Annotated in this window: 43 protein-coding genes (1 of these 43 only partly in view); 29 read left to right on the plus strand and 14 right to left on the minus strand. The window is 58.5% G+C overall.

Annotated features, from left to right (window positions below):
- Nucleotides 1-40 precede the first annotated feature (40 nt).
- Complete coding sequence (locus SERRSCBI_RS24685) at nucleotides 41-481, minus strand: hypothetical protein (RefSeq protein ID WP_156965092.1); 441 nt, start codon at nucleotides 479-481, stop codon at nucleotides 41-43.
- Between the two features lie 55 nt (nucleotides 482-536).
- Here SERRSCBI_RS24685 and lrp point away from each other — a divergent pair, with 55 nt between their 5' ends.
- From lrp to serS, 5 genes are all read left to right on the plus strand, one after another.
- Nucleotides 537-1,031 (plus strand): leucine-responsive transcriptional regulator Lrp, encoded by a 495-nt coding sequence (gene lrp, locus SERRSCBI_RS08140; RefSeq protein ID WP_004928318.1) that lies wholly within the window; start codon nucleotides 537-539, stop codon nucleotides 1,029-1,031.
- A gap of 120 nt (nucleotides 1,032-1,151) precedes the next feature.
- Nucleotides 1,152-4,775: a DNA translocase FtsK 4TM domain-containing protein gene (locus SERRSCBI_RS08145; RefSeq protein WP_042784104.1), complete on the plus strand. Its 3,624-nt coding sequence runs from the start codon at nucleotides 1,152-1,154 to the stop codon at nucleotides 4,773-4,775.
- 198 nt (nucleotides 4,776-4,973) lie between these two features.
- Nucleotides 4,974-5,585 carry an outer membrane lipoprotein chaperone LolA gene (gene lolA / locus SERRSCBI_RS08150; protein ID WP_033642555.1) on the plus strand — a complete coding sequence of 204 codons (612 nt, stop codon included), beginning with the start codon at nucleotides 4,974-4,976 and terminating at the stop codon, nucleotides 5,583-5,585.
- Nucleotides 5,586-5,652: 67 nt separating this feature from the next.
- Entirely contained in the window at nucleotides 5,653-6,939 is a 1,287-nt protein-coding gene (locus SERRSCBI_RS08155; RefSeq protein WP_046897122.1) for a replication-associated recombination protein A, read from the plus strand.
- Between the two features lie 109 nt (nucleotides 6,940-7,048).
- The gene (gene serS, locus SERRSCBI_RS08160; protein WP_033642556.1) at nucleotides 7,049-8,341 is read left to right on the plus strand and encodes a serine--tRNA ligase; all 1,293 of its coding nucleotides are present in this window, start codon (nucleotides 7,049-7,051) and stop codon (nucleotides 8,339-8,341) included.
- Nucleotides 8,342-8,394: 53 nt separating this feature from the next.
- Here the strand turns inward: serS and SERRSCBI_RS08165 are convergent, their stop codons facing one another.
- The gene (locus SERRSCBI_RS08165; RefSeq protein WP_042784105.1) at nucleotides 8,395-8,760 is read right to left on the minus strand and encodes a DUF1801 domain-containing protein; all 366 of its coding nucleotides are present in this window, start codon (nucleotides 8,758-8,760) and stop codon (nucleotides 8,395-8,397) included.
- Between the two features lie 163 nt (nucleotides 8,761-8,923).
- Here SERRSCBI_RS08165 and SERRSCBI_RS08170 point away from each other — a divergent pair, with 163 nt between their 5' ends.
- A complete protein-coding gene (locus SERRSCBI_RS08170) occupies nucleotides 8,924-10,075 on the plus strand; it encodes an MFS transporter (protein WP_033642558.1) in 1,152 nt (383 codons plus the stop codon).
- 49 nt (nucleotides 10,076-10,124) lie between these two features.
- Here the strand turns inward: SERRSCBI_RS08170 and pflA are convergent, their stop codons facing one another.
- The 4 genes from pflA to ycaO form a co-directional block, all read right to left on the minus strand.
- On the minus strand, nucleotides 10,125-10,865 hold the full coding sequence (gene pflA, locus SERRSCBI_RS08175) for a pyruvate formate lyase 1-activating protein (protein ID WP_031299859.1): 741 nt from the start codon (nucleotides 10,863-10,865) through the stop codon (nucleotides 10,125-10,127).
- 280 nt (nucleotides 10,866-11,145) lie between these two features.
- Nucleotides 11,146-13,428, minus strand: a complete 2,283-nt coding sequence (gene pflB, locus SERRSCBI_RS08180; RefSeq protein WP_004928286.1) for a formate C-acetyltransferase — start codon at nucleotides 13,426-13,428, stop codon at nucleotides 11,146-11,148.
- A 54-nt stretch (nucleotides 13,429-13,482) separates the two neighbouring features.
- Nucleotides 13,483-14,343, minus strand: a complete 861-nt coding sequence (gene focA, locus SERRSCBI_RS08185) for a formate transporter FocA (protein ID WP_019454548.1) — start codon at nucleotides 14,341-14,343, stop codon at nucleotides 13,483-13,485.
- Between the two features lie 461 nt (nucleotides 14,344-14,804).
- Nucleotides 14,805-16,568, minus strand: coding sequence for a 30S ribosomal protein S12 methylthiotransferase accessory factor YcaO (ycaO, locus tag SERRSCBI_RS08190; RefSeq protein ID WP_033642559.1), 1,764 nt, complete (start codon nucleotides 16,566-16,568; stop codon nucleotides 14,805-14,807).
- A 148-nt stretch (nucleotides 16,569-16,716) separates the two neighbouring features.
- On the opposite strand from ycaO, the gene ansB reads away from it, so the two are divergent.
- From ansB to lpxK, 9 genes are all read left to right on the plus strand, one after another.
- On the plus strand, nucleotides 16,717-17,763 hold the full coding sequence (ansB, locus tag SERRSCBI_RS08195; RefSeq protein ID WP_042784108.1) for an L-asparaginase 2: 1,047 nt from the start codon (nucleotides 16,717-16,719) through the stop codon (nucleotides 17,761-17,763).
- Between the two features lie 302 nt (nucleotides 17,764-18,065).
- A complete protein-coding gene (gene serC / locus SERRSCBI_RS08200; RefSeq protein ID WP_028127991.1) occupies nucleotides 18,066-19,151 on the plus strand; it encodes a 3-phosphoserine/phosphohydroxythreonine transaminase in 1,086 nt (361 codons plus the stop codon).
- A 113-nt stretch (nucleotides 19,152-19,264) separates the two neighbouring features.
- Nucleotides 19,265-20,551 (plus strand): 3-phosphoshikimate 1-carboxyvinyltransferase, encoded by a 1,287-nt coding sequence (gene aroA, locus SERRSCBI_RS08205; RefSeq protein WP_042784109.1) that lies wholly within the window; start codon nucleotides 19,265-19,267, stop codon nucleotides 20,549-20,551.
- A 257-nt stretch (nucleotides 20,552-20,808) separates the two neighbouring features.
- On the plus strand, nucleotides 20,809-21,498 hold the full coding sequence (gene cmk / locus SERRSCBI_RS08210) for a (d)CMP kinase (RefSeq protein ID WP_004928270.1): 690 nt from the start codon (nucleotides 20,809-20,811) through the stop codon (nucleotides 21,496-21,498).
- 176 nt (nucleotides 21,499-21,674) lie between these two features.
- A complete protein-coding gene (rpsA, locus tag SERRSCBI_RS08215; RefSeq protein ID WP_004928267.1) occupies nucleotides 21,675-23,348 on the plus strand; it encodes a 30S ribosomal protein S1 in 1,674 nt (557 codons plus the stop codon).
- A 62-nt stretch (nucleotides 23,349-23,410) separates the two neighbouring features.
- Nucleotides 23,411-23,695 (plus strand): integration host factor subunit beta, encoded by a 285-nt coding sequence (gene ihfB / locus SERRSCBI_RS24020; RefSeq protein WP_004928264.1) that lies wholly within the window; start codon nucleotides 23,411-23,413, stop codon nucleotides 23,693-23,695.
- A 274-nt stretch (nucleotides 23,696-23,969) separates the two neighbouring features.
- A complete protein-coding gene (locus SERRSCBI_RS08225; RefSeq protein ID WP_084587955.1) occupies nucleotides 23,970-26,240 on the plus strand; it encodes a ComEC family protein in 2,271 nt (756 codons plus the stop codon).
- 35 nt (nucleotides 26,241-26,275) lie between these two features.
- The gene (gene msbA, locus SERRSCBI_RS08230; RefSeq protein WP_033642563.1) at nucleotides 26,276-28,024 is read left to right on the plus strand and encodes a lipid A ABC transporter ATP-binding protein/permease MsbA; all 1,749 of its coding nucleotides are present in this window, start codon (nucleotides 26,276-26,278) and stop codon (nucleotides 28,022-28,024) included.
- Nucleotides 28,024-29,004, plus strand: coding sequence for a tetraacyldisaccharide 4'-kinase (gene lpxK / locus SERRSCBI_RS08235; RefSeq protein ID WP_042784110.1), 981 nt, complete (start codon nucleotides 28,024-28,026; stop codon nucleotides 29,002-29,004). The genes msbA and lpxK overlap by 1 nt, the downstream gene beginning before the upstream one ends.
- 2 nt (nucleotides 29,005-29,006) lie before the next feature.
- Here lpxK and SERRSCBI_RS08240 read toward each other — a convergent pair whose 3' ends face one another.
- Nucleotides 29,007-30,413, minus strand: a complete 1,407-nt coding sequence (locus SERRSCBI_RS08240) for a VOC family protein (RefSeq protein WP_042784111.1) — start codon at nucleotides 30,411-30,413, stop codon at nucleotides 29,007-29,009.
- Between the two features lie 525 nt (nucleotides 30,414-30,938).
- Between SERRSCBI_RS08240 and SERRSCBI_RS08245 the strand changes: the two genes are divergently transcribed.
- From SERRSCBI_RS08245 to SERRSCBI_RS08270, 6 genes are all read left to right on the plus strand, one after another.
- The gene (locus SERRSCBI_RS08245; protein ID WP_004928244.1) at nucleotides 30,939-31,148 is read left to right on the plus strand and encodes a cold shock domain-containing protein; all 210 of its coding nucleotides are present in this window, start codon (nucleotides 30,939-30,941) and stop codon (nucleotides 31,146-31,148) included.
- A 223-nt stretch (nucleotides 31,149-31,371) separates the two neighbouring features.
- Nucleotides 31,372-31,593 (plus strand): cold-shock protein, encoded by a 222-nt coding sequence (locus SERRSCBI_RS08250; RefSeq protein WP_004928241.1) that lies wholly within the window; start codon nucleotides 31,372-31,374, stop codon nucleotides 31,591-31,593.
- A 113-nt stretch (nucleotides 31,594-31,706) separates the two neighbouring features.
- Nucleotides 31,707-32,933 (plus strand): winged helix-turn-helix domain-containing protein, encoded by a 1,227-nt coding sequence (locus SERRSCBI_RS08255; protein WP_042784112.1) that lies wholly within the window; start codon nucleotides 31,707-31,709, stop codon nucleotides 32,931-32,933.
- Nucleotides 32,934-33,230: 297 nt separating this feature from the next.
- On the plus strand, nucleotides 33,231-33,413 hold the full coding sequence (locus SERRSCBI_RS08260; protein ID WP_004928237.1) for a Trm112 family protein: 183 nt from the start codon (nucleotides 33,231-33,233) through the stop codon (nucleotides 33,411-33,413).
- Complete coding sequence (gene kdsB / locus SERRSCBI_RS08265) at nucleotides 33,410-34,159, plus strand: 3-deoxy-manno-octulosonate cytidylyltransferase (protein ID WP_033642567.1); 750 nt, start codon at nucleotides 33,410-33,412, stop codon at nucleotides 34,157-34,159. Before SERRSCBI_RS08260 ends, kdsB begins: the two co-directional genes overlap by 4 nt.
- A 151-nt stretch (nucleotides 34,160-34,310) precedes the next feature.
- Nucleotides 34,311-35,207 carry a YcbJ family phosphotransferase gene (locus tag SERRSCBI_RS08270; RefSeq protein ID WP_042784113.1) on the plus strand — a complete coding sequence of 299 codons (897 nt, stop codon included), beginning with the start codon at nucleotides 34,311-34,313 and terminating at the stop codon, nucleotides 35,205-35,207.
- A gap of 8 nt (nucleotides 35,208-35,215) precedes the next feature.
- On the opposite strand, the gene elyC is transcribed toward SERRSCBI_RS08270, so the two are convergent.
- Nucleotides 35,216-35,989, minus strand: a complete 774-nt coding sequence (gene elyC, locus SERRSCBI_RS08275) for an envelope biogenesis factor ElyC (protein ID WP_042784114.1) — start codon at nucleotides 35,987-35,989, stop codon at nucleotides 35,216-35,218.
- 152 nt (nucleotides 35,990-36,141) lie between these two features.
- On the opposite strand from elyC, the gene cmoM reads away from it, so the two are divergent.
- The 7 genes from cmoM to SERRSCBI_RS08310 all read left to right on the plus strand — a co-directional run bounded on the left by cmoM (nucleotide 36,142) and on the right by SERRSCBI_RS08310 (nucleotide 46,870).
- On the plus strand, nucleotides 36,142-36,927 hold the full coding sequence (gene cmoM, locus SERRSCBI_RS08280) for a tRNA uridine 5-oxyacetic acid(34) methyltransferase CmoM (protein ID WP_033642570.1): 786 nt from the start codon (nucleotides 36,142-36,144) through the stop codon (nucleotides 36,925-36,927).
- Complete coding sequence (gene mukF, locus SERRSCBI_RS08285; RefSeq protein ID WP_004928228.1) at nucleotides 36,924-38,246, plus strand: chromosome partition protein MukF; 1,323 nt, start codon at nucleotides 36,924-36,926, stop codon at nucleotides 38,244-38,246. The genes cmoM and mukF overlap by 4 nt, the downstream gene beginning before the upstream one ends.
- On the plus strand, nucleotides 38,227-38,955 hold the full coding sequence (gene mukE / locus SERRSCBI_RS08290; RefSeq protein WP_004928226.1) for a chromosome partition protein MukE: 729 nt from the start codon (nucleotides 38,227-38,229) through the stop codon (nucleotides 38,953-38,955). The genes mukF and mukE overlap by 20 nt, the downstream gene beginning before the upstream one ends.
- Entirely contained in the window at nucleotides 38,952-43,400 is a 4,449-nt protein-coding gene (mukB, locus tag SERRSCBI_RS08295) for a chromosome partition protein MukB (RefSeq protein WP_042784116.1), read from the plus strand. The genes mukE and mukB overlap by 4 nt, the downstream gene beginning before the upstream one ends.
- Nucleotides 43,401-43,620: 220 nt before the next feature.
- Nucleotides 43,621-45,429 (plus strand): L,D-transpeptidase, encoded by a 1,809-nt coding sequence (gene ldtD, locus SERRSCBI_RS08300; RefSeq protein ID WP_071883541.1) that lies wholly within the window; start codon nucleotides 43,621-43,623, stop codon nucleotides 45,427-45,429.
- Between the two features lie 180 nt (nucleotides 45,430-45,609).
- The gene (locus tag SERRSCBI_RS08305; protein ID WP_004928217.1) at nucleotides 45,610-46,158 is read left to right on the plus strand and encodes a YcbK family protein; all 549 of its coding nucleotides are present in this window, start codon (nucleotides 45,610-45,612) and stop codon (nucleotides 46,156-46,158) included.
- A 64-nt stretch (nucleotides 46,159-46,222) separates the two neighbouring features.
- Nucleotides 46,223-46,870 (plus strand): MBL fold metallo-hydrolase, encoded by a 648-nt coding sequence (locus SERRSCBI_RS08310; RefSeq protein WP_033642573.1) that lies wholly within the window; start codon nucleotides 46,223-46,225, stop codon nucleotides 46,868-46,870.
- A gap of 74 nt (nucleotides 46,871-46,944) precedes the next feature.
- Here SERRSCBI_RS08310 and SERRSCBI_RS08315 read toward each other — a convergent pair whose 3' ends face one another.
- The 5 genes from SERRSCBI_RS08315 to SERRSCBI_RS08335 form a co-directional block, all read right to left on the minus strand.
- A complete protein-coding gene (locus SERRSCBI_RS08315) occupies nucleotides 46,945-48,135 on the minus strand; it encodes an amino acid aminotransferase (protein WP_033642574.1) in 1,191 nt (396 codons plus the stop codon).
- 246 nt (nucleotides 48,136-48,381) lie between these two features.
- The gene (gene ompC / locus SERRSCBI_RS08320) at nucleotides 48,382-49,491 is read right to left on the minus strand and encodes a porin OmpC (RefSeq protein ID WP_033642575.1); all 1,110 of its coding nucleotides are present in this window, start codon (nucleotides 49,489-49,491) and stop codon (nucleotides 48,382-48,384) included.
- A 301-nt stretch (nucleotides 49,492-49,792) separates the two neighbouring features.
- Nucleotides 49,793-51,193: an asparagine--tRNA ligase gene (asnS, locus tag SERRSCBI_RS08325; protein ID WP_042784118.1), complete on the minus strand. Its 1,401-nt coding sequence runs from the start codon at nucleotides 51,191-51,193 to the stop codon at nucleotides 49,793-49,795.
- A gap of 220 nt (nucleotides 51,194-51,413) precedes the next feature.
- Nucleotides 51,414-52,619, minus strand: a complete 1,206-nt coding sequence (gene pncB, locus SERRSCBI_RS08330) for a nicotinate phosphoribosyltransferase (RefSeq protein WP_042784119.1) — start codon at nucleotides 52,617-52,619, stop codon at nucleotides 51,414-51,416.
- Nucleotides 52,620-52,874: 255 nt separating this feature from the next.
- On the minus strand, nucleotides 52,875-54,575 hold the full coding sequence (locus SERRSCBI_RS08335; RefSeq protein WP_042784121.1) for a GGDEF domain-containing protein: 1,701 nt from the start codon (nucleotides 54,573-54,575) through the stop codon (nucleotides 52,875-52,877).
- Between the two features lie 336 nt (nucleotides 54,576-54,911).
- Between SERRSCBI_RS08335 and pepN the strand changes: the two genes are divergently transcribed.
- A complete protein-coding gene (gene pepN, locus SERRSCBI_RS08340) occupies nucleotides 54,912-57,530 on the plus strand; it encodes an aminopeptidase N (protein WP_042784123.1) in 2,619 nt (872 codons plus the stop codon).
- Between the two features lie 52 nt (nucleotides 57,531-57,582).
- Here pepN and ssuB read toward each other — a convergent pair whose 3' ends face one another.
- Nucleotides 57,583-57,671, minus strand: the final stretch of a protein-coding gene (ssuB, locus tag SERRSCBI_RS08345; RefSeq protein ID WP_042784124.1) for an aliphatic sulfonates ABC transporter ATP-binding protein. It continues 685 nt past the right edge of the window; the window shows 89 of its 774 coding nt (coding positions 686-774); the start codon falls outside the window, past its right edge; the stop codon is at nucleotides 57,583-57,585.

Raw genomic sequence — 57,671 nt, forward strand, 5'->3', positions numbered from 1 at the left:
TGCATCCGTTGTCGGTAAATCGGTCGTCGAACGCAGAAATTTAACTTATCAAAGCCGCATTCGGCCAGCGAATCGCCAACCGTGCAAAAACGGCGCACTCTGCGGCTTCCGCCGCTCCCGACCGGGGTTTATCAGCCAGCGATTCATAATCAAAAATGGGATGCAGACTTTTCATGACGGTACGTTGTTCTGATTTTGCTTCTTTTACTTTGACAATCCGCTGCGCATTTGCGAAAACATCATAGGAAGAAGAAATTATCCCCGTAACACCAGCAAATCGTACGTATTTGCGCCGCAAGGCGACGATACGCAGCGGGAGTGCGGAGCAGGGCGCGCAAGCGTTTGCTGATTTTTTCTCGACCGAAACATCGTTGCCGTCGCTGCGCGGAGTTGGACAGACAGGCTGCGCGGCGTGGAATGATGGTAGTGAAGAAGCACATGACAGGCATCGGGTCTTCGCTTGGAACGAACCCTTACACATTGACGTTGGCTAGGGTGTGGCAAGTGCACGGAAGAAAATAAGAGAGACAATAATAATGGCAGACAACAAGAAACGCCCGGGTAAAGATCTTGACCGTATCGACCGCAACATCCTGAATGAGCTGCAGAAGGATGGGCGTATTTCGAACGTCGAGCTTTCGAAGCGCGTGGGGTTATCCCCGACACCATGTTTGGAACGCGTGCGCCGTCTCGAGCGCCAGGGTTTCATTCATGGCTATACCGCATTGCTGAACCCGCATTATCTGGATGCGTCCCTGCTGGTTTTCGTGGAGATCACGTTGAACCGCGGCGCGCCGGATGTGTTTGAGCAATTCAACTCGGCAGTGCAGAAGCTTGAAGAGATTCAGGAGTGTCATCTGGTTTCCGGCGATTTCGACTACCTGTTGAAAACCCGCGTACCGGACATGTCGGCTTACCGCAAATTGCTGGGCGAAACCTTGCTGCGTTTGCCGGGGGTTAACGACACCCGTACCTACGTAGTGATGGAAGAAGTGAAACAGAGTAACCGTCTGGTTATCAAAACACGGTAAGGTGCAGGTGCAAAACCTGATTAAATTGGTTACACTCCTGTTTATTCATACAGTTTCGGCGCCGGGGCAGTTTCTCGGCGCTGTTGCTATGTCAGCTAACAGGAACCTGGAGAGCCTTTCTTGAGCCAGGAATATACAGAAGATAAAGAAGTTACCCTGAAAAGACTCAGCAGTGGCCGGCGTTTGCTGGAAGCTGTGCTTATCGTGGTAGCGATTTTTGCCGTTTACCTCATGGCTGCGTTGGTCAGTTTCAACCCGTCTGACCCAAGCTGGTCGCAGACCGCGTGGCATGAGCCGATTCACAATCTGGGCGGCGGTGTCGGGGCCTGGTTGGCCGATACGCTGTTCTTCACCTTCGGGGTGCTCGCCTACGCGATACCGCCGATCATGCTGGTCCTGTGCTGGGCGGCTTATCGCCAACGCAGCAACAGAGACTACATCGACTATTTCGCGCTTTCCCTGCGCCTGATCGGCACCCTGGCGTTAGTGCTCACCTCCTGTGGGTTGGCGGCGCTGAACGTTGACGATCTCTATTACTTCGCCTCCGGCGGCGTGATCGGCAGCCTGCTGAGCAACGCCATGTTGCCGTGGTTCAACGGCATCGGCGCTACGCTGGCGCTGCTGTGCGTATGGGCGGCGGGGTTGACGCTGTTTACCGGCTGGTCCTGGCTGGTGATCGCCGAGAAGATCGGCGGGGCGGTGTTGGGCGTTGCGACGGTGATGACCAATCGCTCACGTCGCGAAGAGCGCTATTTCGAGGATGACGAGCGTTACGTTGACGACGAGCCTGAGCAGGCAGGGAAGGGTGCCGCCGCAGCGGTTGCCGCGACCGCCGCCGGAGCCGCGGCCGCAGATGACGACGTGCTGTTCTCCGCGCCTTCGGTTACCGAAAGCGCCAAAGCGGCGGCGGAAGACGCCGCCGATCCGTTGCTCAGCGGCCTGCGCGCCGACGATGGTGAGCTTGAAGCAGAAGCCGCACCCAGCGCGCCGGTGGCTTCGCCTGCACCGGCGGTGAAGGCAGAGATCCACGAGCCCGTCGCTGCGCCGATCGCCGCTCAGGCGCCGTCGGTAACGGTGGCGCCGGCCGCGCCGGCCTCGGTCAATCAGCACCCGGTAAGTGCGCCGGCGCAAGACGCTACGCCGCCGCTGTATTCCTTCGAGATCCCGGAAGAAACGCCTGCGCCTAAGGCGACGCGTCCTGTCGATCCTTATCAGGATGACGATGAGCCGCGCCTTGGTAACTGGCAAGAGCCGGCCGCGCCGCAGCCGCCGGCGCGTTCTCCCTTTGATTTTACCGCCGCACAGCGTGACAGCGTTGACATCGGCAGTTCGAGCAGTTTCAGCGCCACCGGCGCCAAACCGCAGCCGGATACGGCGGCAGCCGCTGCTGCGGGCGTTGCGGCGGCGACCTTTATGCCGGCCTTCACGGCGACCAGCGACGGCAATCCGCAGGTTAAGCAGGGCATCGGTCCTGAGCTGCCGCGGCCGAACCCGGTGCGCATCCCGACCCGTCGCGAGCTGGCTTCCTACGGTATCAAGCTGCCTTCGCAGCGTGCGGCCGAACAGGAACAGCGCCAGACAGAGGCGGAGCCTCAACAGCTGACGGCGGCGAACCCGCAGGAAGAAGAGGCGCTGCAAGAAGCCGCGCTGCGCCAGGCGTTCGCCGAGCAGCAAAGCCAGCGCTACGGCGAAAGCTACGCGCCGGAGCAGGATGATGAACAGGCTCAGCAGGAGGCTGAGCTGAGCAAAGCGTTCGCCGAGCAACAGAGCCAGCGTTACGGCGAAGACCAGCAGGACGACGAAGCGGCGCGGCAAGAGGCTGCGCTGCGTCAGGCATTCGCCGAGCAGCAGCAGGCGCGTTATGGCCAGCAAGAGCCTGCTCCGCAGGCGCCGGCCGCCAGCCCGGTCGATACCCGCAATGCTTTCAGCTTCTCGCCGATGGCGGATCTGGTGGACGATGGCCCGAGCGAGCCGATGTTCACGCTGTCGCCGCAGCTTGAAGAGCGCATTGAACTGGAAAGCGAGCAAGAGGACGACGTGCCGTTCGGCCAGTTTGAGCCTGCGGCGCCGGCTGCTCAACCTCAGCAATCGCACCCTCAGCCTCAACAATACCAACAGCCGCAGCAGCAATATCAGCAGCCGCAGCAACAGCCGCAGGTGCAGCAGCCTCAGCAACCTCAGGCTGAGCAGCATCCGGCGATGGACAGCTTGATTCACCCGTTCCTGATGCGCAACGATCAGCCGCTGCAGAAACCGACCACGCCTCTGCCGACGCTGGATCTGCTGACCGAAGCGCCGAAAGAAGTGGAGCCGGTCGATTCCTTCGCGCTGGAACAGAAAGCGCGCCTGGTGGAGGCCAGCCTGGCCGATTATCGCGTGAAAGCCGACGTGGTGGACATCCTGCCGGGGCCGGTCATCACCCGCTTCGAGCTGGATCTGGCGCCGGGCGTTAAAGCGGCGCGCATTTCCAACCTGTCGCGCGATCTGGCGCGCTCGCTGTCGACTTCGGCGGTGCGCGTGGTGGAAGTGATCCCCGGTAAGCCTTATGTCGGTCTGGAGCTGCCGAACGCCAAGCGGCAAACGGTATACCTGCGCGAGGTGCTGGATTGCCCGGCCTTCCGCGACAACCCGTCGCCGCTGTCCATCGTATTGGGTAAAGACATCTCCGGCGAGCCGGTGGTGGCCGATCTGGGCAAAATGCCGCACTTGCTGGTCGCCGGTACCACCGGCTCCGGTAAATCGGTTGGGGTCAACGCCATGATCCTGAGCATCCTGTATAAGGCCACGCCGAAAGAAGTGCGCTTTATCATGATTGACCCGAAAATGCTGGAACTGTCGGTTTATGAAGGCATTCCGCACCTGTTGACCGACGTGGTCACCGACATGAAAGACGCCGCCAATGCGCTGCGTTGGTGCGTGGGCGAAATGGAACGCCGCTATAAGCTGATGTCAGCTCTGGGCGTGCGTAACCTGGCCGGCTACAACGAACGTGTCGATCAGGCCGAAGCGATGGGGCGTCCGATCCCGGATCCATTCTGGAAGCCGACCGACAGCATGGACATCACGCCGCCGGTGCTGGAGAAAGAGCCGTACATCGTGGTGATGGTCGACGAATTCGCCGACCTGATCATGACGGTCGGCAAGAAGGTCGAAGAGCTGATCGCCCGTCTGGCGCAAAAAGCGCGTGCGGCGGGCATCCACCTGGTGCTGGCGACCCAGCGTCCGTCGGTGGATGTGATCACCGGCCTGATCAAGGCCAACATCCCGACGCGTATCGCCTTTACCGTGTCGAGCAAGATAGACTCCCGCACCATCCTCGATCAGGGGGGCGCCGAGTCCTTGCTGGGCATGGGTGATATGCTTTATCTGGCGCCGAACTCCTCGATCCCGGTGCGCGTACATGGCGCATTCGTGCGCGATCAGGAAGTGCACGCGGTGGTCAAGGATTGGAAAGCGCGCGAGCGGCCCCAATATAAAGAGGGCATTCTCAGCGGCGGTGAAGACGGCGAGGGCGGTGCCGGCGGCAGTATGGACGGTGACGAAGAGCTCGATCCGCTGTTTGATCAGGCGGTGGATTTCGTGGTGGATAAACGCCGCGCCTCCATCTCCGGCGTACAGCGCCAGTTCCGCATCGGCTATAACCGCGCCGCGCGCATCATCGAACAGATGGAAGCGCAGGGCATCGTCAGCGAGCAGGGGCACAACGGCAACCGCGAGGTGCTGGCGCCGCCGCGGCACGATTGATGGTCGTTTAGCCATTGCAACTCAATAAGAAAGGGCCGCTTAAGCGGCCCTTGTGCAAAGAAGCGTAAACCCGTTTCTTCTCGGAACATTGGCCTACCGGCCGTTCGCCGGCTTCGGGTAAAGTAACGGGGTAAAGGGTTGATTTGACCCGCACGGCGCCGCCTTGCGGTTAACGCATTTCATAAGGTATCTGGAATAATGAAAAAACTGTTAGTTGCCTGCTGTCTGCTTTCGGGATTCGCTTCTACCTCCGTGCTGGCCGACGCCGCACAGGATCTGCAAAGTCGCCTGGCGAAGGTGAACAGTTTCCACGCCAGCTTCTCGCAAACCGTGACCAGCGCCGACGGCGCCGCGGTGCAACAGGGTGAAGGCGAGCTGTGGGTGAAGCGGCCGAACCTGTTCAACTGGCACATGACGTCACCCGATGAGAGCGTGCTGGTCTCCGATGGCCAAACCCTGTGGTTCTATAACCCGTTCGTTGAGCAGGTGACGGCGACCTGGCTGAAGAACGCCACCGGCAATACGCCGTTTATGCTGATCACCCGCAACAATGCCAGCGACTGGAAGCAGTACAACGTGAAGCAAAAGGGCGATGATTTCGAGCTGACGCCGAAATCCGCCAGCGGCAACCTGAAGCAGTTCGCCATCAGCGTGACCAACAGCGGCACCATCCGCAGCTTCGCCGCGGTGGAGCAGGACGGCCAGCGCAGCGCTTATACGCTGAAAAGCCAGCAGAACGTCACCGCCGATCCGGCCAAATTCAAATTTACCCCGCCGAAGGGGGTGACGCTGGACGACCAGCGCCAGTGAGGTGCAAGTGAGTAATAATCTGTCGCTCGATTTTTCCCAGAACGAGTTCCAGCCGTTGGCCGCGCGTATGCGGCCGACCACGCTGGCGCAGTATATCGGCCAGCAGCATCTGCTGGCCGCCGGCAAGCCGCTGCCGCGCGCCATCGAGGCCGGGCAGCTGCACTCGATGATTTTATGGGGGCCGCCGGGCACAGGAAAGACGACGCTGGCAGAGCTGATCGGCCGTTACGGTCAGGCGGACGTCGAGCGGATCTCCGCCGTGACCTCCGGGATCAAGGAGATCCGCGAGGCGATCGAACGGGCGCGGCAAAACCGCGACGCCGGCCGCCGCACTATTCTGTTCGTCGATGAAGTGCACCGCTTCAACAAAAGTCAGCAGGACGCCTTCCTGCCGCACATTGAAGACGGCACCATCACCTTTATCGGCGCCACTACCGAAAACCCGTCGTTCGAACTGAACTCAGCGCTGCTGTCGCGCGCCCGCGTCTATTTGTTGAAGGCGCTGACCGCCGAAGACATCGGCCAGGTGCTGGATCAGGCGATGAACGACAAGGCGCGCGGTTTTGGCGGCCAGAACGTCGAGCTGCCGGCGGAAACGCGCCGCCTGCTGTCGGAGCTGGTGGGCGGCGATGCGCGCCGGGCGCTGAACAGCCTGGAAATGATGGCGGACATGGCGGAGCTCGACGCCAAAGGCGTGCGGGTGCTGACGCCGGAGCTGCTGAAGGAGGTGTCGGGCGAGCGCAGCGCGCGCTTCGACAACAAGGGCGACCGTTATTACGACCTGATTTCCGCGCTGCATAAATCGGTGCGTGGTTCGGCGCCGGACGCCGCGCTGTACTGGTATGCGCGCATCATTACCGCCGGCGGCGATCCGCTCTATGTGGCGCGCCGTCTGTTGGCGATTGCCTCTGAAGACGTGGGCAACGCCGATCCGCGCGGCATGCAGGTGGCGATCGCCGCCTGGGATTGTTTCACCCGCGTGGGGCCGGCGGAGGGCGAGCGCGCCATTGCGCAGGCGATTGTTTACCTGGCCTGCGCGCCGAAAAGCAACGCGGTTTACACCGCGTTCAAGGCCGCCATGCGCGACGCCAAAGAGCAGGCCGATTATGACGTGCCGGAGCATTTGCGCAACGCGCCGACCAAGCTGATGAAGGAAATGGGGTTGGGGGCGGAATACCGTTACGCTCACGACGAACCCAACGCCTACGCCGCCGGCGAGAACTACTTCCCGCCCGAAATGGCCAACACGCGCTACTATCAACCGACCTCGCGCGGGCTGGAAGGGAAAATCGGCGAAAAGTTGGCATGGCTGGCTGAGCAGGATCAAAATAGCCCGACAAAACGCTACCGCTAGCGTGGCCGTTGCGGTAAGGTTAGCGGGTATCACTCTTCTTTTATGCGGCTATAAATCAGCCGCATAGAACAACAACACTTCTTTCAATAACAACAAGCACAGGATTAGCATGCTCGATCCCAATCTGCTGCGTAATGAGCTAGACGCAGTCGCCGTCAAACTGGCTCGCCGAGGCTTTAAACTCGATCTGGATCTGCTGCGTTCGCAGGAAGAACGCCGCAAAGTTCTGCAGGTAGAAACTGAAACGCTGCAAGCGGAACGCAACTCCCGATCGAAATCCATCGGCGCGGCCAAAGCGCGTGGGGAAGACATCGAGCCGCTGCGTCGCGAAGTGAACGAGCTGGGTGACAAGCTGGATGCCGCCAAGGCGGAACTGGATGCGCTGCAGAGCGAGATCCGCGATTATGCCCTGACGCTGCCTAACCTGCCGGACGACGCCGTGCCGGACGGTAAAGACGACAGCGAAAACCTGGAAGTCACCCGCTGGGGTGAACCGCGCCAATACGACTTCGCGGTGCGCGATCATGTCGATCTGGGCGAAATGGCCGGCGGGCTGGATTTTGCCGCCGCGGTTAAGCTGACCGGTTCGCGCTTCGTGGTGATGAAAGGGCAAATCGCCCGCATGCACCGCGCGCTGTCCCAGTTCATGCTGGATCTGCACACCGAACAGCACGGCTACCTGGAGGCCTACGTGCCTTACCTGGTCAACCACGCCACGCTGTACGGCACCGGCCAACTGCCGAAGTTCGGCGAAGACCTGTTCCATACCCGCCCGCTGGAAGAAGAAGCCGACAGCAGCAACTACGCGCTGATCCCAACGGCGGAAGTGCCGCTGACCAACCTGGTGCGCGACGAGATCGTGGAAGAGGAAACTCTGCCGCTGAAGATGACCGCGCACACGCCATGCTTCCGTGCGGAAGCCGGTTCTTACGGCCGTGACACCCGCGGTTTGATCCGTATGCACCAGTTCGACAAGGTCGAAATGGTGCAGATAGTCCGTCCGGAAGATTCGATGGATGCCCTGGAAGAGCTGACCGGCCATGCGGAGAAAGTGCTGCAGCTGCTGAACCTGCCTTACCGCAAGGTGCTGCTGTGCACCGGCGACATGGGCTTCGGCGCCTGCAAGACCTACGATCTGGAAGTGTGGCTGCCGGCGCAGAACACCTACCGCGAGATCTCGTCCTGCTCCAACATGTGGGACTTCCAGGCGCGCCGCATGCAGGCTCGCTGCCGCAGCAAGGCCGACAAGAAGCCGCGTCTGGTCCACACGCTGAACGGCTCCGGCCTGGCGGTCGGCCGTACGCTGGTGGCGGTGCTGGAAAACTACCAGCAGGCCGACGGTCGCATTCAGGTGCCTGAAGTGCTGCGTCCTTATATGGGCGGCCTGGAATACATCGGTTAAACGGCAAAGCATTTGAAAAAAGCGCCTGCGGGCGCTTTTTTTATGTCGGAAATTCAGTCTGTCGCCAGCGCGTAAGCCTGTTTAATGTAGTCCGCCAGGTGCTTGTTTTTCACTTCGGCGGGCGAGTGGAGCTTGATGTGCCGCCGATATTGGCCGTTGCCTTCAAGTTGCTGATAGCGATCTTCCAGTCGGTGCCCTTGGCCGAATTCCACCGTGACGTGACTGCGGTAGGCGAAAACGCCGCAGAAAAATTGAGTATGCGAGAACATGATGCCGCCGTATTTGACCGATTCGGTGATGCCACTGCCGCTCGCCGCAGCGACCCGGCGCACCTGTTGTACGATCTCCAGCAGCTCGCCGTGCGTGCTGCCGATGTCTGCCAGCAAGGTCTCGACCGCCGCATTATTTGCCTGACTCATCTCGCTTCTCCGTCGTTAAATCCGCTCTGCGCTGAGCATAGCGCTTTTTCAGCCGCTTAGCCGGAAACAAATCGTGCGCTGGAATGATAAGAGGCGATTGACTTTTTTATCGCCAGTGGCATGATGCGCGCACTCTCATTGCGCGTTCGGTCACAATTTCACTATGTCCGCTTACTCCCGCCCGGTGCTCTTATTGCTCTGCGGCCTCTTGCTGCTCACGGTATCCATTGCCGTTTTGAATACGTTAGTGCCGCTTTGGTTAACCCATGCTCAGCTGTCGACCTGGCAAGTGGGTATGGTCAGCTCCTCTTATTTCAGCGGCAACCTGTTGGGCACGTTGGTAGCGGGCAAACTGATCCAGCGCGTTGGCTTCACCCGCAGCTATCATCTCTCTTGTTTGCTGTTCGCCGCCGCGACCGCCGGCATGGTGCTGTCGATCGATTTCTGGAGCTGGCTGGGCTGGCGCTTCTTCGCCGGCGTCGGGTGTGCCTGGATCTGGGTGATCGTGGAGAGCGCGCTTTTGCGCAGCGGCAATTTGAGCAACCGTGGCCAGCTGCTGGCGGCCTATATGATTGTCTATTACCTCGGTACGGTGACCGGCCAGTTACTGTTGAGCATGACCTCGACCGAATTGCTGCACGTGGTGCCGTGGGTGACCGCGATCGTGATCAGCGCCATGCTGCCGATGTTGTTCGCGCGGGTAAACCGCCATGAAGACGAGCCGCAGCAGGCGGCGGTATGGACAATGTTGAGACGCCGCAGCGCGCGCCTGGGCATCAACGGCTGCATCATCTCCGGCATCGTGCTCGGTTCGCTGTATGGCCTGATGCCGCTGTATCTCTCTCATCAGGGCATGAGCGATGCTAACGTCGGCTACTGGATGGCGCTCTTGGTCAGCTCCGGCATCGTCGGCCAATGGCCGGTCGGGCGCCTGGCCGATCGTTACGGGCGCCTGCTGGTGCTGCGCATTCAGGTGTTTGTGGTGATCCTCGCCAGCGTGGCGATGCTCGGCAACTACGCCATGGCGCCTTCACTGTTCATCCTCGGCTGCGCCGGCTTTACCCTGTATCCGGTGGCGATGTCCTGGGCCTGTGAGAAGGCAATGCCGCACGAACTGGTGGCGATGAACCAGGCGCTGCTGATGAGTTACACCATCGGCAGCTTGCTGGGCCCATCGATGACGGCGCTGCTGATGCAGAACTATTCCGACCGCGTGCTGTTCGTGATGATCGCCGCCGTGGCGCTGGTTTACCTGCTGATGCTGCTGAAAAAGCAGAAGCCGGATCGCCATCACACGCCGTTCGCCGCCGCCTGAGCATAAAAAAACCGGCCATGAGCCGGTTTTTTCTTTGGTGCTGCGTCAGTCAGTAAATCACTTTGTGGCCGTAGCTTTCCAGGATGCCTTTGACGCGATCCATGGTCTCGGCCTTCGGCGGATGCACGCCGTCCAGTTTGTACTCTTCCCCCATCGCTATCCATTTGTGCTTGCCCAGCTCGTGGTAAGGCAGCAGCTCGATTTTCTCGATGTTGGTCATGTCCTTGGTGAACTCGCCCAGCAGGTGCGCCGATTTATCGTCGTCTGACCAACCCGGCACCACCACGTAACGGATCCAGGTGCGCTGGTTGCGTTTCGCCAGATAGCGGGCGAATTCCAGCGTGCGGTGGTTGGAGACGCCGACCAGATTCTGGTGGATCTCGTCGTTCATCTGTTTCAGATCCAGCATCACCAGATCGGTGGTGTCCAGCAATTCGTCGATCACCGGATCGTAGCGGCGCACGAAGCCATTGGTGTCCAGGCAGGTGTTGATGCCTTCGGCATGACAGGCGCGGAACCAGTCGCGCACGAATTCAGCCTGCAGGATCGCCTCGCCGCCGGACGCGGTCACGCCGCCGCCGGAAGCGTTCATGAAGTGGCGGTAGGCCACCGCGTCTTTCATCAGCTCTTCGACGGTCACTTCTTTGCCGCCGTGGGTGTCCCAGGTGTCACGGTTATGGCAATAGAGGCAGCGCATCAGGCAGCCCTGGAAGAAGACGATAAAGCGGATCCCGGGCCCATCGACGGTGCCGCAGGATTCGAAGGAGTGGATGCGACCAGTTACTGACATTGCGGGGTTTTCTCCAATATGGACTGTCAAACGCAGTCTAAAAATAGGCGCGTGGCCGCCGGCCAGGTATCTGCGATGCAGCGGCGGGGGATCCGCCACCGGGGGTAATGATGCCTGTCGGCCGGTCAGTTGCCGGATAACTGTTTTGCCGGCTATCCATTCAGTATAGATATCCGGCAAAACAGACTCGCACAGAGTCAGGGGAGAGCGGTGGGAGAAAAGGGCCGGCAGAACCGGCCCCGACGTTGGCACCGGGCGGTTTCCCGCCCGGTCGGCGTTATTACATCGTTTGAGTGAAGGTACGAGTAATGACGTCCTGCTGTTGCTCTTTGGTCAGCGAGTTGAAGCGCACGGCGTAACCGGAGACGCGGATGGTCAGCTGAGGGTATTTCTCAGGATTTTCCATCGCGTCCAGCAGCATTTCGCGGTTCATTACGTTGACGTTCAGATGCTGGCCGCCCTCGATGGAGGCTTCATGGTGGAAGTAACCATCCATCAGGCCCGCCAGGTTGGCTTTACGCACGTCGTCGTCTTTACCCAGCGCGTTAGGCACGATGGAGAAGGTGTAGGAGATCCCGTCTTTCGCGTAGGCAAACGGCAGTTTGGCTACCGAGGTCAGGGAGGCGACTGCACCTTTCTGATCGCGACCGTGCATCGGGTTGGCACCTGGGCCGAACGGTGCGCCTGCGCGGCGGCCATCCGGGGTGTTACCGGTTTTCTTACCGTACACCACGTTGGAGGTGATGGTCAGTACGGACTGAGTCGGTACCGCGTTGCGGTAGGTGCGCAGTTTCTGAATTTTCTTCATGAAACGTTCCACCAGGTCGCAGGCGATGTCATCGACGCGGGCGTCGTTGTTACCGAACTGCGGATACTCGCCTTCCACTTTAAAGTCGATAGCCAGGCCGTCTTCGTCGCGAATGGTGGTGACTTTCGCGTACTTGATGGCGGACAGGGAGTCGGCCGCAACGGACAGACCGGCGATGCCGCAAGCCATGGTGCGATAAACGTCACGGTCATGCAGCGCCATCAGCGCAGCTTCATAGCTGTACTTGTCGTGCATGTAGTGAATGATGTTCAGCGCGGTCACGTACTGCTTGGCCAGCCAATCCATAAAGTGGTCCATGCGGGCCATGACTTTGTCATAGTCCAGCACTTCGTCCATCATCGGCGCTTCTTTCGGGCCGACCTGCATTTTCAGTTTCTCGTCAACGCCGCCGTTGATGGCGTACAGCATGGTTTTCGCCAGGTTGGCGCGGGCGCCGAAGAACTGCATTTGCTTACCGACGATCATCGGGCTGACGCAACAGGCGATGGCGTAGTCATCGTTGTTGAAGTCAGGACGCATTAGGTCGTCGTTTTCGTACTGTACGGAAGAGGTGTCGATGGACACTTTTGCCGCGAATTTCTTGAAGTTCAGCGGCAGCTTCTCAGACCACAGGATGGTCATGTTCGGCTCCGGAGACGGCCCCATGGTGTACAGGGTGTTCAGGAAGCGGAAGCTGTTTTTGGTGACCAGGGTACGGCCGTCGACGCCCATACCGGCCAGGGATTCAGTCGCCCAGATTGGGTCGCCGGAGAACAGTTCATCGTACTCAGGGGTACGCAGGAAGCGCACCATACGCAGTTTCATCACCAGGTGGTCGATCAGTTCCTGCGCTTGCTCTTCGGTCAGTTTGCCCGCCTTGATGTCGCGTTCGATGAACACGTCGAGGAAGGTAGACACGCGGCCGAAGGACATGGCGGCGCCGTTCTGGGATTTCACCGCGGCCAGGTAGCCGAAGTAGGTCCACTGCACTGCTTCTTGGGCGCTGGTGGCCGGGCCGGAGATGTCGTAACCGTATTTGGCGGCCATCTCTTTGATCTGAGCCAGAGCGCGATGCTGTTCAGCGATCTCTTCGCGCAGCTGGATGGTCATTTCCAGGTCTTCGCCGTTTTCCAGTTTTTCCTGCAGCGATTTGAACTGGTTCAGCTTGTCGGCCATCAGGAAGTCGATGCCGTACAGCGCCACGCGGCGGTAGTCGCCGATGATGCGGCCACGGCCGTAAGCGTCTGGCAGACCGGTCAGCACGCCGGATTTACGGCAGTTCAGGATGTCTTTGGTGTAAACGTCGAATACGCCCTGGTTGTGGGTTTTACGGTATTCGGTGAACACTTTTTTCAGCTGCGGATCCAGTTCGCGGCCGTATACTTTGCACGAACCTTCGACCATTTTGATGCCGCCGAACGGGATCAGCGCGCGTTTCAGAGGGGCGTCGGTCTGCAGACCCACGATGGTTTCCAGCTCTTTGGCGATGTAACCCGCGTCGTGAGAAACGATGGTTGAAGCAACGTTGGTGTCGAAATCAACCGGCGCATGAGTGCGGTTTTCCAGTTTGATCCCTTCCATAACCTTGTCCCACAAGGTGGTGGTGGCTTGAGTTGCGCCAGCCAGGAAGGATTCGTCACCTTCATAAGGCGTGTAGTTTTTCTGGATGAAGTCACGAACGTTGACTTCATTCTGCCAGTCACCCTTGCTGAAACCTTCCCAAGCGTTGGCTAATTTCTCGTTAAGTTCGGTCATTGTACACCTACCTTTGATTGTGGATTTCTAACTCTGCGCGCGGTAACTCACAGCTTAGTGCTGTTCGCGGCCCCCGCGCAGATAAATTACCCAGTAAGTCAACCCAACCAGCAGACCGCCGCCGATGATGTTACCAATGGTGACCGGAATCAGGTTGTCGATGATGAAGTTGCTTACTGTCAGATGAGCGAATTGCTCAGGTACCGCCCCTACGGCTTGCCAGAATTCCGGCGTGGCGAAGTGTTTGACCACGATGCCCATAGGGATCATAAACATGTTGGCGATGCTGTGTTCGAAGCCGCTGGCGACAAACATACCGACCGGCAGCACCATGGCGAGCATCTTGTCGGTCAGGGTACGGCCGGAGTAGCTCATCCAGACCGCCAGGCAGACCATCAGGTTAGCCAGAATGCCGAGGCAGACGGCTTCGATAAAGGTGTGATGCAGCTTGTGGTCTGCGGTTTGCAGAACATTCAGGCCCCACTGGCCGTTGGCGACCATATACTCGCCGGAGAACCAGATCAGCGCCACGAAGAACAGCGCGCCGACCAGGTTGCCGAGATAAACGTTCAGCCAGTTGGCGCCCAGTTGGCCCCAGCTGATGCGGCCGCTGGCCTTGGCGATGACGATAAGCACGGTAGAGGTGAACAGGTCGGCGCCCGACACCACCACCAGCATTAACCCGAGAGAGAAACAGATGCCGCCGACCAGTTTAGCCAGCCCGAAAGGCACGCCGGCGGTGCCGGTGGTCGCCGTGATGTAGAAAACGAAGGCGATGGAAATGAAGACACCGGCGGTGATCGCCAAATAAAACGTTTTCAGCGGATGTTTGGTGGCTTTATACACGCCGGCATCTTCAGCGATTTTCGCCGTTGCCGCAGGTAAAATCAGATCGAATGGGCTGTCAGTTTTCAAACTAACTCTCGCTCTTAAGGGTTAAAACAACGCAATGAGATACTAGCAAAGCAGTATAGGGGAAAATTTGATTTGGATCATAAGGCGGGGAAGTAGAGCGCCAAAATGGCATGTTTTTAGTGTGGTTTTTATGTCTAATTAATTGAATTTAAACAAAAAACAAATTTTTTAATGTTTGCAATTTTTTTTGAATCCACCCGGTGTGCCGAGGGTGTCAAAGTTAAATTTTTAGGCGTTTTGTCGCCGTTCGTCGCTGAAAGTTTAATTATCGGTTAATTATTATTTCACCGTCCGGCAACAATCGCCGGTTTATTTATTCTTATGCTCGTTTAACCGCCTATTTTCCTGCGGGAAAATAAAACAGAATGCGTTGAAATAAACCGCAAAATGAAAACGCCGCAGCGGAGTGCGGCGTTTGACCGGGGAGGGTACCCAAAAAGTGGCGGTACCCCCAATGGCGATTAGGCCTTGGCCCAGTGACGGCGCTTGGCCGCCTGCAGCTTCTCGTAGGCCGCCAGCAGCGCCTGATGGGCCGGCAACGCCTTCAGATCGGCATCCACGGCGAACAGCCCGTTGAAGCGCTCTTCACCGCTGATGGCGGCCGAGGCCGCGTCCACCGCTTCCTGGCCGTACATTTTCACGAACGCGGTATAGTATTGCGCCGCTTCGCGCTCAGGCTCCTGCGCCAGCAGCAACAGCGTTTGCAGGCAACGGTAGTAGTTGCTGCGCGCCGGGCTCAGCACCGAGGCGTTGAAGTCCTGCGTCCATTCGGTCCAAATCAGCGCCTGATCCAGATCGCCGCCCGCCAGCGCCAGCATCGACTTCAGCTCGCCCACGCGCAGGGTATACCAGGCGTTGTCTTTGCCGCTGGCAATGCCCAGCAGTTCGCGTACGCGGGTGAAATCGTCCAGCCCTTCGTCGTCCAATTGCTCGATCAGGGCCAGGTATTCTTCCGGCTCCCACTCGCTGCCCGGCAACGCCAGCAGCGTATCGCGCAGGTGCGCGCCCATGCTGTTGTTGGCCAGCAGCAGGTCTTCCGCCGGGTAGATATCGGACATGCCCGGCACGATGATGCGGCAAGCGTAGACGCCCAGGTGTTCGTAGTCGGCGATGTACACTTCCGCGTCTTCTTTGTCGAAGATGCTCATCAGGGTGGCGAACTCTTCCTGCGTGCTGCCGCTGAAGTTCCAGTCAACGAACGGATAGTCCGCGTCCTGCTTGAACAGATCCCACGAGATCAGGCCGCTGGAGTCGATGAAGTGCGTTTCCAGGTTGGTGTGTTCCGCCACTTCTTCGTCATCGAAGGTCGGCGCGGTGAACACGTCGAGATCTTTCAGGCTGCGGCCCTGAAGCAGTTCGGTCACCGTGCGCTCCAGCGCCACGCCGAAGTCCGGGTGCGCGCCGAACGAGGCGAAGCAGGTGCCGTTGGTCGGGTTGAACAGCACCACGCAGATCACGGGGTAGTTGCCGCCCAGCGAGGCGTCGTAGGAGAGGATTGGGAAACCTTCCTCTTCCAGCTTGGCGATGGCTTCCACCACGCCCGGGTAGCGGTTCAGCACCTCGTCCGGGATCGCCGGCAGGCTGATGGATTCGGCGATAATGCGGTTTTTCACATAGCGCTCGAACACTTCCGACAGGCCCTGCACGCGCGCTTCGTTGGCGGTGTTGCCGGCGGACATGCCGTTGGAAACATACAGGTTGCCGATGATGTTCATCGGAATGTACACCGTTTGCTGATCGGACTGACGGGTGAACGGCAGCGCGCAGATGCCGCGATCGGCATTGCCGGACTGCAGATCGACAAGATCGCTGGCGCTCAGCTCTTGTTGCGGATCGTAGAAGGCGTGCAGACGCTCGTCGAGGATGCCGGCCGGCAGCGCATCGTCCGCCGGGATCGGGAACCATTTCTCATTCGGGTAGTGCACGAAGTCGCCTTCGGCGATCTGCTTGCCCAGATAGAAATCGGCGAAGAAGTAGTTGGTGGACAGGCGCTCGAAATATTCACCCAGCGCAGAGGCCAACGCGGCTTTTTTGCTGGCGCCTTTGCCGTTGGTGAAGCACAGCGGACAATCGCGATCGCGAATGTGCACCGACCATACGTGCGGCACCGGGTTCAGCCAGGAGGCTTCTTCGATGTTGAAACCGAGATCGCTCAGTTTCTGCTGGAAACGGGCGATGGAATCTTCCAGGGCGGCGTCTTTACCGGGGATAAAAGTTTGCGTCATTGTCTTCACTTTTTGCGCGTACTAAAAACGCGCAATGATACGGGGTTTTACGCTAGAGCTCCACGTATTCCTAAAGCGGCGGCAAAGTCACAGTTTTTTTAAGGATAAAGGCCATAATTCAGCGAGTTATCTGTCACGGAGAAATCTAATGAAATCAGTGAAACTCAGCGTGTTAACCCTTTTGTTGACCGGCGTCAGCGCCTCGGCGCTGGCGCTGCCCAGCATCACCCTGCTGGCGACCGGCGGCACCATCGCCGGCGGCGGCGATTCGGCGACGAAATCCAACTATACCGCGGGCAAACTGGGCGTCGAGGCGCTGGTCGATGCGGTGCCGGCGCTGAAGAACATCGCCAACGTGCAGGGGGAGCAGGTGGTTAACATCGGCTCGCAAGACATGAACGATCAGGTCTGGCTGACGTTGGCGAAGAAAATTGACGCCGACTGCGGCAAAACCGACGGCTTCGTCATCACCCACGGCACCGATACGCTGGAAGAGACGGCCTATTTCCTCGATCTGACGGTGAAGTGCGACAAGCCGGTAGTGCTGGTCGGGGCGATGCGGCCGGCGACGGCGATGAGCGCCGACGGCCCGTTCAATCTGTATAACGCGGTGGTGACGGCGGCGGATCCGCAATCGGCCAACCGCGGGGTGCTGGTGGCGATGAACGACACCGTGCTGGACGCGCGCGACGTCACCAAGACCAATACCACCGCCGTGCAGACCTTCCAGTCGCCGAACTTCGGCCCGCTGGGGTACATCCACAACGGCAAGATCGATTACCAGCGTTCGCCGCAGCGCAAGCATACCCGGGAGACGCCGTTCGACGTCAGCAAGCTGAACGAACTGCCGAAGGTCGGCATCGTCTACAACTACGCCAACGCCTCCGATGCGCCGGCCAAGGCGCTGATCGCCGAAGGATATCAGGGCATCGTCAGCGCCGGGGTCGGCAACGGCAACCTGTATAAAACTGTGTTCGACACCCTGGCGACGGCGGCGCACAGCGGCGTGGCGGTGGTGCGTTCTTCGCGCGTGCCGACCGGCGCGACCACCGAGGATGCGGAAGTGGACGACGCCAAATACGGCTTCGTGGCCGCCGGCACGCTGAATCCGCAAAAGGCGCGCATTCTGCTGCAGCTGGCGTTGACGCAAACGAAAGATGCGAAGCAGATCCAGCAAATGTTCAATCAGTACTGATCGTTTTCTCTCCTGCGGGGGCCGTCCGGGCTCCCGCAGCCATCTCGGCTGAATACAGCATAAAACACCGCGTTAACCCGCTGAATTTCCCCATGTCGCAGGGTTTTATCGTCCAAAAAAACGCGCCGGCCGCAGAGCCTGTCATCACCCGGCGCGCCTGTTTGCCGCCGGCGGGCGAATAAGCGTTGCAGCCATGGGGCGTGAGTGATAAAACCGATGGGTTGGTTAACGCGAGCGTTAGCTTCGGGCATCTTTTCGACAGGTCGCTTTTCTGCGGCGAACAGTGAATGTGGTGAGGGGAAATGACTCAGGTTTATAATTTTAGCTCTGGCCCGGCGATGCTGCCGGTGGAAGTGTTGCGTCGTGCGGAACAGGAACTGTGCAACTGGCACGGCCTGGGAACGTCAGTGATGGAGATCAGTCACCGCAGCAAAGAATTCATCGCCGTTGCCGAGCAGGCGGAACAGGATCTGCGCGATCTGCTGAAAGTCCCCTCCAACTATAAAGTGCTGTTTTGCCATGGCGGCGCCCGCGCGCAATTCGCCGCGCTGCCGCTGAACCTGCTGGGCGACAAGGCCACCGCCGACTACATCGACGGCGGCTATTGGGCGCACAGCGCCATCAAGGAAGCGGAAAAGTATTGCACCCCGAACGTCATCGACGTGAAAACCCGCATCGACGGCCTGAGCGGCATCAAGCCGATGAAAGAGTGGCAGCTGAGCAACGACGCGGCTTACGTGCATTATTGCCCAAATGAAACCATCGACGGCGTAGCCATCGATGAAACGCCGGACTTCGGCGACAAAGTGGTGATCGGCGATTACTCCTCGACCATCCTGTCCCGCCCGCTCGACGTCAGCCGCTTCGGCGTGATTTACGCCGGCGCGCAGAAAAATATCGGCCCGGCCGGTCTGACGCTGGTGATCGTGCGTGACGATCTGTTGGGCAAGGCGCGTAAAGAAGTGCCGTCGATCCTCGATTACACCGTGTTGGCCGAGAACGATTCGATGTTCAACACCCCGCCAACCTTCGCCTGGTACCTGTCCGGGCTGGTGTTCAAATGGCTGAAAGAGCAGGGCGGCCTGGTGGAGATGCAAAAACGCAATCAGGCCAAGGCCGAGCTGCTGTACGCGACCATCGATAAATCCGACTTCTACCGCAGCCAGGTTGCCATCGCCAACCGCTCGTGGATGAACGTGCCGTTCCAGCTGGCCGATGCGGCGCTGGACAAGGTGTTCCTCAGCGAAGCCGAGGCCATCGGCCTGCAGGCGCTGAAAGGTCACCGCGTAGTTGGCGGCATGCGCGCTTCTATTTACAATGCCATGCCGCTGGCCGGCGTACAGGCGCTGACCGACTTTATGACCGATTTCGAACGTCGTCACGGTTGATCCCGTCAGCTCGCCGGGCGCGGGCTGACCAGGCTGTTGTCCTTTTGCATTAAAGCGGCTCCGGCATTATTCCGGAGCCGTTTCGTTTATCAGAATTGGAGAGTTTTGTTCACATGGTGGATTCCCTGACGTTACAACCGGTCGCCCTGGTCAATGGCACCGTCAACTTACCCGGCTCCAAGAGCGTTTCCAACCGTGCTCTGCTGCTGGCGGCGCTGGCGGAGGGAACGACCCGGCTGACCAACCTGCTGGACAGCGACGATGTGCGTCATATGCTGAATGCGCTGCAGGCGTTGGGCGTGAACTACCAGCTTTCCGCCGACCGCACCGTGTGTGAAGTGACCGGCGTGGCCGGGCCGCTGGTGGCCGACCAGCCGCTGGAACTGTTCCTCGGCAACGCCGGCACCGCGATGCGCCCATTGGCGGCGGCGCTGTGCCTCGGCGAAGGCGACGTGGTGTTGACCGGCGAACCGCGCATGAAAGAGCGCCCGATCGGCCATCTGGTGGACGCGTTGCGCCAGGGCGGGGCGCAGATTGATTATCTCGAGCAGACCGATTACCCGCCGATTCGCCTGCGCGGCGGCTTCCAGGGCGGCGACGTCACCGTTGACGGCAGCGTCTCCAGCCAGTTCCTGACCGCTTTGCTGATGACTGCGCCGCTGGCGCCGCAGGATACGCAAATCCACATCAAAGGCGAGCTGGTTTCCAAGCCGTACATCGACATCACGCTGCACCTGATGCGCACCTTCGGCGTATCGGTGAGCCACGACAATTACCGGGTGTTCCATATTCAGGGGCACCAGACGTATATCGCGCCGGGCGACTATCTGGTTGAAGGCGACGCTTCTTCTGCGTCCTACTTCCTGGCGGCGGCGGCGATCAAAGGCGGCACCGTGCGCGTGACCGGCATCGGCCGCAAAAGCGTGCAGGGCGACACCAAATTCGCCGATGTGCTGGAGAAGATGGGGGCGCGCATCACCTGGGGCGACGATTTCATCGAGTGCAGCCGCGGTGAACTGCGCGGCATAGATATGGACATGAACCACATTCCGGATGCGGCGATGACCATCGCCACCGCGGCGCTGTTCGCCGAGGGGCCGACCACCATCCGCAATATCTACAACTGGCGGGTGAAGGAAACTGACCGTCTGGCGGCGATGGCCACCGAGCTGCGTAAAGTGGGGGCGGAAGTTGACGAGGGCGAAGACTACATTCACGTCGTGCCGCCGGCCAAGCTGCAGTTCGCCGAGATCGGTACCTACAACGATCACCGCATGGCGATGTGCTTCTCGCTGGTGGCGCTGTCGGATACCCCGGTCACCATTCTCGATCCGAAATGCACCGCGAAAACCTTCCCGGACTATTTCGAACAGCTGGCGCGCATCAGCCAGCCGGCGTAACCGTCAGATCATTTCTTTTAAGGCCCCTTTGCGGGCCTTTATCGTTTTTAACCCCGGCGACCGGCGTTTCTTCTATACTTTTTCGCGGTTGTGCGCTTATTTTCAACAACCGGACAGTTCCAGGGTAACAGATCGCCGTAGGGCAGCGTATAATACGCCACCGTATTTGCCCCTGATTGGGCAGGTGACAGAGCACCCGGGCTTCGAGTCGAAGCGCGCCGTGTCTCTGTGAGGTTTTCTACCTGAAGGAGAGAGAAATGACGGCTACAGCCCCGGTGATAACCGTTGATGGACCAAGTGGCGCAGGCAAAGGCACGCTGTGTAAAGCGTTGGCCGAGTCCCTTGGTTGGCGTTTGCTGGATTCCGGCGCGATCTATCGCGTGCTGGCGCTGGCGGCGTTGCATCATCAGGTGGATATCACTTCTGAGGAAGCGCTGGTTCCGCTGGCCGCACATCTCGATGTTCGCTTCGTTGCCCAGGACGGCAAGCTGCAAGTGATTTTGGAAGGTGAGGACGTCAGCAATGAGATCCGCACCGAAACCGTCGGCAACACTGCGTCGCAAGCGGCGGCGTTTCCGCGCGTGCGCGAGGCGCTGCTGCGCCGCCAGCGCGCGTTTCGCGAGGCGCCCGGCCTGATTGCCGATGGCCGCGACATGGGCACGGTGGTGTTCCCGGACGCGCCGGTCAAGATTTTCCTCGACGCCAGCTCGGAGGAGCGCGCGCACCGCCGCATGCTGCAGTTGCAGGAAAAGGGCTTTAATGTTAACTTTGAACGTCTTTTAGCCGAGATAAAGGAACGGGACGACCGTGACCGTAATCGGCCTATCGCGCCTCTGGTGCCCGCTTCTGACGCCCTCGTGCTGGATTCTACCAGCATGTCGATCGAAGAAGTGATCCGGCAGGCGTTGACGTATGCACAGAAAGTGTTGGCGTTGCCGCAGCAATAAGCGCGGCGGCGCTATTGGCTTTTTGTCATAGCGGTATCGCAATATATCGGGTAAAATTTTACCCCTGTAACCTTAAAACCCTGTCGGCATGGAGCCAATGGCGGGGTATGTGAAACAACCCCATTCGGCGGGACGCTAAATGGACGTTAAACTAAAGAACCCTGAAGATTAACAACATGACTGAATCTTTCGCTCAACTCTTTGAAGAATCCTTAAAAGAAATCGAAACCCGCCCGGGTTCCATCGTTCGTGGCGTCGTTGTTGCTATCGACAAAGATATCGTACTGGTTGACGCCGGTCTGAAATCTGAGTCTGCCATCCCGGCTGAGCAATTCAAAAACGCCCAGGGCGAGCTGGAAATCCAGGTTGGTGACGAAGTTGACGTTGCTCTGGATGCTGTTGAAGACGGCTTCGGTGAAACCCTGCTGTCCCGTGAGAAAGCTAAGCGTCACGAAGCTTGGATCACGCTGGAAAAAGCCTACGAAGAAGCTGAGACTGTAACCGGTGTTATCAACGGCAAAGTGAAGGGTGGCTTCACCGTCGAGCTGAACGGCATCCGCGCGTTCCTGCCAGGTTCCCTGGTTGACGTGCGTCCGGTACGTGACACTCTGCACCTGGAAGGCAAAGAGCTTGAGTTCAAAGTCATCAAGCTGGATCAGAAGCGCAACAACGTTGTCGTTTCTCGCCGTGCGGTTATCGAATCCGAGAACAGCGCTGAGCGCGATCAACTGCTGGAAAACCTGCAGGAAGGCATGGAAGTTAAAGGTATCGTTAAGAACCTCACTGACTACGGTGCATTCGTTGATCTGGGCGGCGTAGACGGCCTGCTGCACATCACTGACATGGCTTGGAAACGCGTTAAGCATCCAAGTGAAATCGTCAACGTTGGCGATGAAATCACTGTTAAAGTGCTGAAGTTCGACCGCGAGCGTACTCGTGTATCCCTGGGCCTGAAACAGCTGGGCGAAGATCCATGGGTTGCTATCGCGAAACGTTACCCAGAAGGCACCAAGCTGACTGGCCGTGTAACCAACCTGACTGATTACGGCTGCTTCGTAGAAATCGAAGAAGGCGTTGAAGGTCTGGTACACGTTTCTGAAATGGATTGGACCAACAAAAACATCCATCCGTCCAAAGTTGTTAACGTGGGCGACGTAGTGGAAGTGATGGTTCTGGACATCGATGAAGAACGTCGTCGTATCTCCCTGGGCCTGAAGCAGTGCAAATCCAACCCATGGCAGCAGTTCGCAGAGACCCACAACAAGGGCGACCGCGTTGAAGGTAAAATCAAGTCTATCACTGACTTCGGTATCTTCATCGGCCTGGACGGCGGCATCGACGGCCTGGTTCACCTGTCTGACATCTCCTGGAACGTTGCAGGCGAAGAAGCAGTACGTGAATACAAGAAAGGCGACGAAATCGCTGCGGTTGTTCTGCAAGTTGACGCAGAGCGCGAGCGTATCTCCCTGGGCGTGAAGCAACTGGCTGAAGACCCGTTCAATAACTACCTGTCTATGAACAAGAAAGGTGCTATTGTTACTGGTAAAGTCACTGCAGTTGACGCCAAAGGTGCTACAGTTGAATTGGCAGGCGGCGTAGAAGGTTACCTGCGTGCATCTGAAGCCTCTCGCGACCGCATTGAAGATGCAACTCTGGTTCTGAACGTAGGTGACGAAGTTGAAGCTAAATTCACCGGCGTTGACCGTAAGAACCGCGTTGTAAGCCTGTCCGTACGTGCTAAGGACGAAGCTGACGAGAAAGACGCCATCGCAACTGTTAACAACAAACAGGAAGAAGGCAACTTCTCTAACGCAATGGCTGAAGCTTTCAAAGCGGCTAAAGGCGAGTAATGACGGGGGGCGGTCTCTGACCGCCCCGATACGGTAGTTTAGCTGCAAAGCTTGGAGGTACTATGACCAAGTCTGAACTTATTGAAAGACTTGCTGGCCAGCAATCTCATATTCCGGCGAAGGCCGTTGAGGATGCAGTGAAAGAGATGCTTGAGCACATGGCCGCTACGCTGGCCGAGGGCGAACGCATTGAGATCCGCGGATTCGGCAGTTTTTCTCTTCACTACCGTGCCCCGCGTGTAGGTCGCAACCCGAAAACCGGTGACAAAGTTGAGCTGGACGGCAAGTACGTTCCTCACTTCAAACCAGGCAAAGAGTTGCGTGACCGCGCCAATATCTATGGCTAGTCGCTGACTGCTCATAGCGTTGTTGCTTGAAAAGAATATAAAACGGTGCCTGTAGGCGCCGTTTTTTTTGCCTGCAATTCTCCGCGATACGCTCGCGAGTTGCGTACTGCACCGCATTGACGATGTGGCTCCTGCATAGATCTCTCTTATCCTGCCATGTTCAGCGCATCTTCGTTAAAGCCCGCTGGCGGCGACATGTCGCCTGAATGATCCTGCTTGCTTGCCGTGACGCGTCTTTGCTCATGGCGGAGCCGATGGGAGAAAAGCGATCAAAATTTCGCTGGATCTGGCGATATTCGCCGTTATCTGCGGCATCCTGCCGCTGTTGGTTTTACCACAGTTGCCTGAGCAATGGCTGCTGTGGCCGCTTTTGCTTGTTGTCTGTTTACTGCTGCGCACGCGCAGGCCAGTCTGCCGTTATTTGGCCTACCTGGGGTTGGGGTTCGCGTGGGCGGTTTTCAACGCCGGAAGCCTGATCGGGCAAATGGAGCGTTTGAGCCGCGGGCCGGAAGTGACGGCGGTGGTGCAGGTAAGCAGCATCGCGTTGAATCCGGCCGCCAGCAAGCAGACGCTAATGCGTATCGAGCGGATCGATGGCCATTGGCTGGCGCCTGCATTGATGTTTACCACGCTATGGGCCCCGGAACAGCAGCGGCTGTGCGCCGGGCAGCGTTGGCAATTGAAACTGCGCTTGCGGCCGGTGCACGGCAAGCTCAATGAAGGGGGCTTCGACAGCCAACGTTGGGCGATCGCACAGCGCCAGCCGTTGACGGGCCTGGTCAGGCAGGCCCGTTTGCTGGATGGCGGTTGTAGCCTGCGTCAGCGCATAATCAGCCATGCGGAAACCAACATCGGTGAGCTGCGTTACAAGGCGGTATTGTTGGCGCTGGCATTTGGGGAGCGAACCGCGCTGGAACAGCCTTTACGCACGCTGATGCTGAAAACCGGCATTGCGCATTTAATGGCCATTTCAGGGCTTCATGTGGCGATGGTCGCCATTTTGTTCTGGGCTGCGCTGCGGGCGCTGCAGTTTTTTCTGCCCTCCCATCTGATTGGCTATCGTTTTCCTCTGGTCGCGGGCTGGCTGGCGACGCTGATCTATGTCTGGTTGGTGGGCGCCCAGCCGCCGGCGGTGCGTACCGTGTTGGCCATGACATTGTGGATGTTGCTGCGCCTACGCGGCGTTCATTGTTCTTCCTGGCAGGTGTGGCTATGGTGTATCGGGCTGATTTTGCTGTGCGATCCGCTGGCGGTATTGTCAGACAGTTTCTGGCTATCGGTGCTGGCGGTAGGTTGCCTGATTTTTTGGTTTGAATGGGCGCCGCTCGGTGAGCGATTCCGGTCGGCCTGGTATTGGGCGCCGGTGCGCTGGCTGCATATTCAGCTCGGCATGACGCTGCTGCTGGTGCCGATGCAGGCCGCGCTGTTTCTGGGCCTGACGCTGACCTCGCTACCCGCCAATCTGTGGGCGGTACCTATTGTCTCATTGGTGACGGTGCCGCTGATTTTGCTGGCGGTGATATTTGGCTTCTTTCCCTCGTTAAGCTACGGGCTATGGTGGCTGGCGGACGTAACGCTGCACTGGGTGTTTGTGCCGCTGCATTACCTGCAACGCGGTTGGGTGGATCTGGGGGCTGCCTCGCTGCTGGCCAGCGCGGCGGGGTGGCTCATCGTCGTCTGTTGGCGCTTTCATTGGTGGCGGCGTTATGCACCGGGGCTGGCGACGATAGCGATATGCTGTGTGCTGTGGCGGGAAAAAGAGCCGGGATACCGCTGGCGAGTCGATATGCTCGATGTCGGGCACGGCTTGGCGGTGGTCATTGAGCGAAACGGCAAGGGAATACTGTACGATACCGGCGATCGTTGGCCGGGCGGCAGCGCCGCCGAACGGCATATTTTGCCAATGTTGAACTGGCGGGGGATTGAATTGGAACAGATCATTATCAGCCATGATCATCTCGATCATACCGGTGGCCTGCCGACGGTGCGACGGGCGTTTCCAGGGGCTACGATACGCAGCCCGATGCGCGGGGAGGGGCACTTGCCCTGCGTCGCCGGTGAGCGCTGGCGCTGGCAGGGGTTGCAATTCGAAGTGCTGTGGCCGCCGAAAACGCGTAAAAAGCCGGGCAATGACGACTCTTGCGTGATCCGTATCGACGACGGGAAATACAGCCTGCTGCTGACCGGCGACGCGGAAAAAAAGGCGGAGGCGCAGCTGCTCCGATTGCGGCGCGATCGCTTGGCGGCGACGGTGTTGCAGGTGGGGCATCATGGCAGCAAAACCTCTTCCACGCCGCCGTTTCTGCGCGCGATCAATCCTCAGGCGGCATTGGCGTCAGCATCTCGTTACAACAAATGGCGTTTGCCGGCGCGTAAAGTGGTCGCCAGATACCGGGCAAATGGCATTATATGGCGCGATACGACGCGCTCCGGCCAGTTATCGGTACTTTTTTTCGACAACGATTGGCAAATTAAGGGCTTTCGCGAACAATTAATGCCCCGTTGGTACCATCAGCGGTTTGGCGTAGAGGGTGATAATGAGTAAAATAGGCCGCTATTTCTTCCGATGCTGGTATTTGCATGATGAATGATAAAGATCTCTCGACCTGGCAGACATTCCGTCGACTCTGGCCGATGATCACTCCTTTTAAGACCGGGCTGATTGTAGCCGCCATTGCGTTGATTATGAACGCAGCGGGGGACACGCTGATGCTGTCTCTGCTTAAACCGCTATTGGACGATGGGTTTGGAAAAACCGACAGCAGCGTGCTGGTGTGGATGCCGTTGGCCGTCATCGCGCTGATGTTGATGCGCGGCGTAACCAGCTTTGTTTCAAGCTACTGCATTTCCTGGGTTTCCGGCATGGTGGTGATGCAGATGCGCCGCCGCCTGTTTGGCCACATGATGAGAATGCCGGTGGCCTTCTTCGATCAACAGTCCACCGGGACCCTGTTGTCGCGCATTACCTATGATTCCGAACAGGTGGCTTCCTCCTCTTCCAGCGCGCTGGTGACCGTGGTGCGCGAAGGGGCTTCGATCATTGGCCTGTTCATCATGATGTTCTATTACAGCTGGCAGCTGTCGGTGATCCTGATCGTGCTGGCGCCGATCGTCTCCATTGCCATTCGCCTGGTGTCCAAGCGCTTCCGCAACATCAGTAAGAACATGCAGAACACGATGGGGCAGGTGACAACCAGCGCCGAACAGATGCTGAAAGGCCATAAAGAAGTGCTGATCTTCGGCGGCCAGCAGGTGGAAACCGAGCGCTTTAATTCGGTCAGCAACCGCATGCGTCAGCAAGGCATGAAGCTGGTTTCCGCGTCTTCGATTTCCGATCCGATCATTCAGCTGATCGCTTCGCTGGCGCTGGCGTTCGTGCTGTTTGCCGCCAGCTTCCCAAGCGTGATGGAAACCCTGACCGCCGGTACCATTACCGTGGTGTTCTCGTCGATGATTGCGCTGATGCGTCCGCTGAAGTCGCTGACCAACGTCAATGCCCAGTTCCAACGCGGGATGGCGGCGTGCCAGACGCTGTTCTCCATTTTGGATATGGAACAGGAAAAAGATACCGGCACCCGCGAAGTGAAGCGCGCGAAAGGCGATATCGAATTCCGCAATGTCACCTTCTACTACCCGTCCAAGGAAACGCCGGCGCTGCGTGATATCAACCTGAACATCGCCGAAGGCAAGACCGTAGCGCTGGTGGGCCGTTCCGGTTCGGGGAAATCGACCATCGCCAACCTGTTGACGCGTTTCTATGATATCCAGGAAGGCGAAATTCTGATGGATGGCCACGATCTGCGCGAATACACCCTGGCTTCACTGCGTAATCAGGTGGCCCTGGTTTCGCAAAACGTGCACCTGTTCAACGACACCATCGCCAACAATATCGCCTATGCGCGTGAGAGCGAATACAGCCGCGAGCAGATCGAAAAAGCGGCCGAAATGGCGTACGCGATGGACTTCATCAACAAGATGGAAAACGGCCTGGATACGGTGATCGGTGAAAACGGCGTCATGCTGTCCGGCGGCCAACGCCAGCGCATCGCCATCGCGCGCGCGCTGCTGCGTGACTGCCCGATCCTGATCCTGGATGAGGCGACCTCTGCGCTGGATACCGAGTCCGAGCGGGCCATTCAGGCCGCGCTGGACGAACTGCAGAAAGACCGAACTTCACTGGTGATCGCGCACCGTCTGTCGACCATTGAAAAGGCGGACGAGATCCTGGTGGTGGAAGACGGCCGCATCGTCGAACGCGGTGAGCACGCCGAGTTGCTTGAGCGGCAGGGCGCCTATGCGCAGCTGCACCGCATGCAGTTTGGTCAATAATGATTGAGCGCATCTGGTCCGGCGGTTCGCTGCTTTATCTGGCGCTATTGCCGCTCTCGTGGCTGTATGGCCTGTTCAGTTGGCTGATCCGCCTCAGTTACCGCTGCGGCCTGCGTAAAAGTTGGCGTTCGCCGGTGCCGGTCGTGGTGGTGGGTAACCTCACCGCCGGCGGCAACGGCAAAACGCCGATGGTGATCTGGCTGGTGGAGCACCTGCAGCAACGGGGTTACCGCGTTGGGGTGGTGTCGCGCGGCTACGGCGGCAAGTCGGCGGTCTATCCTCTGGTGCTGGGTCAGAATACGTCGACCCGCGAGGCGGGCGATGAGCCGGTGCTGATTTATCAGCGTACCGGGGCGCCCGTGGCGATCGCGCCCAAGCGCGCCGAGGCGGTGCAGGCTCTGCTGCAACAACAGCCGCTGGATGTGATCATCACCGACGACGGCTTGCAGCACTACGCTTTACAGCGTGACTTCGAGCTGGTGGTCATCGACGGTGTGCGTCGGTTCGGTAACGGCTGGTGGTTGCCGGCCGGGCCGATGCGCGAGCGCGCTGCGCGACTTGGCAGCGTCGATGCGCGCGTCGCCAATGGCGGCGTGGCGCAGGCCGGGGAAATTGCCATGCGTCTGCAGGCGCGTGATGCGGTGAACCTGCTGAGCGGTGAACGTCGCCCGGCGGCCGAGCTGCCGCGCGTGGTGGCGATGGCGGGTATCGGCCATCCGCCGCGTTTCTTCGCGACGTTGGAAAAGTTGAACGTCGAAGTCGTGCAGGAAGTGGCGTTTGCCGATCATCAGGAATATCAGCAGGCGCAGCTGGCGGCGTTGGTTAATGCAGATCAAACGCTGTTGATGACGGAGAAGGACGCGGTGAAGTGTCGCGCCTTTGCCCAGCCCAATTGGTGGTATCTACCGGTTGATGCGGTGCTACCGTCCGCTCAGGCTGAGCAACTGCTGCAGGATATCGAGTCCCTGCTGTCTAAGTAATCTCAGGATGCCAGCGTGACAAGCCCCAAGGCTTGCGCGCAGGCTTCCAGCGAGCGCTGCTGGGTTTGCTGATACAGCGCCAGCTCGTCGATCACCTCACTGCCCAACGCTTGTTCAAACGCTGCCCGGCTTGACGCCGCATTGTACTGTGCATGGCGGCTGTCCCCCAGATTCGATTGGAAAATCCCCGCCGCGCTGACCGGCAGAAAATCTTCATATACCAGTGGCTGGAAGCGAACGTGTTCTTTCTCGATCAGTTGCTCTAGGGTGCTGTGCTTATCCAGTGATTCTTTGGCCGCCAGGCCGCATTCGGTCGGGAAATAGCGGAACCAGGCCAGCTGTTGCTCGCGCAGCGTGGCGTAATCATCCGGAAACGCCCGGAAGTTTTCTTCCAGCAGCTGATAATAGCGTTCGGCATTTTTCTCGCTCGGCGGCGCCTGCAGCGCATCGTTGGTGGCCTTCAGCAGACGGTCGTAGAGTTCTCTTCCTTTAGTCGTCAGCGCCACACCGCGCTGTTCGATCTCGCCAAAGCGCGCGGTATGATGACCGGCGACGACGCGGCCGTCATGCTCGACGAAATCGACGCGTTCTTCCAACGCCTTGAAGCTGGTCTGGCGCAGCAGGATCGCGCGACGGCGACGCGGCGGGCCCTCGATGACCGCCTTGGGCGTAATGCCGCGGGCGGGCATCGCCTGCTGAACGCGATCGATATCCAGCGTGCGCGGTGTCAGATGATTGATATGCGGCCCTTTAAACGCCACCACGTCGGCGATCAGGCGATGCTGATCGTGCAACTGCTGGTATTCTTCGGCGCTGACCGTCGCCTGGTTGTGCCAGCGGAAGGTTTCCAGCGCTTGTTCGACAAATTCTTGCGCCTGCACTTCATTCAGCCCGCCTTGCGCTTCCTGCAGCGCGATCAGTTCCAACGCGCGATCGGTAAAGATGCGGCGGCGCGCCAGCAAGCGCTCGGCCAGCTCACGCAGCGCGGGATCTTCTATCAGCTCCAGGCGCAGCAGGGAGGTAAACACGCGGAACGGACTGATTTGCAGAGCGTCTTCGTGTACGGCGCGAAAGGCGGTCGAGTGGACGGGAACGCCCGCCACCGACAGATCATAGTAACCGACCGGCGCCATGCCCATCACCCGGAACAGACGGCGCAGGGTGGCCAGTTCGTCCGCCGTGCCGACCCGGATCGCACCGTGGCGCTCCATCGCAAGGCGTTCGATCTCGCCGGTGATTTGCAGTTGATGAGCCAGTGCGGCATCTTCGCGCAGAATCTGTCGGTTGGTTTCCGCCACCAGTTCCAGCAGATCGCCGTACAGCGGTACCTCTTTTTGGTACATGTCCGACATCGCGTGAGAGAATCTGGCGCGGATTTCATTAGGTGAAACGAACTGCTGGGCGGTCATGCGCATAGCTCCTTGATTCAGCATAATCTGAAAAATAGTGTTTTTAGCGGCAAAAGTGCTGGCGAAAAAGCCGTCTGCCTTGTTTTCCCCTCAAGTTTAGCCATCTGATTTGGGATTTGTTATAGACGTGGCAAGCATATTAGAGTTTTATGCGTTAGCTCTCATTTGCAGCGCACGGACGGACAAACGATGCCCCGGTGAGGAGAGGAACGCGATGGATCGGCCGCGGCGAGCGTTAAATTAAGTCATGCATATTCAGGGGGATAAAAATAAATTCGGCGTATTTATGAATTTAATGCAATAAACCCCTTGTGCATTCACCATTTTTATGAGTAAATGCAAGTCGGCCTGTGATCCAGACCTATTTATGTTCGAGTTTAGAGTTAAGCAGTTCCTCCAAAAACGTTATCATCCGATTCCGCTTCAAAGACGAACCTTCTAAGTACCTCCCATAAGTAATGTTTCTGAAATGGCCGCAATTGCCTCTTATGGCAGATTTTGTAAATATATTTAAAGGTAAAAGTAATGTCTAAGAAGACGGGTCAAGTTAAGTGGTTCAACGAAAGCAAAGGTTTTGGTTTCATTGAGCAGCACGATGGCGGCAAAGATGTATTCGTACACTTCTCCGCAATCATGACCGACGGTTTCAAGACCCTGGCTGAAGGCCAGCGCGTCGAGTACACCATCCAGGACAGCCCGCGCGGGCCGGCTGCCGCCAACGTAGTTGCTCTGTAAGAAGACAGGGAACGCGTATAAAGAGATCTTAATACAACCATGGTGACGCTTCAGCGCTGAGTCATGCGGAAGATATTAAGTTCAACAAGCCCGCCTTAGTGCGGGTTTTTTAATTTTTTGCTCACGAGAGGTTTGTTACGAAAAACTTTAGGATGGGCTGGTAGCGTCCAGACAATATAAAAAATGACGTTGTCAAGGATGCTCAAGTAAAAGGATATAAGTTATGTTTAAAAATACTGTGTTAAAAATGGGCCGTGTGAAATGGTTTAATCAGGCCGAAGGCTATGGTTTTATTTCACCGGTAGATGGCAGCGACGAAATCTATGTCAATCGCAACGCTATCGCCAACACCAAAAATAAGTCGTTGAACGAAGGTCAGAACGTTGAGTTCTCGATCTATCGCAGCTCGCATGGGCTGTCCGCGGCAGACGTTATCGCGTTCTGATCGCATCCTCCTTCCTCGCCAGTGCCGGTGTCGCCACCCGCAAGCACTGGCGAAGATAAATCCCGCGATATCCACTATTATCAGGCCATTGCCTACTCGCCACGGATATCAGGATGACCACCCCGACCATTTCCCTTACCGCCGCTCGCGCGCTGCACCTTGCCGCCCAGGGGCTGCTTTCTCCGCTTAAACACCAGGCTCGGCCCGATGACGTCGTGAGTGCGATCCAGCGCATGGGGCTGTTACAAATCGATACCATTAGCGTCGTTGCTCGCAGCCCGTATCTGGTGCTGTTCAGCCGTTTGGGAACCTATCAGCCGGAGTGGCTTGAGCAGGCGCTCGCCGGCCGCAAGCTGTTCGAGTATTGGGCGCACGAAGCCTGTTTCCTGCCGATCGAAGATTTTGGTCTGCTGCGCCACCGCATGCTGGCGCCGCATGATATGGGCTGGAAATACTCCGCCGACTGGGTGCAGCAGCATCAGGCCGCGATGGACAGCTTGCTGCGGCACATCGAACAACAGGGGCCGGTGCGCTCCGCGGATTTCAGCGCCGAGAAGAAGGGAAACAGCGGGTGGTGGGACTGGAAACCAGAGAAACGGCATCTGGAGATCCTGTTTACCGCCGGCAAGCTGATGGTGGCCGAACGTCGCAATTTCCACCGGGTTTACGATCTGACCGAAAGGCTGCTGCCGGCCTGGGACGATGCGCGGCATGCGCTGCCCGTGGAGCAGGCGCGCCGGCAGATGCTGTGCCGCACCTGCCGCTATCTGGGCATTTTCCGCGCCGAGTGGTTGGCGGACTACTATCGGCTGAAGCGCGTGGCGCCAAAAGCCTTGCTGGCAGCGCTGCAGGAGCAGGGCGAGATTACGCCGGTGCGGGTCGAGGGGCTGGAAGGGACGTTTTATGTGCATGAATCACTGGCGGAACTGCTGCCGCTGGCGGAGCAGGGCAAACTCAAATCGACGGTCACCAGCCTGTTGTCGCCTTTTGATCCGGTGGTGTGGGATCGTCGTCGGGCGCTGGAGCTGTTCAACTTTGACTATCGGCTGGAGTGTTACACGCCGAAAGAAAAACGCCGCTACGGTTACTTCACGTTGCCGGTGCTGCATCGGGGCGACCTGGTGGGGCGGATTGATGCCAAGGCGCACCGACGCCAGGGCATCTTCGAGATCATCAGTTTCCATGCGGAGCCGCAGGTGCGCTTCGGCAAACAGCGAACGCAGGATATCCGGCAAGCCATCGCGCGCACGGCTCATTGGCACGGCGCGCAACGCGTTGCGCTGGGCGACATTCCGGCGGCGTTGGCCGCTGAATGGGGAGCCGGCTGGGAAGTGGGATAACGAGCGACGCCGTCGGTGGGGTAAAACGAAGTTAAGCGCCGCTCGTTACAAAGGGGGCTCAGTGGCTGAAGTTAGCGAACAGAGCGATGATTTTATGCAGACGTTTGATCACGTATTACGGTCTTTTTTGTGATTTTAATCACAAAATTCTACGCCGTGTGGCGCCGCAGTTCAAGCCGTTGCGCGGGCGCCATGAGGAAATATCGGCGGCTTGGCGCCGCCGATGATTAACCTGAGGCCGGGCGTTATGCTATCCTCACAGCCTTCCCAGATGACCTATCCCCTTGCGGAGGATGCATGGACCACCGTTTACTCGAAATCGTTGCCTGCCCGGTATGCAACGGCAAACTCTATTTCAATAAAGAAAACCAGGAGCTGGTGTGCAAAGCGGACGGGTTGGCTTACCCGCTGCGCGACGGCATTCCGGTGCTGTTGGAAAATGAAGCGCGTGCGCTGTCGCTGGACGAGAAGCACGCATGAGTTTTATCGCTATTATTCCCGCCCGCTACGCCTCAACCCGTTTGCCGGGCAAACCGCTGGCCGATATTCACGGCAAGCCGATGGTGGTGCACGTGATGGAACGCGCCCGAGAGTCCGGTGCCAGCCGCGTCATCGTGGCGACCGATCACCCTGAAGTCGCCAAAGCGGTAGAAGCCGCCGGCGGCGAAGTGTGCATGACCAGCCCGGATCACCATTCCGGCACCGAGCGTTTGGCGGAAGTGATCGCGCACTACGGCTTTGCCGACGACCAGATCATCGTTAACGTGCAGGGCGATGAGCCGCTGATCCCACCCGTTATCGTGCGGCAGGTGGCGGAAAACCTGGCGGGCAGCCAGGCCGGCATGGCGACGTTGGCGGTGCCGATCGACAGCGCCGAAGAGGCATTCAACCCCAATGCGGTGAAGGTCGTGATGGACGCGCAGGGCTACGCGCTCTACTTCTCGCGCGCCACCATTCCCTGGGATCGCGAGCGTTTCGCCGCGTCAAAGGAGAGCATCGGCGACAGCCTGCTGCGCCACATCGGCATCTATGCGTACCGCGCCGGTTTCGTGCGCCGCTACGTCAGCTGGGCGCCGAGCCAGTTGGAGCAGATCGAGCTGTTGGAACAGCTGCGCGTGCTGTGGTACGGTGAAAAAATCCACGTGGCGGTCGCGAAAGCGGTCCCGAGCGTGGGGGTCGATACGCCGGAAGATCTCCAGCGCGTGCGCGACAGCATTCAACCCTGAGCCTGATTTCGTCGGCGCGGCGCGCAACGCGCCGACGATGCAATACCTCCCATTATTGATCCCCGTTTTGTTGATCTGCGTTGAAGAATTTTTCCGCTCACCGTTCGATGATGTTACGCATACCCCCTTATTAGCCTGAGGTGAATGCCTTATGGAGCAGTTACGCGCCGAACTGAGCATCGTGCTGGGTGAGTCCGTCAGCCGGCTGGAACGGGTGAGCGAACAGCCTTATGCGCACATGTATTCACTGTACGATCGCCAGGGCAACGCCATCCCGCTGATGGCGAAAAGTTTTATCTGCCAGGGCATCGCCCAGCAGGAGGCGTACAAGCTGTCGATGCTGGCGCGCGACGGGGATATCCGCCTGCCCACGGTGTACGGCGTGGTATGCACCCACCAGGCGCCGTATACGGAAATCCTGCTGATCGAGCGTCTGCGCGGCGTGTCGGCCGAAGCGCCAACGCGTTCGCCGGATCGCTGGAACATGTTAATGGAGCAGATCGTTGACGGGATGTTGGCCTGGCACCGCATCGACAGCCATGGCAGCGTCGGCACCGTTGACAGTACGCAGGAGAATGACTGGTTTTGCTGGTATCAACAGCGGGTCGAAGTGCTGTGGGCGACGGTGGTCAATCTCACTACCCCGCAGCTGACCATGGCCGATCGGCGTTTGCTGTACCGCACGCGCGAAGCGCTGACCCATTTCTTCGTCGGTTTCGACGATCCCTGTGTCCTGGTGCACGGTAACCTGTCGCTGCGCAGCATGTTGAAAGATCCCAAAAGCGATCAGCTGTTGGCGATGCTTAATCCCGGTGTGGTGCTGTGGGCGCCGCGCGAATACGATCTTTTCCGCCTCTGCGAAGCGGGCATGCCCAGCCAACTGTTGTTCAGCTATCTGCAGCGGGCGCCGGTCGCCGACGCTTTCCTGGCGCGGCGCTGGCTGTACGTGGTGTGGGAAGCGATAGGGCGTTTGATCCATACCGGCAAGCTGGAGCGGCAGCCGTTCGACTATGCGTCGCAACAGCTGCTGCCCTGGCTGGCCGGTTGAACGGGGCCTTACTCGGCGCCGGCGCTATCCGCGCCTTTCAGCCGCTGCCACAGGCTGCCCAGCGTTTCATACCAGGCGCGCTCGGTATGGCCGAGGAACATGGACGACGGCGTGGCGCGATCCCAGATATTCAGCGGCGAGTCGATCGCCAATTGGTTGGCCGGGGCCGGGATCGGGTGCAGGCCCTTAGCCTCGAAGAAACGCATGGCGCGCGGCAGATGGTTGGCGGAAGTCACCAGAAGGAAGGGATGTTCACCGACCAACTTGGCTACCTGAGCGGCTTCTTCCTCGGTATCGCGCGGTTCCCCCAGGATCACCATGTCGCTGCGCGGCACGCCCAGGCTTTCCGCTACCAGCGCTGCCGTGGCGGCGTTGCTCTGCATGCGCCCGCCGGGCGCGCCGGTAAACACCATCCTGGCGCCAGGGTGTGCCAGATACAGCCGCACGCCCTCCGTCACTCGCGGCAAACTGTTGCCGAGCAGGTTCGAGCTGGGTGCCCAGTCGGGATTGTAGGTATAGCCTCCGCCCAATACCACGATGTAGCTGACCGCATCGTTGCCGCGATATGTCTGGTATTCGGCTTCGATCGGCCGCAGCAGGCGGTCGGCCACCGGTTGCAGGCTGAAAAGCAGTAAAAACAGCCAGCTCAGCGTGAAAATCGTCTTACCGCTTTTTTGCCAGCGGGTGAACCACAGCAGCAGCAGCGCCAGCCCCATCAGCAGCATCAACAGCGGCAGCGGCATCAGCAGAGCGCCAAAGAACTTTTTCAGGTTGAACAGCATCGAAAATCAGATCCTTTTGAGTGAAAAAACGGCATCCAGGCATAAACAGGCCGCAAGAAGATACATTCTAAGCCAGTCTGTGCCAAAATAGCAGGTTTGAATGGGCGTGCGCTTTGCCGCCGACAAGACTGAGATCAGCGGAGCCGTTGTCCATGCAGGATCGTAATTTTGACGATATTGCTGAAAAATTTGCGCGTAATATTTACGGCACCACGAAAGGAAAAATCCGCCAGGCGGTGGTTTGGCAGGATCTGACCGGGCTGCTGGCCCAGTTGCCGCAGCGGCCGCTGCGCATCCTCGATGCCGGGGGCGGTGAAGGCCATATGGCTTGCCAACTGGCAGAATTAGGACATCAGGTGTTGTTGTGCGATCTTTCTGGTGAGATGATCCAGCGCGCCGCGCAGCTGGCGGAGCAGAAAGGTGTGAGCCAGAACATGCAATTCGTACAAAGTTCTGCGCAGGATATCGCTCAACATTTGGAACAGCCGGTTGATCTGATATTGTTTCATGCAGTGCTTGAATGGATCGCTGAACCCGTGGCGGCGCTGCAGGCGTTGTGCGATTGTCTGACGCCGGGCGGCGCGCTGTCGCTGATGTTCTTCAACGCCAACGGTCTCTTGATGCGTAACGTGGTGTTGGGTAACTTCCAATTGGTGGATCCCGAGGTCAGACGGCGCCGCAAGCGTTCGCTGTCGCCGCAATACCCGCACGATCCGCTATTGGTCTACGGCTGGCTGGAACAGCTGGGCATGCGCATCAGCGGCAAAACCGGCGTGCGGGTGTTCCACGACTATCTGCAGAGCAGACAGCTGCAAACCCAAAAATTTGAAGAGTTACTGGCGCTTGAACAGCACTATTGCCGGCAGGAGCCGTACGTGAGTTTGGGGCGCTATATTCACGTCATGGCGCATAAACCAAACCTGAAGGACGAACTATGAGTGAATTTTCCCAGACAGTACCCGAACTGGTCGCCTGGGCACGGAAAAATGATTTCTCTATTTCGCTCCCTACGGAGCGTCTCGCATTTCTGCTCGCTATCGCCACCCTGAATGGCGAACGGCTGGACGGCGAGATGAGCGAAGGTGAGCTGGTTGATGCATTTCGCCATGTCAGCAAGGGTTTTGAACAGACGCATGAAACGGTGGCGATGCGCGCCAACAATGCGATCAACGACATGGTGCGCCAGCGCCTGTTGAACCGCTTTACCAGCGAACTGGCGGACGGTAACGCGATTTACCGCCTGACGCCGCTGGGTATCGGCATTACCGATTACTATATTCGCCAACGCGAATTCTCCACGCTGCGTCTGTCGATGCAGCTGTCGATCGTGGCGCAGGAACTGAAGCGCGCCGCCGATGCCGCCGACGAGGGGGGCGACGATTTCCATTGGCACCGCAACGTGTTCGCGCCGTTGAAATATTCGGTGGCGGAAATCTTCGACAGCATCGACATGACGCAACGCGTGATGGACGAGCAGCAGCAGAGCGTGAAAAACGACATCGCGGCGCTGCTGAGCAAAGACTGGCGGGCGGCGATCTCCAGCTGCGAAATGCTGCTGTCGGAAACCTCAGGCACCCTGCGCGAACTGCAGGATACGCTGGATGCGGCGGGCGACAAGCTGCAGGCCAATCTGCTGCGCATCCAGGACGCAACCCTCGGCAACGTGGAGCTCGGCTTCGTCGACAAGCTGGTGTTCGATCTGCAGAGCAAGCTGGATCGCATCATCAGCTGGGGCCAGCAGGCGATCGACCTGTGGATCGGCTACGATCGTCACGTGCACAAATTTATCCGTACCGCTATCGATATGGATAAAAACCGCGTGTTCGCCCAACGCCTGCGCCAGTCGGTGCAAACCTATTTCGACCACCCGTGGGCGCTGACTCATGCCAATGCCGATCGTCTGCTGGACATGCGCGACGAAGAACTGGCGCTGCGCAGCGAGGAAGTGACCGGGGAACTGCCGCCTGATCTGGAGTTCGAAGAGTTCAGCGAGATTCGCGAACAGCTGGCGGCGATGATCGAAGAGGCGTTGAAGGTGTACCAGGAACAGCAGATGCCGCTCAACCTTGCAGCGGTGATGCGCGATTACCTGGCGCAATATCCGCGTGCGCGTCATTTCGACGTGGCACGTTTAGTGGTCGACCAGGCAGTGCGCCTCGGTGTGGCTGAAGCAGATTTCTCAGGGTTGCCGGCGGAATGGCAGGCAATCAATGATTACGGAGCCAAGGTCCAGGCCCATGTCATCGACAAATATTGAACAAGTAATGCCAGTCAAGCTGGCCAAAGCGTTGTCCAACTCGCTGTTCCCGGCGCTGGACAGCCAACTGCGCGCGGGTCGTCACATCGGTATCGATGAGCTGGACAACCACGCCTTTTTAATGGATTTCCAGGATGAGCTGGAAGAGTTTTACAACCGTTACAGCGTCGAGCTGATTCGGGCGCCGGAAGGTTTCTTCTATTTGCGCCCGCGCTCCACCACGCTGATCCCGCGGTCGGTGCTGTCCGAGCTGGATATGATGGTCGGCAAGATCTTGTGTTACCTGTATCTCAGCCCCGAGCGCCTGGCGCACGAAGGCATTTTCAGCCATCAGGAGCTGTACGATGAACTGCTGAGCCTGGCGGATGAGAACAAGCTGCTCAAGTTCGTCAACCAGCGCTCTACCGGTTCGGATCTCGATCGGCAGAAGCTGCACGAGAAGGTGCGCACCTCGCTCAACCGCCTGCGCCGCCTCGGCATGGTCTATTTCATGGGCAATGACAGCAGCAAGTTCCGCATTACCGAGGCGGTGTTCCGCTTCGGCGCCGACGTGCGCAGCGGCGACGATCCGCGTGAAGCGCAGCTGCGCATGATTCGCGACGGCGAGGCGATGCCGGTTGAAACCAGCCTGTCGCTTAACGATGAGAATGACGCTGAGGATCAGCAGGTTGATAACGCTCCTGACGGTGCAGAGGATGAACAGGAATGATTGAACGCGGTAAATTTCGCTCGCTGACGCTGGTTAACTGGAACGGCTTCTTTGCCCGCACCTTTGATCTCGATGAGCTGGTGACCACGCTGTCCGGCGGGAACGGGGCGGGGAAATCCACCACCATGGCGGCCTTCGTCACCGCACTGATCCCCGATCTGACGCTGCTGCACTTCCGTAACACCACCGAAGCGGGTGCCACCAGCGGTTCGCGCGACAAGGGCCTGCACGGCAAGCTGCGCGCCGGCGTATGTTACTCCACCCTCGACGTCGTCAACTCGCGCCACCAGCGCGTGGTGGTTGGCGTGCGTCTGCAGCAGGTGGCGGGACGCGATCGCAAGGTCGATATCAAACCTTTCACCATCCAGGGCCTGCCGACCGCGGTACAGCCGACTGAATTGCTGACCCAGACCGTGGGTGAGCGCCAAGCGCGCGTGCTGTCGCTGCAAGAGTTGAAAGAGCGCGTGGAAGAGATGGAAGGCGTGCAGTTCAAGCAGTTCAACTCGATCACCGATTACCACTCGCTGATGTTCGATCTGGGCGTGATCCCGAAACGCCTGCGTTCGTCCGCCGATCGCAGCAAATTCTATCGTCTGATTGAAGCGTCGCTGTACGGCGGCATCTCCAGCGCCATCACCCGCTCGCTGCGCGACTACCTGTTGCCGGAAAACAGCGGCGTGCGCAAGGCGTTCCAGGACATGGAAGCGGCGCTGCGCGAAAACCGCATGACGCTGGAAGCGATCCGCGTTACCCAGTCGGATCGCGACCTGTTCAAGCATTTGATCTCCGAGGCCACCTCCTATGTGGCGGCGGACTATATGCGCCACGCCAACGAACGCCGCATCCACCTGGACGGCGCGCTGGCGCTGCGCAGCGATCTGTTCGGCAGCCGCAAGCAGCTGGCCGCCGAACAGTATCGCCATGTGGAAATGGCGCGTGAGCTGAGCGAGCAGAGCGGCGCCGAATCCGATCTGGAAACCGATTACCAGGCCGCCAGCGACCACCTGAACCTGGTGCAGACGGCGATGCGTCAGCAGGAGAAGATCGAACGCTATGAAGCCGATCTGGAAGAGCTGACCTACCGCCTGGAAGAGCAGAACGAAGTGGTGGCCGAGGCGAGCGAGCAGCAGGCCGAGAACGAAGCGCGCGCCGAAGCGGCCGAGCTGGAAGTGGACGAGCTGAAGAGCCAGCTGGCCGACTACCAGCAGGCGCTTGACGTGCAGCAGACCCGCGCCATTCAGTACCAACAGGCGCTGCAGGCATTGGAGCGCGCGCGCGCGCTGTGCCAACTGCCGGATCTGACCGCCGACAACGCCGAACAGTGGCTGGACACCTTCCAGGCTCGTGAGCAGGAGGCGACCGAAGCGCTGCTGATGCTGGAGCAGAAGCTGAGCGTGGCCGACGCCGCGCACGGCCAGTTCGAGCTGGCCTATCAGCTGGTGGGTAAAATCGCCGGCCAGGTCAGCCGCAGCGAAGCCTGGCAGTGTGCGCGCGAATTGCTGCGCGACTGGCCTTCGCAGCAACACCTCGCCGAGCGCGTTCAGCCGCTGCGACTGCGCCTGAGTGAACTGGAACAGCGCCTGCGCTCGCAGCAGGACGCCGAGCGGCTGCTGCAAGAATTTTGCAAACGCCATGGTCAGGAGTACCAGCCGGACGATCTCGACATGCTGCAGCAGGAGCTGGAAGAGCGCCTGGAAGCGCTGTCGCAGAACGTCAGCGAAGCCGGCGAACGCCGCATGGAGATGCGCCAGGAGCTGGAGCAGATCCAGCAGCGCATCCGTGAGCTGACGGCGCGCGCGCCGGTTTGGCTGGCGGCGCAGGACGCCCTGAGCCAGCTCAGCGATCAGAGCGGAGAGCCGCTGGAAAACAGCCAGCAGGTGACCGAATACATGCAGCAGCTGCTGGAGCGCGAGCGTGAAACCACCGTCGAGCGCGACGAGGTGGCGGCCCGCAAGCGCGAAGTGGAAGCGCAGATCGAACGTCTCAGCCAGCCGGGCGGCGCGGAAGATCAACGCCTGGTCACCTTGGCCGAACGTTTCGGCGGCGTGTTGCTGTCGGAAATTTACGATGACGTCACCATCGACGACGCGCCTTACTTCTCGGCGCTGTACGGCCCTTCGCGCCACGCCATCGTGGTGCCGGATCTGTCGCTGGTGCGCGAGATGCTGGAAGGGCTGGAAGATTGCCCGGAAGATCTTTACCTGATCGAAGGGGATCCGCAGTCGTTCGATGACAGCGTATTCGCCGTCGAAGAGCAGGAAAAAGCGGTGGTGGTGAAGATCGCCGATCGCCAGTGGCGTTATTCCCGCTACCCGGAAGTGCCGTTGTTCGGCCGCGCGGCGCGCGAAAACCGTCTGGAAGTGCTGCATGCCGAGCGTGAAACGCTGGCGGAGCGCTATGCCACGCTGTCGTTCGACGTGCAGAAAACCCAGCGTTCGCATCAGGCCTTCAGCCGTTTTATCGGCACCCATCTGGCGGTGGCGTTCGACGCTGACCCGGAAGCGGAGATCCGCAATCTGAACGCCCGTCGCGGCGAGATCGAGCGTGCGCTGAACAATCACGAAGCGCAGAATCAGCAGCAGCGCCAGCAGTACGATCAGGCCAAAGAGGGCATTTCCGCGCTCAACCGCCTGATGCCGCTGGTGTCGTTGCTGAACGATGAAACGCTGCAGGATCGCGTCGACGAGATCCGTGAAGAGCTGGAAGAAGCGCAGGACGCCGCGCGCCACATTCAACAGCACGGGGTGTCGCTGACCAAGCTGGAGCCGCTGCTGTCGGTGCTGCAGAGCGATCCGCAGCAGCATGAACAGCTGCAGCAGGACTACGCGCAGGCGCAAAGCGTGCAGCGTCAGGCCAAACAGCAGGCGTTCGCGTTGACAGAGGTGGTGCAGCGTCGCGCGCACTTCAGCTATACCGACTCCGCCGGCATGCAGAATGCCAACAACGATCTCAACGACAAGCTGCGCCAGCGTCTGGAACAGGCGGAAGCCGAACGCGCCCGCGCCCGTGAGCAGCTGCGTCAATATCAAACCCAGTTCACCCAATACAGCCAGGTGCTGGCCTCGCTGAAAAGCTCGTATGACGCCAAGCGCGACATGCTGAAAGAGCTGAGCCAGGAGCTGGTGGATATCGGCGTGCAGGCCGACGCCAACGCGGAAGCGCGCGCGCGTCAGCGCCGCGACGAGCTGCATGCGGCGCTGAGCAACAACCGCGCTCGCCGCAATCAGTTGGAGAAACAGCTGACCTTCTGCGAAGCCGAAATGGATGGCCTGCAGAAGAAACTGCGCAAGCTGGAACGCGACTACCATCAGCTGCGCGAGCAGGTGGTGACCGCCAAGGCGGGCTGGTGCGCGGTGATGCGTCTGGTGAAAGACAACGGCGTGGAACGCCGCCTGCATCGCCGCGAACTGGCGTATATGGATGGCGACGAGCTGCGCTCGATGTCGGATAAGGCGCTCGGCGCGCTGCGTCTGGCGGTGGCGGACAACGAACACCTGCGCGACGTGCTGCGTCTGTCGGAAGATCCGAAGCGGCCAGAGCGTAAGATTCAGTTCTATATCGCGGTGTACCAACACCTGCGCGAACGTATCCGCCAGGACATCATCCGTACCGATGATCCGGTCGAGGCCATCGAGCAGATGGAGATTGAGCTGGGCCGTCTGACCGAAGAACTGACCGCGCGCGAGCAGAAGCTGGCGATCAGTTCGAAAAGCGTGGCCAACATCATTCGCAAAACCATTCAGCGCGAGCAGAACCGCATTCGCATGCTGAACCAGGGGTTGCAGGCCGTTGCTTTCGGCCAGGTGAAGAGCGTCCGTCTGAACGTCAACGTGCGCGAAGCGCACGCCACCCTGCTGGACGTGCTCTCCGAGCAACAGGAACAGCATCAGGATCTGTTCAACAGCAACCGCCTGACCTTCTCCGAAGCGTTGGCCAAGCTGTATCAGCGTCTGAATCCGCAGATCGATATGGGGCAGCGCACGCCGCAGACCATCGGTGAGGAGTTGCTGGACTACCGCAACTACCTGGAGATGGAAGTGGAAGTGTACCGTGGCTCCGACGGCTGGCTGCGTGCGGAAAGCGGCGCCTTGTCTACCGGTGAAGCCATCGGTACCGGGATGTCAATTCTGGTGATGGTGGTGCAGAGCTGGGAAGAAGAATCCCGCCGCCTGCGCGGTAAAGACATCTCGCCATGTCGCTTGCTGTTCCTCGATGAAGCGGCGCGTCTGGATGCCAAATCGATCGCCACGCTGTTCGAGTTGTGTGACCGTCTGGAGATGCAGCTGATTATCGCGGCGCCGGAAAACATCAGTCCTGAGAAGGGCACCACCTATAAACTGGTGCGTAAGGTGTTCCAGAACCACGAGCATGTGCACGTGGTGGGGCTGCGCGGTTTCGCCAGCGAGCCGCCGGCGCTGGGCACTGCGCCGGTCGAAACGCCGTAACGCAGAAAAACGCCCTAAAAATCTGAAAATAGCCGCCGCAGGGTGGCTATTTTTTTGTGCGCGTGGATGATAGTCCTGCTTTTTTATCCGTTGAAAAGCGGTTAGTTTAATCAGATAAACAGTAATTCGACGTCCGCAGGGCGAAACGGCCTTTCTGTTTGTATACTGAAGCTATATGCAGTTTTTTGACGTTTTTTTGTGAGCATACAGGGGGCAAGGGATGTTGCTTAAAAAGGGAAACTCTCTACGACGTTTGGCGCTGAGTGGCGCTATCGCCTGTAGTCTTGTGTCGTCGTTTTCCTCATTGGCCACCGTAACGGCGTTACCGGTGGCATCAGCAGGCATGTCCGTTGCGCAGAGCCGTTCTGAACTGCTGGCCGCGTTGCCGCGCGGCATGGATCTGCACTACCTTTCCACGCTGGCGCCGCTGTATGCGGCGAATCATATGCAGCCGATGTGGCAGGATCGCGAGGCCGTTCAGCAGTTTCAACAGCAGCTGGCCGAGCTGGCGATGTCCGGCGTGCAGCCGCAGTTCACCCAATGGGTGAAGATGTTGACCAATCCGGCGCTCAATGACGTAGGCCGCGATGTGGTGCTATCCGATGCGATGCTGGGCTATTTGCAGTTCGTGTCCGCTATCGGCGCCAACGGCACCAGTTGGCTGTACAGCAATATTCCCTACAAGCTTGGCTTGCCGCCCACTGCGGTGATCAACCAATGGCAGCTAGCGGTGCGTCAGGCGCGCACGCTGAGCTACGTGAATTCGCTCGCGCCGCAGCACCCGCAATACGCCAAGATGCATCAGGCGCTGCGCGATATGCTGGCGGATAACCGCCCCTGGCCGCAGGTGGGCAGCGGCCCGAGCCTGCGCCCAGGACAAATGAGCAACGATATTCCTGCGCTGCGTGAGATCCTGACGCGCACCGGCATGCTGGCCGCTTCGGCGCCGGAGGCCGAGCCGGAGCCGGCGGTAGTCTCGGCGAAGAGCAATGAGCCTGATGACGGCGGGCTGACTGTAGACGAAGAGAAGGGGCATGTGACGGTCAGTCCGTCGGCGGCGCCGGTGACGGAGTTGACCGCTGAACAGACGCCGCCGCAGGTCGGCAGCGTGGTGAGCGACAACCTCTATACCAACGAGCTGGTGGAGGGCGTCAAACGTTTCCAGAAATGGCAGGGGCTGACGGCGGATGGCGTGATCGGCGTGCGCACTCGCGAGTGGCTCAACGTGTCTCCGAAAACCCGCGCCGCGCTGCTGGCGTTGAATATCCAACGTCTGCGAATTTTACCGGGGCATGTCGGCACCGGCATTATGGTGAATATTCCCAACTACTCGCTGACCTACTACCAGAACGGCAACGAAGTGCTGTCCTCCCGCGTTATCGTCGGGCGGCCGAGCCGCAAGACACCGCTGATGAGCAGCGCGTTGAACAACGTGGTGGTCAACCCGCCTTGGAACGTACCGACTACGCTGGTGCGTGAGGATATCGTGCCGAAGGCGATGCGCGACGGTAACTATTTCCAGAAACACGGCTATACCGTGCTGTCGGGTTGGAGCAACGATGCGGAGGTGATCAACCCGGCGATGATCGACTGGAGCATGGTCTCTGCGCGCAACTTCCCGTATCGCGTGCGCCAGGCGCCGGGCGCCACTAACTCGCTGGGGCGTTTCAAGTTCAATATGCCGAGTTCGGACGCGATCTACCTGCACGATACCCCGAACCACAGCCTGTTCCAGAAAGACATTCGCGCGCTCAGCTCCGGCTGCGTGCGGGTGAACAAGGCTTCCGATTTGGCGAATATGCTGCTGCAGGATGCCGGCTGGAACAATAGCCGCGTTTCCTCCACGCTGAAAGAAGGGAATACCACTTATGTGAATATTCGCCAGCGTATTCCCGTAAAACTGTATTATCTGACCGCCTGGGTTTCGGATGACGGCCAACCGCAATTCCGTACAGATATTTACAATTATGATAATACGGTGAGATCGGGCGCACAAATTATGGCTCAGGCCAAAAAATTAATGCAGTAAATGCAGTAATTATAAATAAATAACGGTCAGAATGTTTGGCTATACCGCAGGCCCTCTTACCTGGGGGCCTGTAAACCTAGGCGTATCGCGGGTTGACTCAGCATACGCAGGCGGTTATGGTTCGGACAGTGCGCTGCTTTGTGCATTTATTTTGACATTCTTGCCGGGTTTAACAGAGTCATGGACAAAATTGATCATCATCGCCGTAAATGGCTGGCGCTAGGCGGCGCAGCTATGGGCATAGCGCTGCTTCCAGGGCAGGCGTTTGCCAGTCTTTCCACCGCTCGACCGCGTATTTTAGTGTTGAATAACCTGAATACCGGTGAATCTATTAAAGCCGAGTTCTTTGACGGCAAAGGCTACAATAAAGAAGAGTTGGTTCGGCTAAATCATCTGTTCCGCGATTATCGCGCCAACAAGGTTAAATCGATCGATCCCAGTTTGTTTGATCACCTCTATCGCCTGCAGGGGCTGCTGGGTACCAGCAAGCCGGTGCAGCTGATCTCCGGTTACCGTTCCGTAGATACCAACAACGAATTGCGCGCGCACAGCCGTGGTGTGGCCAAGCACAGCTACCATACCAAGGGCCAGGCGATGGATTTCCATATTGAAGGTATCCAATTGAGTAATATCCGTAAAGCGGCGTTAAAAATGCGCGCTGGTGGTGTAGGATATTACCCACGTAGCAACTTCGTGCACATCGATACCGGCCCGGTTCGGAGCTGGTAATCGCGGTGCCCTCAGTGAATAACGCCGCTCCTTGCGGAGGCGGCGTTATTGTCGTTGGAGCCTTATGAAATACCATCTTATTCCCGTTACCGCTTTTAGCCAGAATTGCAGCCTGATCTGGTGTGAAAACACGCAGCAGGCGGCGTTGGTCGATCCCGGCGGCGAAGCGGAAAAAATCAAAGCGGAAGTGGCGAAGCAGGGTGTGACAATCACGCAGATTTTGCTGACGCACGGCCATTTGGATCACGTCGGCGCGGCGGCGGAGCTGGCGGAACATTATCAGGTGCCGATTTACGGCCCGGATAAAGAGGACGCTTTTTGGCTGGATGGTTTGCCGGCGCAGAGCCGGATGTTCGGGCTGGAAGAGTGTGCGCCGCTGACCCCGACCCGTTGGTTGTCGGAAGGCGATGAGATGCAGGTGGGCGAGATGAAGCTCAAGGTGTTGCATTGTCCTGGGCACACACCGGGCCACATCGTCTTTATCAATGAGCAGGCACGTTTGGCGCTGGTGGGTGACGTGCTGTTTAACGGCGGCGTGGGGCGCAGCGACTTCCCGCGCGGTGACCATCAGGCGCTGATCGCCTCTATTCGCACCAAGCTGTTGCCGTTAGGCGACGACATGCGCTTTATTCCCGGCCACGGTCCAATGTCGACCTTCGGTCACGAGCGCCAGACCAACCCGTTCCTGCGCGAAGAGCCAGCGGTGTGGTAACGATCATTTCCCGGCAGAAATAATTAAGGGGCGCATAGTGCGCCCCTTCAAACTGGTGGCTTTCGCCGACGCGCTTAGAGCACGGCGACGATGGCTTCACACAGCGGCGCCATATTGTCCGGCGTCATGCCCGCCACGTTCACCCGGCCCGAGTTCACAGCGTAAACGCCAAACTCTTCACGCAGACGCAGCACCTGCTCTTTGGTCAGGCCGCTGAACGAGAACATGCCGTTCTGCTGGATGATGAAGCTGAAGTCCTGCTGCGCGCCTTTCTCCTGCAGGGTGTTCACAAACAGCTGACGCATGCGGTGAATGCGTTGGCGCATATCGGTCAGCTCTTGTTCCCACATCGCGCGCAGCGCATCGTTACCCAGAATGGTGGCGACAACGGCGGCGCCGTGTGACGGCGGGTTGGAGTAGTTGGCGCGAATGGCCGCTTTCACCTGGCTGAAGGCGCGATCGGCGGTTTCGGCATCGGCGGCTACAATAGTGCAAGCGCCGACGCGCTCATTGTACAGACCGAAGTTTTTCGAATAGGAACTGGCGACGATCAGTTCTTTATGTTTGGCGGCGAAAATACGCAGGCCCTGCGCATCTTCTTCCAGGCCGTTGGCGAAGCCCTGATAAGCGAAGTCGAACAGCGGCAACCACCCGTTGGCGACGGAAAGTTCAGCCAGCTGCGCCCACTGTTCCGGCGTTGGATCGATACCGGTCGGGTTATGGCAGCAGCCGTGGAACAGCACGACATCGCCGGCCTGCGCCTGTTTCAGGCTGTTCAGCAGGCCGTCAAAATCCAACGCGTGGTTGGCGGCGTCATAGTAGGCGTATTCCAGCACTTCCAGGCCCACGGCGCTAAAGACGTTCTTGTGGTTCGGCCAGCTTGGGTTGCTGATCCAGATGCGTTTGGCGCTGGTCTGGTTGGCGATAAAGTCTGCCGCCACGCGCAGGCCGCCGGTGCCGCCAGGCGTCTGTGCGGTGCGCGCGCGGCGATCGGCGACGATCGGGCTCTCTTTACCGAACAGCAGTTCTTGCGTGCAGCTGGCGAACGCCGGGATGCCCTCAATGCCGAGATAGTTTTTGGTGGTCTCATTTTCCAACAGATACTGTTCAGCTTTCTTTACGCTGGTCAGCACCGGAGTTTTACCGGTTTCGTCTTTATAAACGCCAATGCCTAAATTGATTTTATTCGGGCGGGCGTCGGCGCGGAAAATGTCGGTCAGGCCCAGGATCGGGTCGGCGGGTGCGGCGGTGATTTTTTCAAACATGTCAGGTGCTTCCAAATCTCGGAGTTAAGCAGACAGAAGCATCAGGGTAGCGCCAGTTATCGGCTTTGCCAACCGTTTGCGATAAAAACACCGCGATCTTATGAACGTGAAGGATTCGACAGAAAAAATGATGGGGAAGGGGGAATCGGCAGGATAAAAAGTTACCGGCTGATACAAACAAAAACAGGGCCGAAGCCCTGTTTTTTTTAACTTAGCCGACGGTGAACCGCCGATAAGCGAGACAACTTAGAACTGGTATACCAGACCAACGCCTACGATATCGTCAGTTGCGATGCCGTTAGCTTTGGTGAAGTCGTTGTCATCCAGCAGGTTGATTTTGTAATCAACGTAGGTGGACATGTTTTTGTTGAAGTAGTAAGTGGTACCAACAGAAACATATTTAACCAGGTCAGCGTCGCCGCCGTTGAAGCGAGCGCCGTTCGCGGTGCGGCCAGCCAGATCCTTGCCTTTAGACTGCAGGTAAGACACTTCTGGGCGCAGACCGAAGTCGAACTGGTACTGAGCGGTCACTTCGAAGTTCTGAGTTTTGTTAGCGATAGTCAAGTCAGACTCGCCGTATGGGGTCATGTTGCGAGTTTCTGCATACATCGCCGCCAGGTAGACGTTGTTGGCGTCGTATTTCGCGCCCACGGTCCATGCGTCAGCTTTGTCGCCTTTAGCGGTAGCGTTAAGCTTCTGATCGTCGGTACGGTTGGAGGACGCATAGGCAGCGCCGAAGCTTACGCCTTCGCCGATGTCATAAGTAGAGGAGAGGCCCCAGCCGTCGCCGTTCTGTTTTTTCAGAGCACGGCTGTCGTTCTGGTTTTTACCCTGGTACTGAACGGCGAAGTTCAGACCGTCAACCAGACCGAAGAAGTTGTTGTTACGATAGGTCGCAACGCCGTTGGTACGGCCGGTCATGAAGTTGTCGGAGTAGGTGTAAGTATCGCCACCGAACTCTGGCAGCATATCGGTCCAGCCTTCCACGTCGTACAGTACGCCGTAGTTACGGCCGTAGTCGAAGGAGCCGTAGTCAGCGAATTTCAGACCGGCGAAGCCCAGACGGGTTTTGGTGCCTTCGGTGCCCTGAGATTCGGCGTGGTTGGACTGAACGTTGTATTCCCACTGGCCGTAACCGGTCAGTTGGTCAGTAATCTGGGTTTCACCTTTGAAGCCGAAACGAACATAGGTCTGATCGCCGTCATTACCTTTGTCTTTGGAGAAGTAGTGCAGACCGTCAACTTTGCCGTACAGATCCAGCTTGTTGCCGTCTTTGTTGTAGATTTCAGCTGCGTTTGCTGCACCAGCAGCCAACAGAGCCGGGATTACCACTGCAAGAATGTTGCGCTTCATCATTATTACCCTCATTGGTGTTATTCGGACACCTTTGCCACTGCCGCCAATAATTCTTTGGGAACTATTGTTGATAGATTGGTGTCGTCCTGTGTCTGAACGCAGTGTTCCATTCACAGGCGGGTTAATCTAGGACGAAAATGATACCAATGTCCCAATCAGGTTGCAAAAGGAAAGTATGTGTAACCAAATGTAATTTTTCGGGAACTTTGTGACGTGCGTCAATATTAAAAAATGCGAAAGGCCAGCGATGCTGGCCTTTGTTTTGTAACGAAATCGTTTAAAAAACGTGTGATCGTATAAATTAGAAGCTTGCGTTACGCGGCGTGCGCGGGAATGGAATCACATCGCGCACGTTTTGCACGCCGGTGACATAGGCGATTAAACGTTCAAAGCCCAGGCCGAAACCGGAATGCGGCACGGTGCCGTACCGGCGCAGATCGCGATACCACCAGTAGTCTTCTTTATTCAGCCCCATCTCTTCCAGACGCTGATCGAGCACGTCGAGGCGTTCTTCACGCTGCGAGCCGCCGATGATTTCGCCGATGCCCGGCGCCAGCACGTCCATGGCCGCGACGGTCTTGCCGTCTTCGTTCATGCGCATGTAGAACGCTTTGATGTCTTTCGGGTAGTTTTTCACCACCACCGGCGCCTGGAAGTGTTTCTCCGCCAGGTAACGTTCATGCTCGGAAGAGAGATCGATGCCCCAGGAAACCGGGTTTTCGAAGGTTTGGCCCGAAGCCAGCAGGATCTCAATGGCGTCGGTGTAGTCCACCTGGGCGAAATCGGAAGACACGAAGCGCTCCAGACGAGCGATAGCGTCTTTATCCACGCGCTCGGCGAAGAATTTCAGATCGTCGGCACGTTCATCCAGCACCGCCTGGAACACATACTTCAGCATGCTTTCGGCCAGGCCGGCGACGTCGTCCAGCGTAGCGAAGGCCACTTCCGGTTCGATCATCCAGAACTCCGCCAGGTGGCGGCTAGTGTTGGAGTTTTCGGCGCGGAAGGTTGGGCCGAAGGTGTAAACCTTCGACAGCGCGCAAGCGTAGGTTTCGCCGTTCAGCTGGCCGGAAACGGTGAGGAAGGCTTCCTTACCGAAGAAGTCTTCGCTGAAATCGACGGTGCCTTTGTCGGTGCGCGGCAGGTTTTCCAGATCCAGCGTGGACACGCGGAACATCTCGCCGGCGCCTTCGGTATCGGAGGCGGTGATCAGCGGAGTAGAGACCCAGAAATACCCATTTTCATGGAAGAAGCGGTGGATCGCCTGCGCCAGGGTATGACGTACGCGCGCCACGGCGCCGATCAGGTTGGTGCGCGGGCGCAGGTGAGCCACTTCGCGCAGGTATTCGATGCTGTGGCGCTTGGCCGCCATCGGGTAAGTGTCCGGATCGTCGACCCAGCCGACCACGTTGATCGCGGTAGCCTGCAGTTCGAAGCTCTGGCCTTCGCCCGGTGAAGCGACGACTTTGCCGGTGACTTCAACCGAACAACCGGTGGTCAGATGCAGCACTTCATCCTGATAATTCGGCAGAGAATTATTAACGACGGCCTGTAACGGATCAAAGCAGGAACCGTCATAGACGGCCAGGAAGGAGATACCAGCTTTTGAATCTCTCCGGGTACGTACCCAGCCGCGTACGGTGACTTCACTGTCAACCGCAGCACGACCTTGCAGTACGTCGACTACAGGCACTACGCTCATAGATTTCTCTCTTTAATAATTTGGTTTAGAAATAGCTTACAACCCAAGAATATGGGGGTAATGGCTATGTTACTTGCCGCGGTGCAGAGCACAAGCAGAAATCATCGGATTGGCGCAACATTTATCGCGGCTGACTGAAAAGAGGGCGTTCGGGATAAAAACAAAAAAGCCGGCGCGTAAATCGGGCCGGCTTTCTTTCTCTCTATATAATAGAGAAGGTTCAACTGGCTTTCTTCACCAGCGGCAGATCGAAGGCCTTGCGCAAGGCCCGCACGAATGCCTGGTCCTGGCAGATGGTCTTGCCGGGGCTGTCGGAGAGCTTAGCCACCGGTTTGCCTTTGCATTCGACCAGCTTGATCACGATATTCAACGGTTTAACGCCCGGAATATCACAGGTCAGGCGCGTGCCGATACCGAAGCTGAGATTGATGCGCTGATAGAAGTGGCGATAGAGCGCCAGCGCTTTTTCCAGATCCAGGTTGTCCGAGAACACCAGCGTTTTGCTCATCGGGTCGATGCCCAGTTTCTGATAGTGGGCAATGGCTTTCTCACCCCACTCGACGGGATCGCCCGAATCGTGGCGCAGCCCCTGATAACGCTCGGCGAACTGCGGGCCGAAGTCGCGCAGGAAAGCATCCATGGTAATGCAGTCGGTGAGCGCGATGCCAAGCTGATCCGGGTATTCATCCAGCCAGGCCTGCAATGCGGCGCGCTGGCTGTTGGCCAGCACCGGGCTTATCTGCTGATGCGCCTGGAACCATTCATGCGCCTGCGTGCCGACCGGCGCCAGGCCGAGCTGATGCGCCAGATCGTAATTGCTGGTGCCCGACAGGTACGGGAATTCGGCCTGCAAGGTGCTGACGATGGCCTGTTGTACGCCCTGGGAGAAACGGCGACGGGTGCCGAAGTCCATCAGCTTGAAGCGTGAAAGATCCAAATCGCCCGCCAGCGTCTTGAACTGCGCCAACTTGGTTTGCAGGTGGGCTACCGCCTGTTCCGGCGTCGCCAGCGGAGAACGCCGGCGGTGCACCACTTCGCTGATCACCGCCAGCAGCGGCACTTCCCACATGATCACTTCACGCCACGGCCCGGCGATGCGGATTTGCAGCTTGCCGTCGCGGTTGTCGATGGTCACCTGCTGCGGATCGTATCGGAACGTGCGCAGCCAGCTCAGGTAATCTTGACGGAAGAAGGGCAGGCCCGAAAGGTAAGCGAATTCGGCGTCGGTCAGCGTCAGCTGGCTCATCAGGGCGACCTGCGCGCGGATCTCGTCGGCATATTCGCCCAGCAGTTCGTCGCCGCGGCAGCGGAATTCCGCCGCCACGCTGATCGCGGGATAGCGATGGAACACTGCTTGCTGCATATGAAGCTTGTAAGCATCGGTATCAAGCAGTGATGTCAAAATCGGGGAAGCGTATTGAGTCATAGCGCGTTACAGCATCCTCGTCAGGCGCGTGTCCAAATCCGGATAATCATAAAAGTGGGGGTGGAGTATACCCGGATTATCCTGTTATTGAAGCTGCATCACACCATAAATCACCGAAGCGGGTCGAGGATTAAACGTGCCTTTATGGCGGGCTGGCGACGGCGGCGGGGGAAAAAAGCCAGATATGCCTGTAAGGTGAATGACTTAGCCTAATTAGTCATAAAAATTATAATGTTAATTATTTTAAACAACAAATCAGATAAACCCGGCCTGGGTGTGCACGCTGACCCGATCCTTGCCGTTCTTTTTGCAAAAATAAAGCGCTTCGTCCGCCTGTTTGATCGCCGCCTGCAGCGCAGTGAACGCGTTGACCGGCGCAATGCCGCAGCTGGTGGTGAAACGCACTTGCCGCCCGTCGGCCAGATTCAGCGTCAGGCGATGGGTGCGGGCGCGCAATTGCTCCATGATGTCCCGCGCGTTGTCCAACGAACAGTTGCCCAGCAGCACCGCGAACTCTTCACCACCGTAGCGGCAGAAGATGTCGCTGGCGCGAAACGCGCGTTGCAACAGATGGCCGAATTCCACCAGCGCCCGGTCACCGACATCGTGGCCGTAGCTGTCGTTGAGCTGTTTGAAGTTGTCGATATCGATCAGGCAAAAGGCCTGCGGGTAGCTACCGTCGCCCAATAGCTGGCATTCGAGGAAGAATTTACGGCGGTTATAAATGTTGGTGAGCGGATCGAGGAAGGAAGAGGCCTCAAGCTCTTTAATCAGCAGCTGTTTCTCGCTTTCCAGCGAGACCTTGTCCAACTGATATTGTCTGAGCTGTTGAATGGCGTCGCTGATGGCGATCAGTTCCCGGCTGTAGAAGGCGTCATTGCGATCGATATTCATCTCGCCGCGCGACAGCCGCACGATATTGTTGTGGGTTTTGGTCAACCAGCGGTTGATGTTGGTGCAGAACACCAGCGCCGGCAAAATGAACAGCAGCACCCCCAGACCGGCGAGCGCGATCATGCCGTAAATGGTGGTCTGGCTGTCATAAATCTTGTGACGCGAAGCGACGGTTTCCAGCTCGAAACTGCGTTGATACAGCGTCTGAGAAAGCCCGCTCAACTCGTCGACATAGCGTGAGATCAGCGCGGCGGGATAAGGCTTTTGGGTATTGATGGCGGTGTATAGCCCATCGGTAATCTGCTTGAGGCGTTCGGTAGACACCTGGGTGAGCAACTGATTGACGATGCTGGTGGTTTGCACGTCGTCGTAGTTGAGCTTCATGAAGATCAACCGGGTGCTCAGCGCGTTCAGGACGCCGGTCAACTGAATGGACTTCAGATAGGCGTCTTTGCGATCGAGCGGGCTGACGTTGACGTCGATAATCTGATCGCTTAACTCCGTCAGTGACATATTCAGCCGGTTGTTGAGGCGAATGGCCTCGAGAAACATAAAGGAGTCGGTATCCACCATTCGGGTATCGTAGGTGTAGCGGTAATAGCTCTTGCTGGTTTGCGAGATGTAGTAGGCGCTGTTGATGTTGAACAGGTTGGCGTTGGCGTTGTTGACCTGCGAAAGCTGCAGGTTGTCGTTATCCAGCAACTGTTCCATCAGGCCGATCATCGACAGCGCGGCGATTTTTTGCCGCACACCCAGCTCCCTGGCGACCGTGTCATTCAGATGCTCGCGGATCCGGGCGATTTTCTCACGCGCCACCCGATCGGCGGCCAGACACTGCGCGCGAGTGATTTGCGGATCGATCAGGCTCAAGCGTTTGAGACGGTGAGCCTGCAGCGAAGCCTGAAAGGCCTCGGAGATTTCTTTGGCGCGATCGATCTTATACAGGTTGAGCTGGTTATCGCGGTACTCGGTATGGGCTTCGAGCAGTTCCTCGACGATGAACAGCGAGAAGGAGGTCATCAGGCACAGGGTGAAAAAATAGATAGCGTATTTGATTTTCATAGTGCGAGTCATCCCTGAGCCTGATTCGGCAATTATACCATCATGCCGCCTGTGCCGCCTCAACAATGCCGGAGCGCCGCGAAGGCGGTTTTTTAGCATTAAATGCTGATTTTTATTTAGCCATTGGTCACCCGCGCTGCCATCTGGTGGGTGAACTATGATTTGCCTCTGATTTCTTTATCGCGCTTGCCCGGCGGATCTGGGCTTTTCAGCCAGCTGTGATACAGTTTATTCACAATCAGGTTCGCCGAGCGCCGCAGGGGAAATCCCCAGCGACGGCGCGGAGGAGAAGAGCGGCCTGGCACCTATAACTCACTGAGACGTTTAAGGGTTTTTATGACACAACAGCCACAGGCAAAATATCGCCACGATTATCGCGCGCCCGATTACACCACGACCGACATCGATTTGGACTTCAGTCTGGACGCGGAAACCACGCGCGTGACCGCCGTCAGTAAAATCAAACGTCAGGGCGCGGTCGGCGCACCGCTGGTGCTGGATGGCGAGGATCTGACGCTGGTGAGCATTCAGGTCGACGGTCAACCGTGGAGCGCCTATCGTCAGCAGGATAACCAGCTGATCGTCGAAGCGTTGCCGGCACAATTCACTCTGACCATCGTCAACGATATTCACCCGGCGAAAAACACCGCGCTGGAAGGGCTGTATCTGTCCGGCGATGCGCTGTGCACGCAATGCGAAGCCGAAGGCTTCCATCATATTACCTATTACCAGGATCGCCCGGACGTGCTGGCGCGCTTTACCACCCGCATCGTGGCCGACAAGGCGCGCTATCCGTTCCTGCTGTCGAACGGCAACCGTATTGGCCAGGGTGAATTGGCCGATGGTCGCCACTGGGTGCAATGGCAGGATCCGTTCCCGAAACCTTGCTACCTGTTCGCATTGGTGGCGGGGGACTTCGACGTGCTGCGCGACAGCTTCACCACCCGTTCCGGCCGTAAGGTCGCGCTGGAGCTGTTTGTCGATCGCGGCAACCTGGATCGCGCCGACTGGGCGATGACCTCGTTGAAAAACTCGATGAAGTGGGACGAGACCCGCTTCGGTCTGGAATACGATCTCGACATTTATATGATCGTGGCGGTCGATTTCTTCAATATGGGCGCGATGGAGAACAAAGGGTTAAATATCTTTAACTCCAAATACGTGTTGGCGAAGGCGGAAACCGCCACCGACAAAGATTACCTGAACATCGAAGCGGTGATTGGTCACGAATACTTCCACAACTGGACCGGCAACCGCGTCACCTGCCGCGACTGGTTCCAGCTCAGCCTGAAAGAGGGGCTGACGGTGTTCCGCGATCAAGAGTTCAGTTCCGATCTGGGCTCGCGTTCGGTCAACCGTATCGATAACGTGCGCGTGATGCGCGGCGCGCAGTTCGCCGAAGACGCCAGCCCGATGGCGCATGCCATTCGTCCGGATAAAGTCATCGAGATGAACAACTTTTACACCCTGACGGTGTATGAGAAAGGTTCTGAAGTGATCCGCATGATGCACACCCTGCTGGGGGAAGAGAACTTCCAGAAAGGGATGCAGCTCTATTTCGAACGCCACGACGGCAGCGCCGCCACCTGCGATGACTTCGTGCAGGCGATGGAGGACGCGTCCAACGTGGATCTGTCGCGCTTCCGCCGTTGGTATAGCCAGTCCGGCACGCCGCTGTTGACGGTGCGCGACGAGTACGATGCGGAAACTCAGCAATATCGCCTGCATGTCAGCCAGAAAACCCCGCCGACCGCCGATCAGCCTGAGAAGTTGCCGCTGCATATTCCGCTGGATATCGAGCTGTACGACAGCGAAGGCAACGTCATCGCGCTGCAGAAGGGCGGCCTGCCGGTCAACAACGTGCTGAACGTCACCGAAGCGGAGCAGACCTTCGTGTTCGACGGCGTGGCGCACAAGCCGGTGCCGTCGCTGCTGCGTGAATTCTCTGCGCCGGTGAAACTGGATTATCCGTACAGCGATCAGCAACTGACCTTCCTGATGCAGCACGCGCGCAATGAGTTTGCGCGTTGGGATGCGGCGCAGAGCCTGCTTGCGACCTACATCAAACTGAACGTGGCGCGGCACCAGCAGAAGCAGCCGTTGTCGCTGCCGCTGCACGTGGCCGACGCGTTCCGTGCGGTGTTGCTGAACGAGACGCTGGATCCGGCGCTGGCGGCGCAGATCCTGACGCTGCCGTCGGAGAACGAAATCGCTGAACTGTTCGCCACCATCGATCCGGAAGCGATCGCCGCGGTGCACGAAGCGATCGTTCGCTGCCTGGCGCGGGAGTTGGCCGATGAGTGGCTGGCGGTGTATCACGCCAACAAGACCGACGGCTACCGCGTGGAGCACGCCGACATCGCCAAGCGCGCCTTGCGCAATGTGTGCCTGGGTTATCTGGCGTTCGGCGAAGATGCGGCGCTGGCGGACCAACTGGTGAGCGAACAGTATCGCCAGGCGGATAACATGACCGACTCGCTGGCGGCGCTGTCCGCCGCGGTCGCGGCCCAGTTGCCGTGTCGCGATGCGCTGTTGGCGGCGTTCGACGAGCGCTGGCATCAGGATGGCCTGGTGATGGACAAATGGTTCGTGCTGCAGGGGAGCAGCCCGTCGGCGGATGTGTTGAGCAAGGTGCGTGCGCTGCTGCAACACCGCTCGTTCAGCCTGAGCAACCCGAACCGCACCCGCTCGCTGATCGGCGGTTTCGCTTCCGGCAACCCGGCGGCGTTCCATGCGGCGGATGGCAGCGGTTATCAATTCCTGGTGGAGATCCTAAGCGATCTCAACCAGCGCAACCCGCAGATCGCCGCGCGCCTGATCGAACCGCTGATTCGCCTGAAGCGTTACGACGCCGGTCGCCAGGCGCTGATGCGCAAAGCGTTGGAACAGCTGAAAGGGTTGGAAGACCTGTCCGGCGATCTGTACGAGAAGATCAGCAAGGCGCTCGACGCCTAATCTTCTCACCGTGAATACCCAAAGGGACGGCCTGCGCCGTCCCTTTTTTCGTTCAATTCGCCGCCTGGCGTGGGCTGGCCGCGGTGACCGGCGGCGATAACACCCGCTCCAGCACTTCAGCTTCCAGTTCCGCCAGCCTGG

The sequence above is a fragment of the Serratia sp. SCBI genome (assembly GCF_000747565.1).
GTDB lineage: Bacteria > Pseudomonadota > Gammaproteobacteria > Enterobacterales > Enterobacteriaceae > Serratia > Serratia ureilytica.

What these genes read in the sequence shown, in the direction of transcription:
- rpsA (WP_004928267.1), top strand. Translation starts at nt 21,675, where the DNA reads ATGACTGAATCTTTCGCTCAACTCTTTGAAGAATCCTTAAAAGAAATC.
- pncB (WP_042784119.1), bottom strand. Translation starts at nt 52,619, where the DNA reads ATGACTCAATACGCTTCCCCGATTTTGACATCACTGCTTGATACCGAT.
- SERRSCBI_RS08155 (WP_046897122.1), top strand. Translation starts at nt 5,653, where the DNA reads ATGCGGCCGACCACGCTGGCGCAGTATATCGGCCAGCAGCATCTGCTG.
- SERRSCBI_RS08255 (WP_042784112.1), top strand. Translation starts at nt 31,707, where the DNA reads ATGACCACCCCGACCATTTCCCTTACCGCCGCTCGCGCGCTGCACCTT.
- kdsB (WP_033642567.1), top strand. Translation starts at nt 33,410, where the DNA reads ATGAGTTTTATCGCTATTATTCCCGCCCGCTACGCCTCAACCCGTTTG.
- lolA (WP_033642555.1), top strand. Translation starts at nt 4,974, where the DNA reads ATGAAAAAACTGTTAGTTGCCTGCTGTCTGCTTTCGGGATTCGCTTCT.
- mukF (WP_004928228.1), top strand. Translation starts at nt 36,924, where the DNA reads ATGAGTGAATTTTCCCAGACAGTACCCGAACTGGTCGCCTGGGCACGG.
- SERRSCBI_RS08315 (WP_033642574.1), bottom strand. Translation starts at nt 48,135, where the DNA reads ATGTTTGAAAAAATCACCGCCGCACCCGCCGACCCGATCCTGGGCCTG.
- ihfB (WP_004928264.1), top strand. Translation starts at nt 23,411, where the DNA reads ATGACCAAGTCTGAACTTATTGAAAGACTTGCTGGCCAGCAATCTCAT.
- SERRSCBI_RS08240 (WP_042784111.1), bottom strand. Translation starts at nt 30,413, where the DNA reads ATGACCGCCCAGCAGTTCGTTTCACCTAATGAAATCCGCGCCAGATTC.
- serS (WP_033642556.1), top strand. Translation starts at nt 7,049, where the DNA reads ATGCTCGATCCCAATCTGCTGCGTAATGAGCTAGACGCAGTCGCCGTC.
- SERRSCBI_RS24685 (WP_156965092.1), bottom strand. Translation starts at nt 481, where the DNA reads ATGTGTAAGGGTTCGTTCCAAGCGAAGACCCGATGCCTGTCATGTGCT.
- SERRSCBI_RS08310 (WP_033642573.1), top strand. Translation starts at nt 46,223, where the DNA reads ATGAAATACCATCTTATTCCCGTTACCGCTTTTAGCCAGAATTGCAGC.
- pflB (WP_004928286.1), bottom strand. Translation starts at nt 13,428, where the DNA reads ATGACCGAACTTAACGAGAAATTAGCCAACGCTTGGGAAGGTTTCAGC.
- SERRSCBI_RS08170 (WP_033642558.1), top strand. Translation starts at nt 8,924, where the DNA reads ATGTCCGCTTACTCCCGCCCGGTGCTCTTATTGCTCTGCGGCCTCTTG.
- SERRSCBI_RS08335 (WP_042784121.1), bottom strand. Translation starts at nt 54,575, where the DNA reads ATGAAAATCAAATACGCTATCTATTTTTTCACCCTGTGCCTGATGACC.
- ompC (WP_033642575.1), bottom strand. Translation starts at nt 49,491, where the DNA reads ATGATGAAGCGCAACATTCTTGCAGTGGTAATCCCGGCTCTGTTGGCT.
- SERRSCBI_RS08270 (WP_042784113.1), top strand. Translation starts at nt 34,311, where the DNA reads ATGGAGCAGTTACGCGCCGAACTGAGCATCGTGCTGGGTGAGTCCGTC.
- elyC (WP_042784114.1), bottom strand. Translation starts at nt 35,989, where the DNA reads ATGCTGTTCAACCTGAAAAAGTTCTTTGGCGCTCTGCTGATGCCGCTG.
- mukB (WP_042784116.1), top strand. Translation starts at nt 38,952, where the DNA reads ATGATTGAACGCGGTAAATTTCGCTCGCTGACGCTGGTTAACTGGAAC.
- SERRSCBI_RS08250 (WP_004928241.1), top strand. Translation starts at nt 31,372, where the DNA reads ATGTTTAAAAATACTGTGTTAAAAATGGGCCGTGTGAAATGGTTTAAT.
- serC (WP_028127991.1), top strand. Translation starts at nt 18,066, where the DNA reads ATGACTCAGGTTTATAATTTTAGCTCTGGCCCGGCGATGCTGCCGGTG.
- pepN (WP_042784123.1), top strand. Translation starts at nt 54,912, where the DNA reads ATGACACAACAGCCACAGGCAAAATATCGCCACGATTATCGCGCGCCC.
- ldtD (WP_071883541.1), top strand. Translation starts at nt 43,621, where the DNA reads ATGTTGCTTAAAAAGGGAAACTCTCTACGACGTTTGGCGCTGAGTGGC.
- SERRSCBI_RS08260 (WP_004928237.1), top strand. Translation starts at nt 33,231, where the DNA reads ATGGACCACCGTTTACTCGAAATCGTTGCCTGCCCGGTATGCAACGGC.
- pflA (WP_031299859.1), bottom strand. Translation starts at nt 10,865, where the DNA reads ATGTCAGTAACTGGTCGCATCCACTCCTTCGAATCCTGCGGCACCGTC.
- lrp (WP_004928318.1), top strand. Translation starts at nt 537, where the DNA reads ATGGCAGACAACAAGAAACGCCCGGGTAAAGATCTTGACCGTATCGAC.
- cmoM (WP_033642570.1), top strand. Translation starts at nt 36,142, where the DNA reads ATGCAGGATCGTAATTTTGACGATATTGCTGAAAAATTTGCGCGTAAT.
- msbA (WP_033642563.1), top strand. Translation starts at nt 26,276, where the DNA reads ATGATGAATGATAAAGATCTCTCGACCTGGCAGACATTCCGTCGACTC.
- mukE (WP_004928226.1), top strand. Translation starts at nt 38,227, where the DNA reads ATGTCATCGACAAATATTGAACAAGTAATGCCAGTCAAGCTGGCCAAA.
- asnS (WP_042784118.1), bottom strand. Translation starts at nt 51,193, where the DNA reads ATGAGCGTAGTGCCTGTAGTCGACGTACTGCAAGGTCGTGCTGCGGTT.
- SERRSCBI_RS08165 (WP_042784105.1), bottom strand. Translation starts at nt 8,760, where the DNA reads ATGAGTCAGGCAAATAATGCGGCGGTCGAGACCTTGCTGGCAGACATC.
- SERRSCBI_RS08245 (WP_004928244.1), top strand. Translation starts at nt 30,939, where the DNA reads ATGTCTAAGAAGACGGGTCAAGTTAAGTGGTTCAACGAAAGCAAAGGT.
- aroA (WP_042784109.1), top strand. Translation starts at nt 19,265, where the DNA reads ATGGTGGATTCCCTGACGTTACAACCGGTCGCCCTGGTCAATGGCACC.
- lpxK (WP_042784110.1), top strand. Translation starts at nt 28,024, where the DNA reads ATGATTGAGCGCATCTGGTCCGGCGGTTCGCTGCTTTATCTGGCGCTA.
- cmk (WP_004928270.1), top strand. Translation starts at nt 20,809, where the DNA reads ATGACGGCTACAGCCCCGGTGATAACCGTTGATGGACCAAGTGGCGCA.
- SERRSCBI_RS08305 (WP_004928217.1), top strand. Translation starts at nt 45,610, where the DNA reads ATGGACAAAATTGATCATCATCGCCGTAAATGGCTGGCGCTAGGCGGC.
- ycaO (WP_033642559.1), bottom strand. Translation starts at nt 16,568, where the DNA reads ATGACGCAAACTTTTATCCCCGGTAAAGACGCCGCCCTGGAAGATTCC.
- ansB (WP_042784108.1), top strand. Translation starts at nt 16,717, where the DNA reads ATGAAATCAGTGAAACTCAGCGTGTTAACCCTTTTGTTGACCGGCGTC.